Source organism: Nonomuraea gerenzanensis (genome assembly GCF_020215645.1).
GTDB lineage: Bacteria > Actinomycetota > Actinomycetes > Streptosporangiales > Streptosporangiaceae > Nonomuraea > Nonomuraea gerenzanensis.
On the sequence record NZ_CP084058.1, the window covers coordinates 2,077,575 to 2,135,245 of the forward strand.

Below are 57,671 nucleotides of genomic sequence, written 5' to 3' on the forward strand. Positions count from 1 at the left end.
AGCTGCGCCAGGCCATGCAGATCGAGCTCAAGCGCATCCAGCGCGAGGTCGGCATCACGTTCGTGTACGTCACGCACGACCAGAGCGAGGCGCTGACCATGAGCGACCGCATCGCCGTCATGAAGGACGGGGCGGTCGAGCAGCTCGCCGGGCCGCGCGAGATCTACGAGCGGCCCGCCACGGCCTTCGTGGCCGGCTTCATCGGCACGTCCAACCTGCTCGCCGGCGCCGCGACCGGCGGCGAGCTGAAGGTCGGCGGCGGCAAGGTGCTGGTGCCGGGCCACGACGGCGACGTGACGGTGACCGTCCGGCCCGAGAAGATCACCATCGGCACGGAGGAGCCCGAGCAGGGGCTGAGCGCCGTGCGGGGCACCGTGGCCGAAGTGGTGTATCTGGGCACGTATAACAGCTATGCGGTGAGTCTCGCTGACGGGGCCGAGGTCACCGTGTTCCAGCAGAACGCGCATGACGCGACGGCCACGGCGGAGCGGGGCGACTCCGTCTGGCTGTCGTGGCAGGCGCAGCACTCGTACGTGATTGGAAGTTGATAGCACCCCATGAACCCCTTCATGCGTGGAATGACGCAGCCCCGCACCCGTCGTGACGTCTTCCGCCTGGCCGGTTACTCCGCCGCCGGGCTAGCCCTGGCCGCCTGCGGCGTGCAGGGGCAGAAGGCGGCGCCGCCCAAGGCCGACGCCGTCGCCGACTACTGGGCCAAGCAGAAGAAGAACGGCAAGGTCGTCTTCGCCAACTGGCCCGAGTACATGCCCGAGGACAAGGGCCCGCTGGAGAAGTTCAAGCAGGACACCGGCATCGCGTACGAGTACAAGGAGGTCATCCAGGAGAACGCCGAGTTCTTCGGCAAGGCCGACCCCGTGCTGCGCGCCGGCCAGTCGCTGGGCTACGACATCGTCGTCATGACCAACGGCATCCAGCTCCAGCACATGATCGAGCTGGGTTACGTGGTGCCGCTCGACCACTCCAAGCTGCCCAACTTCCAGGCCAACGCCGGGCAGAAGTACAAGGAGCGCTCCTACGACCCCGGTAACAAGTACACGGTGCCCTACACCTCCGGGGTGACCGGCATCGCGTACAACACCGAGTTCGTCAAGGAGGAGATCACCAGCATCGAGTCGCTGTTCGACCCCAAGTACAAGGGGCGGGTCGGCATGATGGCCGACGCTCAGGAGATCGCCAACTTCGGCATGATCGCGCTGGGCATCGCGCCGGAGAAGTCGACGGAGGCGGACTGGCGCAAGGCCGGGGAGAAGCTCAAGGCCCAGAGCGACGCCGGAATTGTCCGGAAATATTATGATCAGTCGTACATCGATGCGGTGTCGAAGGGCGACGTCTGGCTGACCATGGCCTGGTCGGGCGACGTGTTCCAGCGGCAGCTCGCCGGCGAGCCGGTGAAGTTCGTGGTGCCCGCCGAGGGCGGCACGATCTGGACCGACAACATGCTCATCCCCAAGGGCGCGGCCAACCCGGTGGACGCCCTCATGCTGATGGACTACCTCTACCAGCCGGCCGTGGCCGCCGAGCTGGACGAGTACATCCAGTACGTCACGCCGGTCCCCGCCGTGCAGGACCTGCTGCGCGAGAAGGCCAGGACGGCCAAGGGCGAGGACAAGAAGGCGCTGGAGGACATGGTGGGCAGCCCGCTCATGTTCCCCTCCGAGTCCGACTACGCCAAGCTGCACAACTACACCCAGCTCACCACCCAGCAGGAGCAGGTGTTCAACCCGATCTTCCAGTCCATCACCCAGGCGTAACCGATGCGGCGGCTCACCCCCTACCTGCTCGCCCTGCCGAGCTGGATGTGGCTGGCGATCTTCCTGGTCGTGCCCATGGTCGCGATGGCGTCGGTGTCGCTGCAGACCGGCAACGCCATCGACGGCTTCGCCATGACGTTCAGCTTCTCCAACTACTCCGACGCGCTCGGCCGCTACAGCACCCAGCTCGTCCGGTCGCTGATCTACGGTGGGCTCGCCACCGTGGCCATGCTGGTGATCGGGTACCCGGTGGCGTACTTCATCGCCTTCAAGGGCGGGGCGCGCAAGTCGATGTACCTGTTCCTGCTCCTGCTGCCGTTCTTCGTCTCGTTCGTGCTGCGCACGATCTCGTGGAACTTCCTGCTGTCGGACAACGGCATCCTGTTCGGCACGCTGAAGGGCTGGGGGCTGCTGCCCGACGACTTCCACGTGCTGGCCACGCCGTTCGCGGTGATCGCGGGGCTGACGTACAACTTCCTGCCGTTCATGATCCTGCCGATCTACGTGGCGCTGGAGCGGGTGGACCCGCGGGTGGTGGAGGCGGCGCAGGACCTGTACGCGACGCGGGCGGCGGCCTTCCGCCGGGTGGTGCTGCCGCTGTCGCTGCCGGGGGTGTTCGCCGGGGTGCTGATGACGTTCGTGCCGGCCACGGCCGACCCGATCAACGCCGCCGTACTGGGCGGCAGGTCCACCACGATGATCGGCAACATCATCCAGACCGAGTACCTGACGAACCTCGACTACCCGACCGCCTCGGCGCTGTCCTTCACGCTGATGGCGGTGCTGCTGGTCGGGATCTTCATCTACGCCCGCGCCCTGGGGACGGAGAACGTGCTGGAGGCGGCGGCCCGATGAGAGGGATCCGAGCCGGCGACCGGCTGCTGCACATCTACACGTGGCTGATCATCGTCTGGCTGTCGTCGCCGATCGCCGTGATGATCCTGTTCGGGTTCAACGACAAGAAGAGCAAGTCGAACACCACCTGGCAGGGCTTCACCCTGCGCTGGTACAGCGAGCTGTTCGACATCTCCGACCTGACCACCGCGCTGTGGAACTCGCTGGTGATCGCCCTGCTCAGCACGATCATCACGGTCGTCATCGGCACCATGCTGGGGCTGGCGCTCGGCAGGCACCGCTTCCGCGGCCAGGGCGCGACGAACTTCCTGGTCTTCGCCGCCATCTCCACGCCCGAGCTCGTCATGGGGGCCTCGCTGCTGTCGCTGTTCGTCTCCGGCAACGTGCCGCGCGACGGCAACACGATCATCATCGCGCACGTGCTGTTCTCGCTGTCGTTCGTGGTGGTCACGGTGCGGGCGCGGGTCGTCACGCTGGACCCCTCCCTGGAGGAGGCCGCCAGGGACCTGGGCGCGACGGCGTGGGGCACGTTCCGGCAGGTGACGCTGCCGGCGATCATGCCGGGCGTGCTGGCGGGCGGGATGCTCGCCTTCGCGCTGTCCATCGACGACTACGTGGTGACCAGCTTCGTCAACGGCTCGACCGTGACCTTCCCGCTGTGGATCGTCGGCGCGGTCAAGACCGGCATCCCGCCGCAGGTCAACGTCATGGGTACGCTGATCTTCTGCATCGGGGTGCTGATCGCGATCGGCAACGCGGTCGCGGCCCGCCGCCGTAGCTGAGAGCATTCTTCCGGATTCCCCTCCGCAGGCCGCGGAGGGGTTTCGGCTTGGCCAAGAACAGGGAGGCGAGATCGGATTCCGGCGGGGGGAACCCGCGCGTGATCACCTATTTGGTCCCGCAATTTTCATAGAACTCAAGCTTTCGTAAGGGAAGTGGGATTTGTGGATCCGCTGAAGGCGCTGGCTGACGCGGAGCGCAAGCCGTACTGGCTGGACAGCCCGGCCAGACCCGAGCCGCGACCGCGGCTCTTCGGACACACCACCGCCGACCTGGTCGTCGTCGGCGGCGGCTTCTCGGGGCTGTGGACGGCCCTGATGGCCAAGGAACGTGACCCCTCGCTGGACGTCGTCCTGCTGGAGGGCCGCAGGATCGGCTGGGCGGCCACCGGCCGCAACGGCGGCTTCTGCATGGCGACCCTCACCCACGGCCTGGCCAACGGGCTGGAGCGGTGGCCGGAGGAGATCGACCGGCTCGAACGCATGGGGGTCGACAACCTCGACGAGATCGAGCGCACGCTGGAGCGCTACGGCGTCGACTGCTCCTTCGAGCGCACCGGCGAGCTGCACGTGGCCACCGAGGAGTGGCAGCTCGACGGGCTCAACGAGCACCTCGACCTGATCTCCGACCTCGGCCTCGACTACCTGCCGCTCGACAGGGAGCAGGTGCGGGCCGAGGTGAACTCGCCGACCTACCTGGGCGGGCTCTGGGAGCGCAGCGGCTGCGCCATGCTCGACCCGGCGCGGCTGGCGTGGGGGCTGCGGGCGGCCTGCCTGCGGCTCGGCGTACGCGTCCACGAGCGCAGTCCCGTTCGTTCGCTGAGCGACGACGGCACGACGATCACCCTGCGCACGCCGCACGGCTCGGTGGGCGCGCGCCACGTGGCGTTGGGCACCGGGGTGTTCCCGCCGCTGCTGCGGCGGCTCAGGCACCTCGTCGTCCCGGTGTACGACTACGTGCTGATGACCGAGCCCCTCACCGGGGCCCAGCTCGACGCGGTGGGCTGGCGCAACAGGCAGGGCGTCGGCGATTCGGGCAACCAGTTCCACTACTACCGGCTGACCGACGACAACCGGATCCTGTGGGGCGGCTACGACGCCGTCTACTACAACGGGGGCCTGGTCAAGCCGGAGTACGACCAGCGCGACGAGACGTTCGTCAAGCTCGCGCGGCACTTCTACGACACCTTCCCGCAGCTCGACGGGGTGCGCTTCACCCACAGGTGGGGCGGCGTGATCGACACGTGCAGCCGGTTCAGCGCGTTCTACGGGCAGGCGCACGGCGGGCGGCTGGTCTACGCCGCCGGCTACACCGGCATGGGCGTCGGCGCCACCCGGTTCGGCGCCAACGTCATGCTGGACCTGCTGTCGGGCAAGCCCACCGACCGCACCGAGCTGCGGATGGTGAAGGAGAAGCCGGTCCCGTTCCCGCCCGAGCCGGTGCGTTCGGGGGTGATCCAGTTCACCCGCTGGTCGATCGCGCAGGCCGACCAGCACCAGGGCAGGCGCAACCTGTGGCTGCGCGCGCTCGACCGGATGGGCCTCGGGTTCGACTCGTAGCGCACACTTGTGCGTATGAGAGTGGAATTCGTGGTTGACGGTCTCACGCTGGCCGGCGACCTGCGGGTGCCGGACGGCGTGGGGCCGTGGCCGGGGCTGGTGTTCACGGGGCCGTTCACCGGGGTGCGCGACCAGGTCACCGGCCTGTACGCGGCCCGGCTGGCCGAGCGCGGCTACGCCACGCTGGCCTTCGACCACCGCAACTGGGGCGAGTCCGAGGGCCTCCCGCGCCACCACGAGGACCCGCAGGGCAAGCTGCACGACCTGCGGGCGGCGGTGTCGTTCCTGCGGTCGCGGCCCGAGGTGGACCGGGAGCGGATCGGGGCGGTCGGCATCTGCCTCGGCGGCGGGTACGCGCTGAAGTTCGCCGCCTTCGACCCCCGGGTGAAGGCGTTCGCGGGGATCGCCGGGGCCTACAACAACCCGTACGCGATGCGCGGCGCGGACCTGGCGCCCTACCTGGACGTCCTGGAGCGGCAGGACCTCGGCGGGCCCGTCGAGTACCTGCCCGCGGTCGCCGGGCAGGGCGAGGCCGCGATGCCCGGCGACGAGCCGTACGCCTACTACGGCGGCGAGCGCGGCGCCTCACCGCACTGGTCGAACGAGGTGACCAGGGCGAGCGTGCTCGAACTGCTCACCCTGGACAACATGACGGGCAGCGACTTCCTGTCGCCGAAGCCGGGGCTGATCGTGCACGGGCTGGTGGACCGGTTCTGCGCGCCCGAGGGGGCGGAGGAGGTGTTCAAGCGGCTCGACCAGCCCAAGCGGATCGTCTGGGTGGACGCCAAGCAGCACATCGACCTGTACGACCGCGAGCCGTACGTCACCCAGGCCGTGGACGCGACCGCCGATTTCCTGACCGGGCACCTCTGAGCCCGGCAAGGTCGTGCTGAAGGTCTCGCCAGGAAACCGCCTGGCGTGCTGGGCAGGGTGATGGCGGGGCCGCAGGGCCGGGCATCATGCGTACGACCCCCGACGACTTCACGGGGGTTCGCGCGTGCGTGGGAAGTGGATGGCCTGGCCGGTGCTGGCGGTCGCGGCCGGTTGCGGGGCGGGCAGCGCGCCGGTCGTGCCCGCCGCCGTGGAGCCGCCGGTCAAGGTCGCGCGGTGCGTGCTGAAACTCCGTGACGACCGGGCGGCCGGGGCGGCCAGGGCCCGGCTCGAACGCGATCTCGCCGCGTACGTGCGCGGCCGGCCGGGCCGCGTCGTCTACGGCGCCCAGGACCTGGAGACCGGGATCCGGCTGGGCCTGGGGGAGCACCAGCACGACATGATCACCGCCAGCGGCGCCAAGGTGGACATCCTGGCCGCGCTGCTGGCCGGCCGCGACTCCCGCCTCGGCGAGGGTGAGCGCGACCTGGCCTCCCGCATGATCAGGGAGAGCGACAACAGCGCCGCCGACGCGCTGTGGTCGCGGGTCGGCGGCGGCGGGGCCATGAGCGACTTCTACGCCAGGATCGGGCTCAAGGAGACCACGCCGGGGCCCAGCAAGTTCTGGGGCGGCACCAACACCAGCCCCGCCGACCGGATCCGCCTGCTGAAGGTGCTGATCAAGGGCGGAAAGGGGCGGCTGACCGCCGCCGACAGGGGGATGGTGCTCGGGCTGATGGAGCGGGTGCAGCGGGACCAGGCGTGGGGCGTCAGCGCCGCCGCCAGGCCCGGTGACCGGGTGGCGCTCAAGAACGGATGGACCCCCCGGCCGTTCATCCACCACACCTGGGCCGTGACCAGCTACGGCCGCGTGGTGGGGCCGGGGCGCGACCTGCTGCTGTCGGTGCAGACGGACCGGCAGCCGGGCGAGGGCACGGGGATCCAGACCATCGAGGGCGTCGCCCGGATGATCGGACAGCGCCTGGACGGCCTGACCCCGACCACCACCCGCTCCTGCCCGCGCAACCCCTTCGCCTGAGCTAGCGTGCGCCGGCCAGGACGTCCTCCGGGATGACCTTCGGCACGCCGCGCAGCCCCACCAGCGCGAGCACCGCCACCGCGACCAGCAGGCCCGCCGTGACGAGCGAGGTCAGGTGCACGCCGTCGAGGAAGGCCGCCTGCGCCGCCCGCACGAGCGCGTCGGCCTGCCCGGCGGGCAGGGTGGCGGCCACGCCGAGCGCGCCGGCGAGCGACTCGCCGGCGGCCTCGCCCGGCACCCCCGCCGGAAGCTCCAGGTTGGCCCGGTAGGCGCTGGTCAGCACCGTGCCCAGGATCGCGATACCGAGCGCCGCCCCCAGCTCGAACGCGGTCTCCGACACCGCGGCGGCGGCCCCCGCACGCTGCCGTGGCGCCGTGGCGAGCACGTTGTCGTTGTTGACGGTGAACGCGAACCCGACGCCCATGCCGCCCACCACCATGACGGGCAGCAGCGCCAGGTAGTTCAGCTCGGTGCTGAGCGTGGCGTAGTAGAGGAACGAGCCCGCGTTCATGGCCAGGCCCAGCGCGACCACGCCGTTCCTGCCGAGGTAGGGGATGAGCTTGGCGGCCAGCACCCCGCCCACCGCGCCGCTCAGCCCGCCGGGGAGCTGGGCCAGGCCCGCCTGCAGCGGCGACCAGCCGAGCACGAGCTGCAGGTACCAGGCGAACATCAGCATCATGGCCGACATGGCGAAGATCGCCAGCAGGTTCGTCAGGATCGAGGCGCTGAACGCCCGGCGCGCGAACAGCCGCACGTCGATGAGCGGCTCGGGCAGCCTGGTCTGCCGCCAGCCGAACAGCGCCAGCAGCGCCACCCCTGCCAGGCCCGCCAGCAGCACGTCGGCGCGCCCGACACCCTGGTGCGCCGCCTCCTTGACCGCGTAGACGACGGCCACGATCCCGGCGAACGACAGCGCCACGCTGGCCAGGTCGAGCCGTCCCGCGTCCGGGTTGCGCGACTCCGGCAGCACCAGGAGGCCCGCGACCAGCACCAGCGCCATGATCGGCACGTTGATCAGGAAGACCGAGCCCCACCAGAAGTGGTCGAGCAGCAGCCCGCCGACCACGGGGCCGATGGCGAAGCCCGCCGCGCTCATCCCGCTCCAGACGCCGATGGCCGCGGTACGCTCGCCCGGGTCGGTGAACACGTTGCGGATGATCGACAGGGTCGAGGGCATGATCGTGGCGCCGGCCACGCCGAGCAGCGCCCTGGCCGCGATCAGCAGCTCCGGGGTGGGCGCGTACGCGGTGATCGCGGAGGCGGCGCCGAAGGCCACGGTCCCGATCAGGAGCAGGCGCTTGCGGCCGATGCGGTCGCCCACGTTGCCCATGGTGACGAGCAGGCCCGCCAGCGCGAAGCCGTACATGTCGCCGATCCACAGCAGTTGCGTGGAGCTCGCGCCGAGGTCGGCCACCAGCCGGGGCAGGGCCAGGTGCAGGACCGTGAGGTCGAGGGAGAGCAGCAGCGTGGCCAGGCAGGCGACGGCCAGGCAGGACCATTTGTTCTTCATGCCGCACACTGTGATCGGCGCGGCTGACGGCGGGCCTACCGTCCGCTGACCGGGCCGCTGATCTGCGCCAGCGCGGCGTCGATGCGGGCGCGGGTGTCCTCGGTGCTGTACCAGTCGTCCGGGCACACCTCGCGGGCCTGCACCAGCAGTGCGCGGGCGGGGCCGAAGGCGCCGCGCTCCAGCTCCACCAGGCCCTGCCCGAGCAACGCCCAGCCCAGGATCTCCATCGAGCCGTTGCGCCGCGACAGCTCGGTGGCCTGCGTGAAGTCGTCCAGGGCGCCCTCCAGGTCGCCGAGCCTGATCCGCGCGTCGCCGCGGCGGCACAGACCCTCGGCCGTCTCCGTGGCCGCGCCCAGCTCGCGCGCCAGCGCGAGCGCCTCGTCGGCCAGCGCGTGCGCGCTGCGGAAGTCGCCCTCCCGCTGCCGCAGGGAGCCGAGCCCGGACAGCACCAGCACCATGCCCCACCGCTCGCCGATGGCCCGGAACCCCGCCAGGCTGGCCTCGAAGTGCTCCAGCGCCTCGTCGATCCGGCCGAGCAGCTCCAGCACGAACGCGTGGCCGCAGCTCGCCAGGGCCCGCTTCCACGGCGTCAGGCCGCTGACCGCGTCCAGGTAGAACTGCTGCATCGAGCCGAAGTCCGCCGGGGGGCCGGTGAACATCGACAGCAGCATCATCATGAACTCCACCCGCACCGGCACGTAGTCGACGGGCAGCAACCGCCGCACCTCCTCCAGCCGCGCGCGCAGCAGGTCGTCCGTGCCGCCGGCCCAGGCCACGACGAGCACGCACATCGCGTACTCCTCCTCCAGGCCGGGCACCCGGGTCTCGCCCAGCGCGGCCAGCAGCTCGGCGGCCAGGTTCGCGCTGGCCGTGCGGTGCCCGCGCATCCACCAGTAGCAGGCGCTGTGCGCCAGCAGCCGCATGCCCAGCTCGAACTGCCCGGACGAGGTCGCCCACCGGATGGCCGCGTCGAGGTCGCCGCTCTCCTCGTCGAGCCTGGCCAGCCACTCCATCTGCGCGGCGGTGCGCAGCATCGGGTCGGCCGTCACGATCAGGTCGAGGTAGTAGCGGGCGTGCGCGTCGAGGATCCGGTCGCCCTCACCCGACTGCTCCAGCTGCTCCGCGCAGAACGCCCGGATCGTCTCCAGCATCCGGAAGCGCCCGTCGGCGAACTCCACCAGCGACTTCTCCGCCAGCGAGAACAGCACCTCCTCCGGCAGCCCGCACACCCGCTCGGCCGCCTCCGGGGTGGCTCCCGCCACGAACGTGCTCAGCCGCCTGGCCATCTCCCGCTCGCTCTCGTCCAGCAGCTCCCAGCTCCACGCCACGACCGCGCGCAGCGTCTGGTGGCGGGGCAGCGCCGTACGGCTGCCGCGCGTCAGCAGCCTGAACCGGTCGTCGAGCCGCGCCGCCACGTCGGCGATCGACAGCGTACGCAGCCGCGCCGCCGCCAGCTCGATGGCCAGCGGCAGCCCGTCGAGCGCCCGGCAGATGCGGATGACCTGGGCGGCGTTGCCCGGGTCCACCACGAAGCCCGGCCGCACGGCGGCGGCGCGGTCGGCGAACAGCCGCACCGCCGGGTAGCCGAGCGGATCGCCGGTCTCGGCGGGCGGCAGCGGCAGCGGCCCCACCGGCAGGATCGACTCGCCGGTGATGCCCAGCGCCTCGCGGCCCGTCACCAGCACGCGCAGGCCGGGGCAGGCGGCCAGCAGGTGGTCGGCCAGCTCGGCGGTGGCCGCCACGAGGTGCTCGCAGTTGTCCAGGACCAGCAGCAGCTCGCGGTCGCCCAGCGCGGCGGCGAGCCTGGCCGCGGGGTCCAGCATGGGCCGCTCGTGGATGTTCAGCAGGGCGTCGCGGACGCCGAGCGCGGCCAGCACGGCCTGCGGCACGCCGTCGGCGCCGGAGACGGGGGCCAGCGGCACGAAGCACACGTCGCCCGGCTGCTGCTCGGCCGCCTCGGTCGCCAGCCGCGTCTTGCCCGCGCCGCCCGGGCCGATCAGCGTGACCAGCCTGCTGTCGCGGAGCCTCGCGCCGACCTGCGCCAGCTCCTCGGCCCGGCCCACGAAGCTGGTGAGCTGGGCCCGCAACCCCTGCCTCACCGGCCGCCCGGCAACGCCCGCCGCCGCCTCGCCGCCGGGAGCCTGGGGGTGCGTGCCGCCAGGGGCCGCCGGGCCGAGGGCGGGGTCGGCCCTGAGCACGGCGAGGTGCGCGGCGGCCAGCTCGGCGCCCGGCTCGACGCCCAGCTCCTCGTCCAGCAGCTTCCTCGTCTCCTCGTAGACGGTCAGCGCCTCCGCCTGCCGGCCGCTGCCGTACAGGGCCCGCATGAGCTGGGCCCGCAGCCGCTCGCGCAGCGGGTGCGCGGCGGTGAGCTGGCTCAGCTCGGCCACCAGCTCGCGGTGCCTGCCGAGGTCGAGGTCCGCCTGCACCCGATCCTCCGTGGCGGCCAGCCGCAGCTCCTCCAGGGCGGCCGCGGCCGCGCCGGCGTGCGGCGCGTCGGCGAGCGGCGCGCCCCGCCACAGCTCCAGCGCCTGCCGCAGCAGCGCCGCCGCCCGCCGCGGGTCGCCGCCGGCCAGCGCCTGCCTGCCCTCGCCCGCCAGCAGCTCGAACGCGCGCGCGTCCACGTCACGCGGGTCGGCGACCAGCCGGTAGCCCGCCGGGTGGAACTCCACCAGCTCCCTGCCCAGCGCCCGGCGCAGCCGGGACACCTGCGACTGCAGCGCGTTGGCCACGCCCTCCGGGGGACGGGGGCCGTACATGCCGTCCACGAGCTGCTCCGCGCCGACGATGCGGCCGGCGTGCAGGGCGAGCAGGGTCAGCAGGGCACGCACCCGGGGGCCGCCGAGTGCGACCGGGTCGCCGTCCTCGCCCAGCACGTTGGTGGGCCCGAGGATCTGGAAGCGCATGCCCCGATTATCGCGGCAACCCGGCGACGATCTCGGCATAGGACGGGATCCCCGGGCCCTGCTCGCCGCGCGCCGCCAGCGCCGTGCCCAGCGCCGCGCCGAGCGCGGCCCGGTAGAGCAGCGAGCCGGTGCTGACCCTGGCCACCCCGGCCTCGCCCAGCCGGGCCAGGCTGGGGCCGCCCTGCTGGTAGAGCACGTTGAGCGGCAGCGGGGTGCACGCCGCCACCTTCTCGATCTCGCCCAGGTCGCTCAGCCCGGGGACGAAGACGCCGTCGGCGTGCCCGTAGGCCGCCACCCGCTCGTAGGTGCCCGTGCCGTCGCCCAGCCAGTACGTGTCCGTACGCGCGTTGACGAACACCCCGTGGCCCGTGGCCGCCTCGATGATCCGCTGGTGCAGCTCGACGGGGCGCAACGTGCCGTCAGGGCGGCCGTCCTCCAGGTTCACGCCCGCCACGCCGAGCGCGGCCAGGCTCGCCACCAGCTCGCCCACCTCGGCGGGATCGTCGCTGAACCCGCCCTCGATGTCCACCGTCACATGGACGCCCAGGCCGCTGATCGCCTCGGCCAGCTCGATGGTCTCCGCCCTGGTGGCGCCGGCGGCGTCCGGCTTGCCGTGCACGGCGGCCACGCCGAGGCTGGTCGTGCCGATCGCGGGGAAGCCGTGCGCGGCCAGGTACGCGGCCGAGCCGTAGTCCCAGGCGTTGGGCAGCAGGAGCGGGTCGCCGGGGCGGTGCAGGTCGTGGAAGTTCACGTGAGCAGTCCTTCCAGGACGCCCGCGGCCAGTGCGAGGGCGTGCTCGGGAGCGGGGCAGGGGCGCACGCCGTGGCCGAAGGTCAGGTGCGGGACGTGGCCGAGGGCGGGGTCGTGGGCGTCGGGGTCGCGGTTGACGGCCACCAGGTCGATCGTCACCTCGCCGCCGGTGCGGGTGTCCAGCCGGCGGGTCGCCTTGAGCGGCGGGTCCTGCCTGAGCGTCTCGCACAGCAGCGCGTCGATGTCGTGACCGGTGAAGGCGCGCGGGGGTGGGGTCTCGTCCTGACCGGTGAAGGCGTGCGGGGGCGCGATCTCGTCCTGACCGGTGGCGGCGCGCGGGGGCGCGGTCTCGTGCTGACGGGCGGTGGCGCGGGTGAAGGCGGTCTCGATGAGCCCCTCCGTGGCGGCGTGCGCCTGCAGCAGCAGCGTGATCACCGGGAGGCCGGCCAGCTTCAGCAGCTCGGCCGCGGCGGCGTCGGCCTGCGGGCTCTCCTCGCCCGACAGGTAGCCGGCCGCGGCGGCGGGCACCGCGGTGGTGTCCTCGACCCCGAGCGCGGCGCCGAGCACGGCCACCGGCACGCCGCGCCAGTCACCACCCCGTCGTCTGGTCAGCGCCTCGGCCGCCGTGCGCAGCCCGGCGGGGTCCAGCCCGCTCAGCAGGGCGACCAGCTCCCCCCGCCGCCGCGCGTGCGTCTCGCCGGTGCTGAACCGGGAGACGCGGGCACGCAGCCAGGCGAGCGTTCCCTCCGCGCCGTCCTGGCGTACGGGTGGCGGCACGTACCGGGTGTCGGACAGGACAGCCTCGGCTTCGGCATGGCGTGTGATGAGCATGAGGTCACGCTAGGGCGAGGTCCTTTCGGCGGCGGTCGAAGTATGGCCTGTCAGGCGGCCAGTCGTTCCTGGCCCTGGTGCTCGGGGGCGGCCTCCACGGGTGCGGGCTCGCTGCGCGCGACGCTCCGGCGGGGGACGGTGGCCAGCGCCATGGCGATGAGCAGCGCCATCTCGGCCAGCACGACCCCGCGCTCCAGCGTCCCGTAGTAGGCGCCGCCGTTGATCAGCGACGAGGTGAAGGAGGCGGGGTGGGCGGCCAGGTAGACGGCGAGCGTCGCCGCGGCGGCCACGCTGAGCGCGCGCACCGCGTTCCACCCGGGCGTGGCCCTGCGCCCCCTGGCCAGGATCCAGCCGGCGACCGGCAGCGAAGTGAACACGACCGCCGCCGACCACCGGTGGATCTCGCCGGACACCGTGCCGATCTGCGAGGTGCCGGGGTCGGTCGGGAAGATCGCGCTCATCATCAGCCCCGCCGCCCCGGCCACCAGCAGCACCCGGGTGGGCGCGGTGCGCGCCGGGTCGAGGGTGGCCAGCCCGTACGCCAGGCACAGGCAGGCCCCCGCCAGCGCCAGCATCCCGATCAGGACGGGCACCAGCCCGCCGGAGACCAGTGCGTAGTCACTGAGCAGCACCTGGGTGGGCAGCGCCACGTCCGCGTACGCGAGCGCACCGGCCGACACCAGCGTGCCGATCATGGTGCCCCAGACGCTCTGCCTGGGTGTCATCGCATCACCTCGTCATAGATCCGCTCGAACCGGGCGAGCGACGCCTGGTCGTCATGGGTGAGCGCCAGCTCCCTGCTGGCCTTGCCGAACCGGGCGCGCAGGCCGTCGTCGGCGAGAATCTCCGTCAGGTGCCGGGCCAGCGCGACCACCTCGCCCGGCTGATAGAGGTAGCCGTTGCCGTCCACCAGGTGCGGCAGCGCCATCGCGTCGGCGGCCACCACGGGCAGCCCCGAGGCCATGGCCTCCAGCGTGGCGATGCTCTGCAGCTCGGCGACGCCCGGCATGGCGAACACGTCGGCGGCGGCGAAGGCCTGCGGCATGTTCTCGTCGGCCACGAAGCCGAGGAAGAACACCCGCTCGCTCACGCCGATGCGCCGGGCCAGCCGGGTCAGCTCCTCCCGCTGGTTGCCCTTGCCGACGAAGGCGATCTGCGCGTCGGTCTCGTTGAGCACCAGCGGCAGCGCGCGGACCATCTCGTCGAGGCGCTTCTCCTCGTCCAGGCGGCCGACGAACAGGATCGTGGGCCGGTCGGGCAGGTCGAACATCTTGCGCGCCCACGCCTTGGGCTCGGCGTGCGGGTGGAACCTGGTCAGGTCGATGCCGCAGGAGACCGGCTCGACGCCGCGCCCGAAGCCCTGGTCGGCCAGCAGCTTGGCGGCCAGCGGGGTGGGCGTGGTGATGTGGTCGGCCCGGCTGAAGATCCGGCTGAAGTCACGCCAGGCCAGCTTGCCGGCCTTCGCCCGCAGCCCCGCGGGGATGTGCGCGAACTGGAAGAGGTTGTCGGGCATGAAGTGGTTGGTGGCCACGATCGGCACGCCGGCCCGGCGGGCGGCGGCCATGGCGGCCCGGCCGACCACGAAGTGGCCCTGGGTGTGCAGCACGTCGGGCTTGATGATGGACACCAGCCGGTCGAGCCGGGTCGGCACGGTGAACCGCATGGTCGGGTGGACCAGCAGCGGCGCCGAGCGCAGCCGGTGCACGATCACGCCGTCGCACACGTCGGCGCTGGCGGGGCCCTGGTCGGACTGGCAGACGACGTGCACCTCGTTGCCGCGCGCCGCCAGGCCGGTGGCCAGGCGATGGGTGAAGTACGCGGCGCCGTTCACGTCGGGTGGGTAGGTGTCGGAGGAGATCAGGATCCGGCGCGGACGCTCGGGGGCGGGGGACAGCGCGGTCAGGTCGGGGACGCTGTGCAGGGGCATGGCCATGTCGATGTACTCCGGTTTCAGAGGTGGCTTGGGGAGAGCCGTGAGGTGGGGGATCTCATGCGTGATCGGTGCGGGCCTCCAGCGGGCTGGTCCGTGCCAGGGCGACGGTGCCCGCGGCGGTCAGCAGGGCCGCCAGGACCGGCAGGATCCCGGTCGGCAGCGGCTCGCCCAGCAGCAGCGCGCCGAACGCCACCGCGGTCAGCGGGTCGGCGATCTGCAGCGAGGCGAAGGAGACGCCGAAGTGCCCGACGGCGTAGGCCCGCTGGAGCATCACCAGCGCCAGCAGCGCGGGGACCGGCAGCGCCAGCAGGTACCACCAGTTCCAGCCGCCGTCCACCAGCACCCGCATGAGGGTGGCGGTGGCGCCGTACAGCACGCCCGAGCTGGTCGCCAGCAGCGCCGCCCGGCCCGTGGGCGAGGCCGCCTTCGAGCCCGCCCACAGCAGCACGGCCGCCACCCCGGCCACGCCCAGCAGCGTCAGCACGCCGTTCGGGCCGAGCCGGGTGGGGCCGTCGGACTCGGGGACGAGCAGCACCAGGCCGATCAGCCCCGCCGCCACCACCCCCGCCGCCGCCAGCTCCTTGCGCGACGGCTTACGGCCGTGCAGCGTGGCGGCGATGGGCAGCGCGAACAGCAGGCTGGCCACCCCCATCGGCTGCACGATCGTGAGCGGTCCGAGCCCGAGTGCGACGATGTGCAGGCCACCACCCGCCAGGATGGACACGCCGCCGATCAGCCAGCGTGGCCTCCGGAGCAGGGCGAGCAGCCCCGGTTTGGCGGAGCCGACCGCCTCGAACTGCTGCAGTGCGGCCCCGAGCGCGAAGAACAGCGAACCGACCAGGGCGATCACCGCGGCCAGCACAGTCATGCGCACTCCTTTCACACGGATGGTTGCCAGGCAGGGTCAAACGGACGTGTCCGCCGGAAGACGTTCTGAGGAAGCCTGGATGGCGCGACGCTTCCGCACCCAGCGCACGATCTCCACCACGGCGGTGATGGACAGCGCGATCCCCAGGCCGAGCAGCAGGCCCTTGATCGGGTCGTTCTCGAACGCCATCCCGCCGAAGAAGCCGATCAGCCCGGAGTAGACCGCCCACGAGCTGGTCGCGATCGCGTCGAAGAAGGTGAACGAGCGCAGCGGGTGCCGCACCGCGCCCATCGTCAGCGTCGTCGCGGTGCGCCCGCCGGGGATGTACCTGGCCACGACCAGGACAAGCCCGCCCCGCTCCGCCAGCGCCCCGCGCGCCCAGACGAACGCCTTCTTGTCACGTAGCCTGCCGGCCGACTTGTGGCCGATCAGGTAGGAGATGTGGTCGCCGGCGAACGCGCCGAGCGCGGCCACCACGATGACCAGAGCCAGGTTCGGCTCGCCGGTGGCGGCGAACACCCCCGCCGTGATGACGGAGGTCTCGGCCGGCACGACGGGGAAGAAGCCGTCGAGCAGCGCCAGGGCGAACAGCGCGGCATACAGCCACGGCGACGACATCACCTGTTCGACGAGGTCGAGGACGGCGTGCGACATCAGTGTGAACTCCGATCATTAGGGCACCCCCACAGCCTGCTGGCGTGGGTCGTTCGGGAACATCGGGGATGCCCCCGGTCGAACGCGGCCCTTTCCCCTATACGGGTCAGGGCCGGTACCCCTTGAAGGTAGAAACCCCGCAGGTCACGGCACATCGGACGATCGGCACGCACTACCCCCTACTTTCGTCGGGGGGCCTGCGCGCGACCTCCGGATGACCACTACGATCCAATCGGTTTCCGCAGGTGAAATCAGGAGTGGAGATAGGCGCATTCGTGGTGGGGCTAGCCCTACCTCGAAGGTGGACGGCGCCCTACCCTTACTTTCGTCAGGGGTGCCACCCGACGTCGGACGGCACCGGCCCGGCCGCGCCGCCGATAACGTCGGTGCGGTGAAGCGTCTTCGCCGGGAGAGCCGCCGCCAGGTGGTCTATGACGTGCTGCTCTTCCTCGCACTCGGCATCTGCATCGCCGCCATGGGGCCCGACCCGTTCACGGATCCCGCCGGCTTCGGCGTGGTGACCGTGCCCCGCTGGGTGCTCGCCGCGGTGGCCGTGCTCGTCGGCCGGCCCTACCCGCTGGCGGCCCTGGTGCTGCTGCTGCCGCTGGGGCCGTGGCGGTTCAGCGAGGGGTTCGCGACGGTGGACCTGAGCTGGCTGCTGCCCCGGCGGAACGTGAAGATCCTGCCGCTGCTGCCGACGTCGCCGTTCATCGCCTGGTACGCGTACCTGACCGGGCGGCGGATGGCCAGGGGATGGCCCGCGCTGGTGGCGTTCTGCCTGATCGCGGTGGTGGGTGTGGTGGTGGTGCTGAGCAAGGGCGGCGATCTGGCCCTGTGGGTGTCCATGCTCACCGCGGTCGTCGGCACCTACGTCGTGCCGCACCTGTTCGGGGTGCTGCGGCGCAGGCTGCTGCAGCAGCGGAGGCAGGCCAGGACGTCGGCCGAGGCGCAGGCCAGGATGCGCGAGCGGGCCAGGATCGCCCGTGAGATGCACGACTCGCTCGGCCACGACCTGGCGCTCATCGCCGTCCGGGCGGGCGGGCTGGAGCTGTCTCCCGGGCTGGCCCCCGCCCAGGTCAAGGCGGCGGGGGAGCTGCGCCTGGCGGCGGCCGACGCGACCGAGCGGCTGCGCCAGATCATCGGGCTGCTGCGCGAGGACGCCGACGCGGCGCCGCTGTCCCCCGTGCAGGAGGAGGTGTCGGAGCTGGTGCGCCGGGCAGCCGACTCCGGCATGTCGATCTCCCTCGACCTGGCTCCCGGGCCGGTGCCGGGGCTGGCCCGCGCCGTGGTGCAGGAGGCGCTCACCAACGCCGCCAAGCACGCGCCGGGGGCCGCCGTGACGGTCGCGGTCGCGCCGCACGAGGTCCGCGTGCGCAACGGGCCGCCCCGTTCCCGGCCCACCGCCCGGACCGGCGGGCTGGGGCTGGCGGGCCTGCGCGAGCGCGTCCGGCTGGCCGGGGGCACGCTCACCGCCGGGCCCGCGGGCGACGGCTTCGAGCTGGTGGTGTCGCTTCCCGGCGACGGGCCGCTCCCCCGCGCGGGGGAGGAGGATCCCCGCTAGGCGGGAGGGCGCCGCCCGCCCCGGCACGCGACGCTCGGAGCATGACGCAACCCCCACCCCGCTCCAGCACCACTCCCGCACCCGCCACCCCGCACTCGCCACGCGAGGCGGCGAGCCTCCCGGACGCCGGCCGCTCGCCACGCGAGGGCGCCGGCCTGCGGGATGCCGGCTACTCGCCACGCGAGGGCGCCGGCCTGCGGGATGCCGATCTGCGGGATGCCGGTCTGCGGGATGCCGATCTGCGGGATGCCGGCGGCCGGCCGCGCGAGGTCACGGGTGGCGCGGTCGCCGGGCCGGGCATCGGACGCCGTACCGCCGCGATCGTGGCGGTGGCGGCGATGCTGCCCTACCTCACGCTCAAGATCCTCTGGCTGACCGGCAGCTCCCTGGGTGTCAGCGATCCAGGCCTGATGACCGACCCGGCGATGATCGGCCTGAACGCGATGACCTTCGGCATGGACGCCGTCGCCCTCCTCCTGGCCCTGGCCTTCACCGCCCGCTGGGGCATGCGCCTGCCCGCCCCGCTGGTGCTGCTCCCGTTGTGGGTCGGCACGGGCCTGCTGTCGGTGATCGTCGTAGCCGCCCCGCTCGTGGTCGCCTCGGCAGGCACGGCCGCCTTCAGCGTCGGCCCCATCGCGCCCTGGGTCTACATGACGGTCTACAGCGGCTTTCTGACGCAGGGCATCGGCCTCATGGCCGCCTTCGCCCTGTACGCCCGCGACCGCTGGCCCGCCCCCTTCACCACGGCCACGGACCTCGCCTTCCCCAGCCCCACCCGCCCCCTGCAGGCGATCCTGGCCTGGAGCGCGCTGCCGGTCGCCGTGGTGGTGGGCGGTGTACGGCTGGTGTGGGCCTTCCAGGGCCCGCCCACGGCGGCGGTGCAGAACGGGCTCAAGGGCCTGCTGGCCGTCGCCGGCGCCGCCGCGCTCGTGGCGCTCGTCCGGCGGCGGGGACACGGCCCGTTCCGGCGCCCGCTGGTGCTGGCCTGGCTGGGCTCGGGCTCTTTGTTCGGCTGGGGCCTCTACGCGATGCTCGTCCGGTCCGTGGGCGGGCCGCTCGCCGCGGGGACGGGCGGCGCGGGGGACCTGGTGGAGCTGTTCGGCCTGCTGACCGGCCTGGTCATGGGGATGTGCGGGGCGTTCCTGCTGATGGAGCGGTCAGGCGTGCGAGACGTGCAGCCGCTGCAGGAGCCGCTTGAAGGCGATGACGGAGAACGTGATCGCCGTCCCGCTGATCACGGCCACCGCTGACGTACGCATGATCATGAAAGCGCCCAGCGAGCCGCCGATCGACTCGTAGACCGCCAGGAAGATGCTCAGCGTGGAGTTCATCAGCAGCACGAACGCCCACAGCAGCGTGATCCTGGCGAAGAACCGGCGCACCCGCTCGTGCTTGAGCACCGACGACGGCAGATGGATGTAGTCGAGCGTGAGCTTCTGCACGAGCGGCTTGTTCAGCCGCACGGAGGCGAGGAAGGCCATGCTGATGCAGATCGTGCCCATCTCCGGCTGGATGAAGAACCACATCCAGGTGCCCGTCCAGAACGCCACGATGGCCCGGATGGTGATCGCGAACGCGGCCAGGTACATGGTGGCGGGCACCTTGACCCGCTTTACCAGCCGCCAGGCGACGCCGAGGTAGACCCAGGCGACGGTGAGGGCCAGCGCCCACTTGAAGCCGAGGACCACCATGGCGAGGTAGAAGACGGCGAGGGGGGCGACCACGCCTTCGAGCAGCCGGGGTGCCGCCTGTCGGGCGAGCGCGGTGAGGCGTGGAAGAGTTACCTGTGGATGGTTCAAGGCTGCTCCGCAGATAGGCCGACGATCAGCGTCTACCCGGGCTTCGGGGGACCAGGCATTCCGGATGGCTCGCTCGATGTCACCGATGCGTCCATCACCGCCGTCCCGGGAAGCACGCCGGTGGCTTACCGTACCCGAGGGCGGGGGATGGGACTGCCTCTTTTGACGCGTTCCATCTGTCTCCACGAAAACAGCGCAACCTTGAATACGGCTTTCATCCGAGTGACGCTGTGGCGAGCTTCGCGCCAAAGCCCAGGAAGACGGCGCCGACGCCGGAGGTGAGGCCCGCGCTGAGCCGGCGGTGGCGGCGGAACTGCGCGGCCAGGAAAGTGCCGCAGAAAATCAGGCCGGTCAGGTAGAGGAAGCTGAAGAGCTGGATCACCGCGCCCAGGATGACGAACGACAGCGCGGGGTGGGCGTAGGAGGGGTCCACGAACTGCACGAAGAACGAGACGAAGAACAGGATGGCCTTCGGGTTCATCAGGCTGATCACCAGGGCCTTGCGGAACGGGCGGGTGCGGACGTCCGTCGAGAGCGGCTCCGCCACCGGCGCGGCCGTCGCCGTCCGGGCCGCGCGCCAGGACCTCCAGGCTCCGCGGATCATCTGGAAGCCGATCCAGGCCAGGTAGGCCGCCCCGACGTACTTGACGACGGTGAACAGCAGCGGGTTGGCCCGCAGCAGCGAGGCGGCGCCGGCGGCGGTGAGCGCCATCAGCACCGTGTCGCCGAGGAAGACGCCCGCCGCGGCCCGGTATCCCTGCCGCACGCCGTGCTGGGCGGCGAAGGACAGGACGTACAGGGAGTTCGGGCCGGGCAGGAGGATGATCAGGAAGGCGCCGACGACGTAGGCCCAGAAATCCGTGATACCGAAGAACATGCCGCTTGCTCCTGGGGAAGAACTGGTGACATATCACGGTATCCGGTGGTCAGCGGTCCGGTGCGTACCAGCTGCCGCCGTAGACCTGCCGGTGGCCGAGCGCCCGGTAGGCCGCGTCCACCAGCGCCTGGCCCCGCGGGTTCACGCCGAGCCCGGCCCCCTGCTTGTTCATCGTGTAGCCGAACGCCAGCCGCGCCGCCGGGTCGCAGAACCCGATCGAGCCGCCCATCCCCACGTGCCCGAACGCGCTCTGCGACAGCAGCACCCCCTCGCTGTCGGGCTCGGGCAGGTGCCGGTTGTCCACCGTCTTGACGAAGCCCAGCGCGAAGTGGGTCGGCGCGAGCAGCACCGCGTCGGCGCCGGCCGAGGCGGTGAGCGACATGAGCGCCAGGTGCTCCCCGCTCACCAGGTCGCCGCCGCCGAGCGACAGCGGGCGGTACATGCCCGCCAGCCCCCGCGCGTTGGTGATCCCGCCGACGGCCCCGATCTCGGCGGCGTGCGCGGCCCTGCTGTCGGACTCCCCGGCGGCCATGTAGCCGCCCTCGTGGGCCAGCACCGCCGCCTGCGCCGAGCCGGGATCGCCGAACGCCTTGAGGTAGAACGAGGCGGGCGCCTGCGGCGGATCGGCGGGGACGGTCGGCGCCACCCGCCCCTCCTGCTCCTCGGGCAGCCCCAGCCAGAAGTCCAGCCCGAGCGGCTCCGCCACCTCCTCGCGGAAGAACGTGCCGAGCGAGCGCCCGCTCACCCGCCGCACCACCTCGCCCACGAGATAGCCGAACGTGAGCGCGTGGTAGCCGTGCCTGGTCCCCGGCTCCCAGTACGGCTCCTGCTCCGCCAGCCGCCCGGCCATCAGCTTCCCGTCGTAGAAGGCGCCGGGCGGCAGCGGCTCGCGCAGCGCGGGCAGCCCGGCCTGGTGGGAGAGCAGGTGCCGGACGAGGGTGCCGCCCTTGCCGCGCACGCCGTACTCGGGCCAGTAGCGGATCACCGGCGCGTCCAGGTCGAGCTCGCCGCGCGAGGCGAGCACGTGGGCGCACAGCGCCGTCGCGCCCTTCGTGCACGACCACACGTGCCCGATCGTGTCGCCCGCCCAGGGGCGGCCGGGCGCCGCCTGCCCGCCCCACAGGTCGACGGCCACCTCACCGTCGACGATCACGCACACCGAGGCGCCCAGCTCGCCGCGGTGCGCCAGGTTGACCTCGAACTCCTCGCGTACCTGGGAGAACATGGGATCACAACTGCCATGCACGGTCATTTCCCGAATGCATCACGAATGTCGGCGCGTGTAAACGATGACTTTCCGCTCTTGCCCTGGTCAGAAGTGCAGACAAGGAAGGAGTACGAGATGGATCTCGGAATCGGACTTCCCGTGACGGGCCCCCAGGCGAACCCGGAGGAGATCGTCCGCGTGGCCCAGGCCGCCGAGCGGGCGGGGCTCGGCGCGGTGTGGGCCTACGAGCGGCTGCTGCGGCCCGCCGAGCCGTGGATGCTCGGCCTGGAGCAGGTCATCCCGCTGCCCGAGGAGAGCGCCTCGGTGTACGACCCGCTGGAGACGCTCGCCTACGTCGCGGCCGCCACCAGCACGATCAAGCTCGGCATCGACGTCATCGACGCGCTGTTCCACCCGCCCGTCGTGCTCGCCAGGCGGCTGGCGACGCTGGACCGGCTCAGCGGCGGGCGCCTGTGGGCCGGGCTCGGCCAGGGCTGGATGAAGCAGGAGTTCGAGGCGGTGGGCGTGCCCGTCAAGCGGCGCGGGGCGGGCTTCGCTGAGCACCTGGAGGCCATGCGCGCGTGCTGGGGCCCCGACCCGGTGAGCTTCTCCGGCCGCTTCTACTCGATCCCCGAGTCGGGCATCGGGCCCAAGCCGGCCGGGCTGACCCTGATCGGCGGCGCGGCGGCGCCCGCGGCGGTCGAGCGGGTGGCCGCCCTCGGCATGGGGCTGATCACGGTGGTGTTCGACTGGGACCAGCTCGGGCAGGGCGTCGAGGCCTACCGCAAGGCCGGTGGCCAGGGCCCGCTGGTGATCCAGGTGAACGGCACGGTCAGCGAGCGGCCGCTGGACGAGCGCGCGCCGCTCACCGGCTCGCCCGAGCAGGTGGCCGGGGACCTGGCGCGGGCCAGGGCGCTGGGCGCCGACCACGTGTTGTGGCAGCCGATCGGCTACGACACGGACGGACTGGTGGAGCGCATCGCGGAGATCATTACCTATTGACCGGGTAGGGAATCGGTCTATATCTGGAGAGATGACTCTCTGGACTCCGGATCCCACGTTCTACCCGTCCCCCAGAGACGCCGCCGGCGCCCCCGCCGAGAAGCTGGCGTACGTCGCCGCGTTCGACCGGAGCTGTGCCCGGCCGGACGCTCTGGCCGTCATCGACACCGACCCGTCCTCCTCCGCCTACGGCACCGTCGTGGGCTGGACCGACCTGCCCGGCACGGGCGACGAGCTGCACCACTTCGGCTGGAACGCGTGCAGCAGCGCCCTGTGCCCGAACGCGCCGCACCCGCACGTCGAACGGCGCTACCTGGTCGTGCCGGGCCTGCGCTCCTCACGCATCCACATCTTCGACACCAAGGACCGGATCAGCCCCGAGCTGGTCAAGGTGATCGAAGCGGAGACGCTGGCCCGCCGCGCCGGCTACTCGCGCCCGCACACCGTGCACTGCGGCCCCGAGGGGCTGTACGTGTCCGCGCTCGGCGGCGCCGACGGCAGGGACGGGCCCGGCGGCATCGCGGTGCTCGACCACACCTCCTTCGAGGTGCTCGGGCAGTGGGAGCTGGACCGGGGGCCGCAGTACCTGGCCTACGACTTCTGGTGGCACATCAACCAGGACGTGCTGATCTCCTCCGAGTGGGGCACGCCGTCCATGATCGAGGACGGGCTGGTCGGCGAGCTGCTGCTCGGCCGCAAGTACGGCCACAAGCTGCACTTCTGGGACCTGCGCAAGCGCAGCCACGTGCAGGAGGTGGACCTGGGTGACGAGCACCAGATGCCGCTGGAGCTGCGCCCCGCCCACGACCCCACCCGCATGTACGGCTTCGCCGGCGTGGTCGTCAGCGTCGAGGACCTGTCGGCGTCCGTCTGGACCTGGTTCCACCAGGACGGCCGCTGGCAGGCCCGCAAGGTCATCTCCATCCCCGCGGAGCCGGCCGACCCCGACCGCCTGCCGCCGGTCCTGCAGCCGTTCGGCGCGGTGCCGCCGCTGGTCAGCGACATCGACCTGTCGGTGGACGACCAGCGCCTGTACGTCTCGTGCTGGGGGACGGGCGAGATCAAGCAGTACGACGTCTCCGACCCGTTCAAGCCGGTCGAGCTGGCCTCGCTGCGGGTGGGCGGCATCGCCCACCGGAACCCGCACCCCGCCGACCCCGCGCTCCCGCTGCGCGGCGGGCCGCAGATGGTCGAGGTCAGCCGCGACGGCCGCCGCGTCTACCTGACCAACTCCCTGTACGGCGCCTGGGACGACCAGTTCTACCCCGATGGGGTGGGCGCCTGGATGGCCAAGATCGACACGGACTCGTTCACCTTCGACACCCGCTTCTTCCCCCACGGCGACGACTTCCGCGGCCTGCGCCCCCACCAGGTGCGCCTGCAGGGCGGCGACGCCTCCTCCGACTCCTACTGCTACCCGTGACGCTCACCGCCGTGCTCCTGCTGGGCGCCTTCCACGGCCTCAACCCCGCGATGGGCTGGCTCTTCGCCGTGGCCCGCGGCCTGCAGGAGCGCAGCCTGGACCGGCTGCTCCAGTCGATCCCGGTGATCGCCCTGGGCCACCTCGCCTCGGTGGCCCTGGTGGCGCTCGTCGTCGCCGCCACCGGCTCCCTGGTCACCGGCAGCGTGCTGGCGATCGGGGGCGGGGTGGTGCTGGTGGGCTTCGGCCTGTGGCGGCTGCTGTCGCGCAGGCACTTCCGGTGGGTGGGGATGCGGCTGTCGTTGTGGCAGCTGACCTGCTGGTCGTTCCTGATGTCGTCCGCCCACGGGGCCGGGCTGATGCTGCTGCCGGTCTTCACCGGCCTGCAGGCGCAGGGCCACGCGGGCCACGCCGCCTCCGGCGGGCTGGGGGTGGCGGCCCTGCACACGCTGGCCATGTTCGGGGTGGCCGGGACGATCGCCGTGGTCGTCTACCAGGTGGCCGGGCTGACCGTGCTGCGGCGGGCCTGGTTCAACGTGGACCGGATGTGGGCGCTGGCCCTGGTGGTGGCCGGGGTCATCACGTTGGCCCAGGTCTGACCGGGCAAGATGTGACATGTGCGGATATCCATCCTGGGGCCGATGGAGGTCGAAGGGGACGCGGGGCCGATCGAGGTCGGCGGGCTCCGGCTGCGCGCGCTGCTGGCGTTGCTGGCCCTCGAAGCGGGCCGCACCGTCACGGCCGAGCGGCTGATCGACGCGCTCTGGCCGGAGGAGCCCCCCGCCAACGGGCCCAACGCCCTGCAGACGCTGGTCCGGCGGCTGCGGGTGGCGCTGCGGCCGTACGAGGTGGTCGAGAGCCGGCCGGGCGGGTACGCGCTGGCGGTGGCAGGCGACGACGTGGACGCGTTGCGGTTCAGGCGCCTGGCGGCCACGGGGGAGGGGCTGGAGCTGTGGCGCGGGGCCGCGCTGGCCGGTCTCACCGCCGTCCCCCGGCTGGCGAACGTGGCGGCCACGCTGGAGCAGGAGCGGCTGGCCGCCGTCGAGACGCGGGCCCGGGCGCGGCTGGCGGCGGGGCTGCCGGTCGAGCTGGGGGTGGAGGTGGCGGCGCATCCGCTGCGGGAGAGCCTGTGCGCGCTGGCCATGCGGGCGCTGGCCGCCGCCGGGCGGCAGGCGGAGGCGCTGGAGCTGTTCGAGCGGACCCGCCGCACGCTCGCCGACGAGCTGGGTGTCGACCCGGGTGCCGAGCTGCGAGAGGCGCATCTCGCCGTGGTGTCGGGGGAAGGTGCTCCGGTACACAGGACCGCTCGCCACAAGGGCGACGTACGGCCGCCGCGGACCAGCTTCATCGGCAGGGAGGCCGAGCTGGCACAGCTTCTCGACCTGCTGGGCCGGGCGGAGCTGGTGACGCTCGTCGGCCCCGGCGGCGCGGGGAAGACGCGGCTGGCCACCGAGGCCGCGCTCCGGCTGCGCGACGGGCTCGACGGCGTGTGGCTGGTGGAGCTGGCCCCGGTGAGCGAGCCGGGAGACGTGGCAGGAGCCCTGCTGGACGCCCTCGGCCTGCGCGAGGACCGCCTGCGCTACGGGGACGGAGACCGGCTGCGCTACGGGGACGGGGATCGGCTGCGCTACGGGGACGGGGATCGGCCGCGCCACGGGGACGGGGACCGGCCCACCCGCCAGGCGGCCGAGGACCGGGTCGTCGAGGCGCTGGCGGGCAGGCGGGCGCTGCTCGTGCTGGACAACTGCGAGCACCTCGTCGAGGCCGCCGCCGAGCTGGTGGAGCGCCTGCTGACCGGCTGCCCCGGGCTGCGCGTGCTGGCCACCAGCCGGGAGCCGCTGAGCGTGCCGGGCGAGCGGCTGGCGCCCGTCCCGCCCCTCGACCCGCCGCCGCCCGGCGCCGATCCCGCGCGGGCGGCCGGCTACCCGTCCGTCAGGCTGCTGCTCGACCGCGCCACCGCCGTCAGGCCCGGCTTCGCCCTCGACGAGGGCAACGTGGCCGCCGTCGTGGCGCTGTGCCGCAGGCTGGACGGCCTGCCGCTGGCGATCGAGCTGGCGGCGGCACGCCTGCGCACGATGACCCCCGGGCAGCTGGCCGATCGGCTCGACGACCGGTTCAGGCTGCTGACCGGCGGCAGCAGGACCGCGCTGCCGCGCCAGCAGACGCTCAGGGCGGTGGTCGGGTGGAGCTGGGACCTGCTCGACGACGAGGAGCGGGTGCTGGCCAGGAGGCTGGGCGTGTTCGCGGGCGGGGCGACGCTGGAGGCCGTGGAGGAGGTGTGCGGCGGCACGGCCGACGTGCTGGGCGCGCTGGCCGACAAGTCGCTGGTCCAGGTCTCGCGCGAGGGCCGCTACTCGATGCTGGAGACCATCCGCGCCTACGCCGCCGAGCGGCTGGAGGAGGCCGGCGAGGCCGGCCTCTACCGGCGTCGGCACGCCGCGTACCTGCGCGACCTGGTCGAGCGGGCGGTACCCGGGCTGCGGACGGCCGCCCAGCTCGGGTGGGTCGAGCGGCTGGCCGCCGAGCGCGACGACTGCGCGGCGGCGCTGCGCTGGGCGATCGACGCGCGGGACGTCCGGACGGCGCTGCGGCTGTGCGCGGGGCTGAACTGGTTCTGGTGGATGCGCGGCCACCGGCGGGAGAGCGCCGCCTGGGCCACGCAGGTGCTCGACCTGGCGGGGGAGACCCCGCCGCCGGGCCTGGCGGAGGCGTACGCGGCCTGCGTGTTCGCCTGCGCCATCGACGCGTTCGGCTCGATCGTCGAGGACCGGCCCGCCATGCGCGTGTTGTGGCGGCGGATCGAGGACCTGGTCGGCCTGGCGGAGCGGGAGGGGCCGGTGCACCCGATGCTCCGGCTGAGCAGGGTCGTCATGGCCTACGGCGCCGGGCTCGACGAGCACGCGGCCGGGCTGCTCGGCCGCTACGAGGCCGGCGACGACCTCTGGCTGGCCAGCTCAGCCCTCATGATCGGCGGCAGGGACCGCAGCGAGGAGCGGCTGGAGCGGGCCGTCGCCGGGTTCAGGAAGCTGGGCGACCGCTGGGGCCTGACCGAGTCGCTGCTCGGGCTGGCCGAGCTGCGGGCCGCGCGGGGCGCCCCGACCGGGGATCTGCTCGCCGAGATCTGGTCGCTGGCCAACCCGTGGGTGAGCGCCGACGAGGCCGTCTCCACGCTGGTCAGGCTGGCGGACCTGCGGACCAGGGCCGGTGACCTGGACGGCGCGGGCGAGGACCTGTCCAGGGCGCGGGCCGCCGTGGACGAGGAGACCCATGCGTTCACCCGGATGCAGCTCGGCCAGGCCGAGGCCGCGCACGCCGCCAGGACCGGCGACCTGGAGCGCGCGCTGGCGCTCTACCGGGACCTGTTCGGCCTGCTGCCGGAGGTCGTGCCGATCGCGCAGTTCGCGGTCTCGCTCAGGACCGGGTACGGCCGCGCGCTGCTGTGGAGCGGCGACAGGGAGGCGGCGCTGGCCCAGCACCGCCTGGCCATGGAGACGCTCGCCGAGGTGGCACCCGAGCGGCCGGCGCAGTCGGTGGTGCTGGCCGGGTTCGGGCTGATCGCACAGGCGGGGGGCGACCAGGAGGGGGCGGCCGTGCTGTTCGGGGCCGCCTCGGCGAGCCGGCCGGACGACACCTCGCCCGAGACCGAGCGGGGCGTGCTGGCGGCCAGGGCCGCGCTGGGCGAGGAGCGCTTCGACGCCTGCTTCGCCGAGGGGGCCGCCCTGCCGATGGCCGAGGTCCGTCACCGGACCCTCCTGTTGTAGGCCCGCAGGGCGAGCGGGAAGAACAGGGCGAGCAACCCGGCGGTCCAGCCGAGCGTGATCCAGACATCGTGCGTCGCCAGGCCGCCGCCCAGGAGCCCGCGCAGGGCGCCGGCCAGGTGGGAGACCGGGTTGACCCCCATCCACCAGGTGAGCCAGCCCGGCAGGTCGGTGGCGGGCACGAAGGCGCTGCTGCCGAACGTAAGCGGCAGCAGCACGGCCGTGCCCACGCCCTGCATCGAGGTGACGGACTTGGCCACCAGCCCGATCCAGGCCGAGCCCCAGCTCAGCGCCATGGTCATGAGCAGCACCAGCCCGATCCCGGCCAGCGCGGCGAACGGGCTCGTCGTGACGCGGAAGCCGACGGCGTACCCGACGGCCAGCGACATGGCGATCGTGATCAGCATCGTCAGCAGGTCGGCCAGGATGCGCCCCAGGAGCGGCGCGGACCTGGCGATCGGCATGGTCCTGAACCGGTCGAAGACACCGTTGCCGAGGTCGGTGGCCAGGTTCATGCCGGTGGTGATCGTGGCCATCAGCGCGACCTGGACGAGCACGCCGGGCAGCATGTACGCCACCGCGCCCGCCCGGTCACCACCGGCCGCCCCGCCGAACAGGTACACGAAGATGACGATCATGAATACGGGCTGGAACAGCAGCCCGAAGAGCTGCCCGGGGTTGTTCCGCAGCGGGACGAGGCTGCGCCAGGCCAGCGTCAGCCCCTGGGAGAGCGCGGTGGTCATCGGGATCCTCCGGTGAGGGTGTGGAAGACGTCGTCGAGGGAGGGCAGGCGCAGGGCGTGCTCGGCGAGCACGATGCCCGCGTCGTCGAGCCGCCGCAGCAGGGCGGGCGGCTCCGCCAGGTCGTGGACCGGCAGGGTGAGCAGCCCGTCGGCGGCCCGCACGCCGAGGACGGCCTCGGCCTTGTCCAGGTCGCCGGCGTGCAGCGGCCTGACGTCGAGCCGGTGGCCGCCCGCCAGCGACTTGAGCTGCGCGGGCGTGCCCGAGGCCGCCACCCGGCCCCGGTCGATGACGAGCAGGTCGTCGGCGAGCTGGTCGGCCTCCTCCAGGTACTGGGTGGTCAGCAGCACGGTCACGCCGTCGGCGGTCAGCTCCCTGACCACCTCCCACAGCTCGCCGCGCGCGTTCGGGTCCAGGCCGGTGGTGGGCTCGTCGAGGAACAGGATCCGCGGCCTGGAGACCAGGCTCACGGCCAGGTCCAGGCGGCGGCGCATGCCGCCCGAGTAGCCGCCCGCCCGCCGCCCCGCGGCCTCCTCCAGGCCGAACCTGGCCAGCAGCTCCTTGGCCCTGGCCGTGGCCGCCGCCCTGGACAGGCCCAGCAGGCGGCCGATCAGCATGAGGTTCTGGGTGCCGGTGAGCTGCTCGTCCACGGAGGCGTACTGGCCGGTCAGGCCGATCAGCTCCCGGACCTCGGCGGGGTGGCGGGTCACGTCGTGCCCGCCGACCACGGCCCGCCCGGCGTCGGGGGCGGTCAGGGTGGCGAGGATGCGGACGGCGGTGGTCTTGCCGGCGCCGTTGGGGCCCAGGACGCCGAGCACGGTGCCGGCCCCGGCTCTCAGGTCGATGCCGTCGAGGGCGGCCTTGTCGCCGTACCTCTTGGCGAGCCCTTCTGCTTCGATCGCGTAGGTCATGCCAGGAACGGTGCCGGGCCGCCCTGGCATCGGCCTGTCAGAGAGCTGTCAGCGGCATCACGCGGTGCGGCACCACCGTGGACAGCGTGATGACGGTGGTGCTGCGCCGCACCCCGGGGATGGCCAGCATCCGGTCGATGACCTGCTGGAGGTGCTCGTGGTCGCGGCCCGCCAGCCGGCACAGCACGTCGCCGGGACCGGTCACGATGTAGGCCTCCAGCAGCTCGGGGATGGCCTCCAGGGTCGCCGAGATGTGCTCGCGGGCCGCCTGCTCGACCTCCAGCGTGGTGAACGCCTGCACCGGGTGGCCGAGCGCGGCGGGGGAGAGCTCGGGGCCGAAACCGGTGATCACGCCGTCGGCGACCATGCGGTCCAGCCGGGCCTGTACGGTCCCGCGCGCCACCCCGAGCAGCCGGGCGATCTCCAGCAGGCCGCTGCGCGGGCGCTCGGCGACCAGGCGGAGCAGGGCGCGGTCGAGATCGTCGAGACCGTGGCGGCGTGCTGGCATATTCGCCTCCCAAAGAGGTGTTCGGCTGTCAGATCGGCAGTACGTAAGGGGCACTGTTGTCAGATCCGGCACCCGGGTCGAGACTTGCGATCTTATGGAGCACCGGCACCCGTTCGTTCCCTACAAGCCCGAGCGTCACGAGCCCGAGGAGATGGTCAGGCGCGGCGAGGAGTTCCACCGGCTGGTGGACCGGCGGCGCAGCGTGCGGCAGTTCAGCCCGGAGCCGGTGCCGTACCGGTGTGTCGAGCTGGCCGTGCGGGCGGCCAACACCGCGCCGTCGGGGGCGCACCAGCAGCCGTGGAAGTTCGTGGTCATCGGCGACGCGGAGACCAGGCGGCGCGTGCGCGAGGCGGCCGAGATCGAGGAGCGGCAGAACTACGAGGGCGGCCGGCTGCCCGAGGAGTGGCGGGCGGCGCTGGAGCCGCTCGAGACCGGCTCGGACAAGGGCTACCTGGAGGTGGCGCCCTGGCTGGTGGTCTGCTTCGCCGAGAAGTACGGCCTGACCCCCGAGGGTGAGAAGGTCCGGCACTACTACGTCAACGAGAGCGTCGGCATCGCCTGCGGCCTGTTCATCACGGCGCTGCATGTCATGGGCCTGTCCACGCTCACCCACACGCCGAAGCCGATGGCCTTCCTCACCGAGATCTGCCGCCGCCCGCCCAACGAGCGGCCCTACATCCTCTTCCCCGTCGGGTACGCGGCCGAGGGGACCGAAGTGCCGGATCTGGTCAGGAAACCCCTAGAAGAAGCCCTCATCCCCATGTCCGTAAATTTGGGCCTTTCCTAGGCCATCCAACCTCATCACTCTCAGTTCAGGCGCGAGTCAGCTACCCCATCCCGAGCGCCTGAGGAGGACGAGGTGAAACGCCGATTTGTCATCCTGCTGGCAGCCCTCAGCCTGATCAGCCTGACCGGCATGACCGGCGCGGGTGCCACCGCAGAGCCGCCGCCCAACAAGCAGTACCGCGTGTCGGGCCCGGCGAACGCCCAGCAGCGCAGTGCCGTCGCGGCCACCGGGGCCGCGATCGAGGAGGTGGCCACGGAGTCAGTCCTGGTCACGGCCACGGAGGCCGAGGTCGCCGCCATCAGGCGGCTCGGCTACCGGGTCGCGGAGGTGCCGCGCCCGACACCCCCGTCCGCCGACGCCTTTGACTTCCCGCCGGCGGACTCGCAGTACCACAACTACGCGGAGATGAACGCGGAGATCAACGCCCTGGTCGCGGCCCATCCGGGCATCATCAGCCAGTCGAACTACGGCACCTCGTACGAGGGCAGGAACCTGCGCCTCATCAAGATCAGCGACAACGTGGGCACGGACGAGAACGAGACCGAGGTCCTGTTCACCGCCCACCAGCACGCCCGCGAGCACCTCACGGTCGAGATGGCGCTGTACATCATGCACCTGCTCACCGACAACTACGGCAGCGACGCGAGGATCACCAACCTGGTGAACACCAGGGAGATCTGGATCATGCCGGACATGAACCCGGACGGCGGCGAGTACGACATCGCCACCGGCACCTACCGCTCCTGGCGCAAGAACCGCCAGCCCAACTCGGGCTCGTCGGCCGTCGGCACCGACATGAACCGCAACTGGGCCTACAACTGGGGCTGCTGCGGCGGCTCCTCCGGCACGACGTCGAGCGAGACGTACCGGGGCGCCAGCGCGGAGTCGGCGCCCGAGGTCAGGGCGGCGGCCAACTGGGTGCGCAGCCGCGTGGTCGGCGGCGTGCAGCAGATCAAGTCGCACATCGACTGGCACACCTACAGTGAGCTGATCCTGTGGCCCTACGGCTACACCTTCAACGACACCGCCCCCGGCCTGACCCAGGACGACCGGGACGCGCACGCCACCCTCGGCCAGAACATGGCCGCCACCAACGGGTACACGCCCGAGCAGGCCAGCGACCTCTACATCACCGACGGCACCATCGACGACTGGATGTGGGGCGTCTACAAGATCTTCAGCTTCACCTTCGAGATGTACCCGACCGGCTCCAACCCGGGCTTCTACCCGCCGGACGAGCAGATCGTGCCGCAGACGACCCGCAACAGGGAGGCGGTGCTGCGCTTCCTGGAGTACTCCGACTGCGTCTACCGCATCATCGGCAAGGAGGCCCAATACTGCGGCACCGGCAACCCGCCGGTCACCGTCTGGCAGGACACGTTCGAGACGGCCACGGGCTGGACGGTGAACCCGTCCGCCACCGACACCGCCACCCTCGGGCAGTGGGAGCGCGGTGACCCCGAGGCCACCACCTCCAGCGGCGCCAAGCAGCTCGGCACCACGGTCAGCGGCACCAACGACCTGGTCACCGGCCGCCTGGCGGGCTCCTCGGCGGGCGCCAACGACATCGACGGCGGCACCACCTCGATCCAGTCGCCGCCGATCACGCTGCCCGCGACGGGCGCGCTGAACCTGTCGTTCTCGTGGTACCTGGCGCACGGCTCCAACGCCTCCAGCGCCGACTACCTGCGGGTGCGCGTGGTCGGCAGCACCACCGCGACGGTCTTCAACCAGGCGGGCGCGGCCACCAACCGCAACGGCGCCTGGGCCACCGCCACGGCCAGCCTGAACGCCTTCGCGGGCCAGACCGTCCGCATCCTCGTGGACGCCGCCGACGCCTCAGGGGCCTCCCTGGTCGAGGCCGGCGTGGACGACGTCAGGATCACCCAGCAACCGTAACCCCGCCCTCACCACTCCGCCGCACGGGATCCCGATCCCGTGCGGCGGAGTCATGTTTGGGTCTTGTAAGGACCCGATGTCAAAGCTACGATCGCGACAACTCTTAGGAAACTTTCCTAAAAGTAATCTTCAATCGGACAAAACCTAACAACCGCTGCAAGGTTACTCGCGCCGACACCCCCCAGGCCCGTGTCTTCACCTCCGCGGGCCGTGCCGTACGGCTTGCGCTCTCACCCCCCGGCGCAAGCCGTACGGCACGCACACCCCCAAAGGAACGAACCGTGAGACTACGCGCGATCCTCTTAGCGCTGGCCACCCTCGCACTCGGACTCCCCGCCCTGCCCGCCCACGCAGCCTCCGCCACCGCCACCTTCGTCAAGGTGTCCGACTGGGGCTCCGGCTTCGAGGGCAAGGTCACCGTCACCAACGGCACCACCACCGCCCTGCCGAGCTGGAACGTGCAGTTCGACGTACCCTCCGGCTTCACCATCCCCTCCGCCTGGGACGCGGTGCTGACCAGGAGCGGCCAGCACTACACCTTCACCAACCCGAGCTGGGCCTCCCCGCTCGCCCCCGGAGCCAGCGTGAGCTTCGGCTTCAACGGCAACCCCGGCAACTTCCCCGGCATCACCGGCTGCACACTGAACGGCGCCTCCTGCGGCGGCGGCTCCAACCCCGGGGTCCCCGGCACACCCGGAGCCGTCAGCACCACCACCACCGGCAACGCGATCACCCTGAGCTGGGGCGCCGCCACCGGCACGGTGACCGGTTACCGCGTCTACGAGGGCACCACCGTCAAGGCCACCACCACCGCCACCACGGCCACGATCAGCGGGCTCGCCGCCTGCGAGACCCACACCTACACGGTCAAGGCGTACAACGCCCAGGGCGAGTCACCCGGCCGGGACGCCACCGCCACCACCACCGGCTGCACGGGCGGCGGCGGCACGCTGCCCAGGCACTTCCTCACCGGCTACTGGCACAACTTCGTCAACCCCGCCGCCGAGCTCAAGCTCTCGGCCGTCCCGAACGAGTACGACCTCATCGCGATCGCGTTCGGCGAGGCCACCGCCAACGCCGGCGAGGTCGTCTTCACCGTCGACCCCGGCCTGGCCACCGCCGTCGGCGGCTACACCGACGCCCAGTTCAAGGCCGACGTCGCCGCCCTGCACCAGCGCGGCAAGAAGGTGATCCTCTCGGTCGGCGGTGAGGCCGGCCGCGTCCAGGTCGCCAGCGCCGCCGCGGCCACGCGCTTCGCCGACTCGGTGTACGCGCTCATGCAGAGCTACGGCTTCGACGGCGTGGACATCGACCTGGAGAACGGCCTGAACGCCACCTACATGGCCCAGGCACTCCGGTCACTGCGCGCCAAGGCCGGCGCCGACCTCATCATCACGATGGCCCCGCAGACCATCGACATGCAGTCGACCGGGATGGAGTACTTCAAGCTCGCCCTGTCCATCAAGGACATCCTCACGGTCGTCCACACGCAGTTCTACAACTCCGGCTCCATGCTCGGCTGCGACCAGGCCCAGGCGTACGCGCAGGGGTCGGTCAACTTCATGACCGCCCTGGCCTGCATCCAGCTCGAGAACGGCCTGCGCCCCGACCAGGTGGCGCTCGGGCTGCCGGCAGGGCCGGGCGCCGCGGGCGGCGGCGTCGTCGCGCCCTCCCTCGTCAACCAGGCACTCGACTGCCTGGCCAAGCGCACCAGCTGCGGGACCTTCGTGCCACCGCGCGCCTACCCCGACATCAGGGGCGCGATGACCTGGTCCATCAACTGGGACGCGAGCAACAACTGGTCGTTCTCCAAGACCGTCAAGCCCCACCTCCAGGGAATGCCATGAAATTTCGTAGCAAACTCACCGCACTGGTGGCCGGCGTCGTCCTCGCGCTGACCGGCGCCGGGCTGACCTCCGCCGCGCCTGCGGCGTACGGGGCGGTGCAGCAGCTGGCTGCCGCCTGGGCGCCGTGGACCTCCTACGCCACCGGCGCGGTCGTCACCTACAACGGCGTGGACTACGTGTGCCTGCAGGCCCACACCTCCCAGCCCGGCTGGGAGCCGCCGAACGTGCCCGCGCTGTGGAAGCAGGGCTCGGGCGGCGGTGGCGGCAACGACACCACGGCTCCGTCCGTGCCGGGCAACCTCCGCTCGACCGGCGTCACCTCCAGCAGCGTCTCCCTGGCCTGGAACGCCTCCACCGACAACGTGGGCGTCACCGGCTACAACGTCTACCGCGGCGGCACCCTCGTCACGACGGTGACCGGCACGTCCTACACCGACACCGGCCGCGCCGCGAGCACCGCCTACACCTACACCGTCCGCGCCCGGGACGCGGCGGGCAACCTGTCCGGCACCAGCAACTCGGTCACCGCGACGACCTCCACCGGCGGCGGTGGCGGGGAGAACCCGACGAAGATGGCCGGAGCGCCGTACCTCTACATGGGCTGGGGCAACCCGCCCAACCCCGGCACGGTCATGGACGCGACGGGCGTGAAGTCGTTCACGATGGCGTTCATCCTGTCCAGCGGCGGCTGCACCCCGGCCTGGGACGGCAACCGGCCGCTGACCGGCGGCGCCGACCAGCAGGCGATCAACACGATCAAGTCGAAGGGCGGCAGCGTCCAGATCTCCTTCGGCGGCTGGCAGGGCAACAAGCTCGGCCCCAACTGCTCCACTCCGCAGGCGTTCGCGAACGCGGTGCAGCAGGTGATCAACGCCGTCGGCCCGGCCGTGGTGGACTTCGACATCGAGAACACCGACGAGTTCGAGAACTACACCGTCCAGGACCGCATCCTGAACGCGCTCAAGATCGTCAAGGCGAACAACCCGAACGTCAAGGTCGTCGTCACCTTCGGCACCACCAGGACCGGCCCCAACAGCCACGGCATCCGCCTGATCAACCAGGCCAGGGCGCTCGGCGTGCCGATCGACAACTACACGATCATGCCGTTCGACTTCGGCAGCGCCGACATCTACCAGGACACCGTCAACGCCTCCGAGGGCCTGAAGAACGCGCTCAAGAGCGCCTTCGGCTGGACCGACGCCCAGGCGTACGCGCACATGGGCATCTCCGGCATGAACGGCCTGTCCGACCAGCAGGAGCTGACCTCGGTCGCCACCTGGACCCAGATCCGCGACTGGGCCAGGTCCAAGGGCCTGACCAGGCTCGCGTACTGGGCCGTCAACCGCGACCGCCCCTGTCCCGGTGGCGGCGTGACCTCGAACTGCAGCGGCATCGCGCAGTCCGACTGGGAGTTCACCCGCATCACCGCGGGTTTCTAGCCCGCTGAGCGGCCCGCCCCCGCGAACCCCGGGGGCGGGCCGCAGTGAGGAAACCCATGAGACTCCGAGCACCGGCGGTCCTGCTCGCCGCCGCCCTCCTCGCCCTCCACGCCACCCCCGCTTCAGCCGCCAATATCGCGATAAATCCGGGTTTTGAGGACGGCCTGACGGGCTGGACCTGCTCCGGAGCCCAGGCCGTGTCGTCCCCGGTGCACGGAGGCACCCGTGCGCTCCAGGCGACCCCGCAGGGCAACGACCTGGCCCGCTGCCAGCAGGCGGTGACCGTCCGTCCGAACACCACCTACCAGCTCTCGGCCTGGGTCCAGGGCGCCTACGTGTTCCTGGGCGCCACGGGCACAGGCGTCAGCACCAGCACGTGGGGCGCCCCCGGCAGTCAGTGGAGCCAGCTCAGAACGTCCTTCACCACGGGCGCCTCCACCACGTCGGTGTCGATCCACGTCAACGGCTGGTACGGCCAGGGCGCCTACCACGCCGACGACGTGGTGCTCGACGGCCCCGGCGGCACCCCGGACACGCAGGCCCCGACCGTGCCCGGCAACGTGGCCGTCGGCGGTGCGACGGCGTCCAGCCTGACCGTGAGCTGGTCGGCCTCCACCGACAACGTCGGAGTGACCCGCTACGAGGTGTCCAGGGACAACGGCACGCCGACGGCGGTCTCCGGAACCAGCCACACAGCGACCGGCCTGTCCCCGCAGACGTCCTACGCCTTCCGCGTCAGGGCCTGCGACGCCGCGGGCAACTGCTCCGCCTACTCGACCCCCGTCACCGGCCGCACCACCGACGACACCACCCCGCCCACCGGCGACATCGGGTACGCCCCGTACATCGACATCACGATGCCCACCCCGTCCCTGGTCAGCGCGGCCAACGCCACCGGCGTCAAGCACTACACGCTGGCCTTCGCGCTCGGCGACAGCTCCGGCTGCAACCCGTCCTGGGGCGGCACGATCCCGATCGGCGACGCGCGCGTCATCAACGACGTCAAGGCGCTGCAGGCGCAGGGCGGCCAGGTGGTCGTGGCCAGCGGCGGGGCGCTGGGGCCGTACCTGGAGCACGTGTGCGGCAGCGTCGCCGCGCTCGTCGGCGCGTACAAGAAGGTGCTGGACACGGTGGGCACCAACCACCTGGACGTGGACGTCGAGGCCAGCATCGACGTCAACAAGGTCAACACCGCGCTCAAGCAGCTCCAGAGCGAGCGCGGCACCGTCGTCAGCTACACGCTGCGGGTGCAGGGCCAGGACTACGGCGTGGACCCGTTCTCGCTGCAGATCCTCCAGGACGCGGCGGCCAAGGGGCTGGAGGTGGTCGTCAACCCGATGCTGATGAACTTCGGCTACACCGGCAACTGGGGCGACGCGATGATCGCCGCCGCGCAGGCCACGCTGGGCCAGATGAAGGGCGTCTGGCCGGGCAGGACCGACGCGCAGCTCAGGCGCATGCTCGGTGTCACCCCCATGATCGGCAAGAACGACACCGGCATGACCACCACGCAGGCCGACGCGCGCAAGCTGCTGGCCTGGGCCAACGCCAACCACATCGGGTTCGTCGGCTTCTGGTCCGCGGCCCGCGACAACGGCGGCTGCCCCGACGGCAGGGTGTCGCCGACGTGCAGCGGGATCGCGCAGTCGAGCTACGAGTTCACGAACATCTTCAAGGGGTTCACCGGATGAGGAGCCTGATCGGCGTCGTGTCGGGGGTGGTGCTGGCCCTCGGGCTGACCGCCGCCCCCGCCCACGCCGCCAATATCGCGATAAATCCGGGTTTCGAGGACGGCCTGACCGGCTGGACGTGCTCAGCGTCCGCCGCCGCGCAGACCGTCTCGGCACCCGTCCACGGCGGCACCAAGGCCCTGCGGGCCACCCCGGCCGGCAGCGACACCGCCAGGTGCCAGCAGACCGTGACCGTCCAGCCGAACACCGCCTACCAGCTCTCCGCCTGGGTCCAGGGCGGCTACGTCTTCCTCGGCGCGACCGGCACCGGCGTGAACGCGAGCACCTGGGCCTCGCCTGGCGCGGCCTGGGCCCAGCTCAGGACGTCCTTCACCACGGGCGCCTCCACCACGTCGGTGTCGATCCACGTCAACGGCTGGTACGGCCAGGGCGCCTACCACGCCGACGACGTGGTGCTCGACGGCCCCGGCGGCACCCCGGACACGCAGGCCCCGACCGTGCCCGGCAACGTGGCCGTCGGCGGCGCGACGGCGTCCAGCCTGACCGTGAGCTGGTCGGCCTCCACCGACAACGTCGGAGTGACCCGCTACGAAGTGTCCAGGGACAACGGCACGCCGACGGCGGTCTCCGGAACCAGCCACACAGCCGGCGGCCTCACCGCCCAGACGTCCTACGCCTTCCGGGTCAGGGCCTGTGACGCGGCCGGCAACTGCTCCGCCTACTCCAACCCCGTCACCGGCACCACGGCCAGCGGCGGTGGCGGCCCCGGCGGCGAGTTGCCGAAGCGGGTCCTGGTCGGTTACCTGCACGCCTCGTTCGCCAACGGGTCCGGATACATCAGGATGAGCGACGTACCGAATGAATGGGACGTCATCAACCTCGCCTTCGGCGAGCCCACCACCGTCACCTCGGGCGACATCAGGTTCCGCCAGTGCCCGGCCGCCGAGTGCCCGAACGTCGAGCCCGAGGCCGACTTCCTCGCCGCCATCAAGGCCAAGCAGGCCGCCGGCAAGAAGGTGCTGATCTCGATCGGCGGCCAGAACGGCCAGGTCCAGCTCACCACGACGGCGGCCCGCGACAAGTTCGTCGAGTCGGTCTCCGCGATCATCGACAGGTACGGCCTCGACGGCCTCGACATCGACTTCGAGGGCCACTCCCTCTACCTCAACCCCGGCGACACGAACCTCGCCGCCCCCACCACCCCGGTCATCGTCAACCTCATCTCCGCGCTGAGGACGCTCAAGAGCCGCTACGGCGCGAAGTTCGTGCTGACCATGGCCCCGGAGACGTTCTTCGTCCAGCTCGGCTACCAGTTCTACGGCCCCGGCCCGAACGGCGCGGCCGACAGCAGAAGCGCCTCCTACCTGCCCGTCATCCACGCCATGCGCGACGCCCTGACCCTGCTGCACGTGCAGGACTACAACTCGGGCCCGATCAGGGGCCTGGACGACCAGTACCACACGATGGGCGGGCACGACTTCCACGTGGCCATGACCGACATGCTGCTGGCCGGCTTCCCGATCATGGGCAACCCGGCCAACGTGTTCCCGCCGCTGCGCCAGGACCAGGTGGCCATCGGGCTGCCCGCCTCGGTCAACGCGGGCAACGGCTTCACCGGCGTCGCGGAGGTGCAGAAGGCGTTCGACTGCCTGGCCAAGGGCAGCAACTGCGGGCCGTACCGGCCGCGCGGGGTCTACCCGGGCCTGCGCGGGCTGATGACCTGGTCGATCAACTGGGACCGGTACAACGGGCACGAGTTCTCCCGCAGCCATCGGGCGTACCTGGACGGGCTCACCTGACCAGCTGCGTCGGCTTGACCGGCAGACCGAGGCCGGGCGGGCGGTAGGTGGGCAGCGCCTCGCCGTACTCGTGCATCCAGGCGTGATCCACCAGCATCCGCATCCGCCCGGCCTCGGCCGGGCCGCCCGGCTCGGTCAGCGGCATGCCGCCGGCCAGCTTGGTCAGGGCCTCGGCCACCAGGTCCGCGTCGGGCGGCGACAGGTCGCAGTGCTCGTCCGGCCCGATCAGCAGGTCCACGGCAGGCGGCAGCGGGTAGATCGGCCGCGGCAGCGCCAGCACCCGGGGCGGCGGCGCCATCGGCCAGCCGTCGGCCACCGCCTCCAGCAGCACCGACCGCGCCGACCTGCGCGCGAACAGGCCCTCCGCCAGCGCCCAGCTCAGCGCGCCCACGTCGGAGCGGTCCTCGCCGCACGCGTGCAGGCACAGGTACGGCACCAGCGGGATCCCCTCCTGCCCCGCCTGCGCCCACCCGCCGCCGCACCCGGTCAGCACCAGCAGCGCGAGCATCGCCCGGTAGGCGGTGTCGGCGTGCGGCGTCTCCAGCCGGCCCGGCACGATCACGCACCGGCCGCCGGTCTTCTCCGCCGTCACCCCCAGCTCGCGCGCCGTCTTCAGCGCCCGCGACGCGGCCACCCCCGTGTACGCCTCCTGCCAGGCGGGCGTGTACGGCTGCGCCCGGTCGTCGTACCCGCCCGGCCAGACGCCCGGCAGCCCGGGCCGCGCCACCCCGTAGCAGGCCAGGACCAGATCGAACACCGTCGTCACCAGCTCGCCGCCGTCGCGCAGCACCGGCACGCCGCGCCGCAGCACCCCCGGCCCGTCGTCGAAGCGCGGCAGCAGCACCTCCACGCTCTCCTCGCCGTACAGGCTGAGCCGCCCGTACGCCCCGCCCGTCAGCCCGCCCGGCACGTACCCCGACTCCCGCTCCCGCAGCCGCACCAGGAACGGCAGGTCCGTGCGCGCCATGGCGTGCTCGGCGAACGGCGTGCGGTCCAGGAAGAACTCCTTGAGCAGCACGTGCCCCATCGCCATGGCCAGCGCCCCGTCCGTGCCCGGCCGCACCACGAGCGTCTCGTCGGACAGCCGCGTCGGGTGCGTGCCGATCGCCACCACCTTCTGCCCCTTGTACCGCCCGGCGATCACCCACGGCGTGTCCGCCGACCGCACCAGCCGGTTGTTCTCCCCCCACAGCAGCACATGCGCCGCCCGCGCCCAGTCGTCGGCCCCCGGACCGGCGAAGCGCGGCCCCAGCACCTGCTCGGGCGCGCACGGCTGCTCGGTCAGCACCGCGCCGCCGAGCCCGCCGACCACCCGCGCCAGCGGCGAGGTGGCCAGCGCCGCCACCTGCTCGGCCCCGTGGCAGGCCGCCGTGTACGCCATCGCCGCCGCCGTCAGCTCCGCGGCCGTCGCCTCGTCCAGCGGTACCCGCCGTTCACCACGGGCTCGCTGGTAGAGCTGTGAGTTCCCTGTGAGTTTCGCCCAGGCCGCGACCGGGTCGCGCAACCCATCTCTCACCTCGAAGTAGAGCCTGACCAGTGCCTGGTTGACCTGCGATCCCCCCATGGAAAAAGTTCAACACAGACGGTGATGTCGTATCGGGATACGTGTCGGCATGTCGGGGATAAGAATTGGAAGCCCTGGTGGCAGTAGTCCTCTGGTTACGGCAGGCTAGAGGCCGCCATGGATTACGCAGTTCTCACGGGGATCGTCCTCGTCGCCGGTGTCGTGCTCGCCCTTGTCGCTCAATGGCGTGATTGGCGTCCGCCTCTCGCCGTCGCCATCCTCGTGGGCGTCGCCGTCCGCGTGCTCATCATGTACACCTCCGCCATCGACAGCTGGCAGCCCGTCGACTTCGTCGAGAGCTTCAAGCCGGCGGGCGAGGCCGTGCTGCGGGGCGAGGACCCGGTGCTGGCCAGCGAGGGCGGCTGGCACTTCCTGCCGACCATCCCGTACGTGTACGGCATCCTGCTGTGGCTGGGCATCCCGTGGGAGTACGCCGGGCGCCTGGTCACCGTGGTCGCCGACATCGTGCTGATCCCGCTGGTCGCCAAGCTGGCCGGTGGCCCCAAGGCGTCGCTGTGCGCGCTGCAGTACGCGCTCAACCCGCTCGCCGTGCTCATCGCCTCCGTCCATGGCCAGGTGGAGCCCGTCGCGCTGGTGTTCGGCGTGGCCGCGTTCGTGGTCGCCAGGGGTCCCGGTGACCCCGACAGGCCGGGCCTGGTCACCGACGTGGTGGGCAGGGTCCGCGCGGGGGTGGCCGCGTACGGCGTGCGGGCCTCCGTCCCGCGCGTGATCGGCCGGGGCGGCATGCTGCACCGGGCCCTGCTGCCCGGCCCCGACGACCGCGCCGACCTCAAGCGCGGCCTGCTGGCCGGCGTGCTGATGGGCCTGGCGCTGTGCGCGAAGAGCTGGCCGATCTGGCTGATCCCCGGCTTCCTGCTGCTCCTGCCGAACCTGCGCGCGCGCATCGCCGCCCTGTTCACCACCGGCGCGGTGCCGATCTTCTTCTTCGTGACGCTGCCGATCTTCGCGGGCACGTCGATCAACCAGCTCCCGGCGGTCATCGACACCATCCGCGACATCCGGCCCATCGTGGGCGAGTGGGGCTGGACCCCGTGGTTCACCGGGGGCAGCTGGGATCTGCGGCCCGAGCTGGCCTCGTTCGGCACCAACCTCATCTACGTCTGCGTCGTCCTGGTCGTCCTGTGGTGGCGCCGGGCCGACCCGATCGACATGACGACGGCCATCCTGCTCGTCTTCATGGTCGTCACGCCCCGGCTCGGCGCCCAGTACCTCCTGTGGTTCATGCCGTTCCTGGTGGCCAGGCCCACCCGGTTCGCCTGGCCGGCCATCATCGGCGTCTCGCTGTGGTCCGGCTACGGCTACCTCGTCATGACGCAGTTCGACGTCAACGGCTGGTGGCTGCAGCACTCCTACTGGTCGCGGGCCTCGATCGTGCTGCTGCCGATCCTCGCGCTGGCCATGCCGTGGGGCCGCCGCGTCGCGGCGGTCCCGGCACTGCAGACGTCGCTCTCCCCTCAGGTCACCGGCATAGGCGCCCCCACAAGGTGACCCACTGGTCGGGGTGGACGTGGCCCACGACGGCGTCGCGCGCCACCCCGGCAGCCGCCAGCGCGGCGTCCACGCCGTCGTAGCGGGCCTTCAGCGAGGCGCGCACCGAGCCGCCCACGCCGCCGAAGCCCAGCTCCACCAGCTCCTGGTAGGAGCGGCGGCCGAACACCAGCGGCTCGGGCCTGCGCTCCAGGCGCACGATCGCCGAGTCGACGGACGGCACGGGACGGAAGCTCTCCCTGCCGATCGGGTCGCCCAGCCGCCAGTCGAACCACGGCCACGACTCCACCGTGACCAGGCTCCACCGGCCGTAGTCGCCGGTGCGCTTGCGGGCGTACTCCCGCTGCGTGAGCAGCGTCGCCGAGGTCAGGGCCGGCGCCCGCAGGCACCAGTCCACGATCTTCGACGTGACGGAGTAGGGGATGTTCCCCACGACCGCGAACGGCTCGCGCGGTGCCCGCGCCGCCGTGAAGTCGCCCCTGACCACGTCGATGCGGGAGTCGCCGCGCGTACGGGAGGCCAGCCGCCCGGCCAGCCGGGGATCGAGCTCGTAGCCGATCACCCGCGCGCCCGCCTCGGCCAGCGCCAGGGTGAGCGCCCCCTCGCCGGGCCCGGGCTCCAGCACGAGCCCCTCGGGCGCGGCCGCCTTGATCATCAGCTCGACGGCATGCCTGTCGACCAGGAAGTTCTGCGACAGCTCACGCCGCGCCCGATCCACGGGCGTGCGACCGCCACCGCCGCCTTTCCTGGCCTTCTTCTGGGTGTGTGAATAGTTTCCGTGCGCGAAATTCTGCGCCACAGCACTGCCCTTCCGGGTCCTCGAGATGAAACGGGTCTCGAAGGGCCCTGGGCGCGCCTGCGGACGCTCGGCTCAGGTCTGTGCAGTCACCGCGTCCGCTAGCGGGCCAGAGCCCGGCCGCGGCGGATGCGAATGAAAACCTGGCAGGTGAACATGCATGACATGCCCGCCACGGTAGGCGGCCGGTTCGCGGCCGGGCAACCGAATAAACGCTTTGAGCCCGCTTTGAAGTGGCTCGGGTAAACCTTGGAGCATGGACCGACCGGCCAGGGTGCTCGTCGTGGACGACGAGCCGAACATCCGCGCCCTGCTCTCCCAGACGTTGCGCCTGGTCTCGTTCGAGGTCAGGACGGCGGAGACGGGTGCGGAGGCGGTGACGGCCGCCAGGGAGTTCCGGCCCGACCTCGTGGTGCTCGACGTGATGCTGGAGGACTTCGACGGGTTCGAGGTTGCCAGACGGCTCGGCGAGAGCGTCCCCGTGCTGTTCCTGACCGCCCGCGACGGCGTCGAGGACCGCGTGCAGGGGCTCACGCTGGGCGCCGACGACTACGTGGCCAAGCCGTTCAGCCTGGAGGAGGTCGTGCTGCGCATCCGCGCCATCCTGCGCCGCAGCCGCGCCGCCCCCGAGCCGGACGTGCTGCGCTACGCCGACCTGGAGCTGGACCCGCAGGCCCACGAGGTACGCAGGGCAGGCGTGCCGGTCGACCTGTCGCCCACCGAGTTCAACCTGCTCGAATACCTGCTCACCAACGCCGGCCGGGTGGTCAGCAAGGCGCAGATCCTCGACAACGTCTGGCGCTACGACTTCGACGGCGACTCCAGCATCGTCGAGTCCTACGTCTACTACCTGCGCAAGAAGATCGACACGTTCGAGCCGCAGCTCATCCACACCGTGCGCGGTGTCGGCTACACCCTGAGGACCCCCCGATGAGAGCCTGGAGCCTGCGCGCCCGCCTCGTGATGGCCGTGCTCGGGCTCGCCGCGCTCGGCCTCGTGCTGTCCAACGTCATCGGCATCGCCCTGCTGCGCGACCATCTGATGGACCGCGTGGACGGCCAGCTCCAGCAGCTCACCCGCGTCTCCAGCGTCAAGGCCATCCAGTCGCTCACCCAGCTGCCGACCGGGTGGAACGAGGTGCTGCGCAAGCGCCTGGCCGCCCTCCCCGCGGTCATGATCTTCGGCCCCGACGGCACCCTCCGCTCCTCCGGCAGCGCCGACTCCGGCCCCCGCCCCGTCGTCGGCGACATCGAGGTCGACGTCAACCGCACCGTCCCCGGCACCACCGGCCCGTCGTGGCGGGTCCGCGCCGTGCGGATGCCCGACGGCGGCACCATGGTCTTCGCCCAGTCGCTGGCCGAGCTGGAGCAGACGCAGACCGCGGCCGCCGCCATCGCCGTCGCCGTCAGCCTCTCCGTGCTGCTCCTGCTCGGGCTGGCCGCCAGCACCGTGGTACGCCTCGGCCTGCGCCCGCTGACCCGGATGGAGTCCACGGCCGGGCACATCGCCAGAGGTGACTTCGCCCGCCGGGTCCACGCCGAGGACCCCCACACCGAGCCGGGCCGCCTGGCCATCGCCATGAACGTGATGCTCGACCGGCTGCAATCCGAGATCGCCGCCAGGACCGACTCCGAGGCCCGTATGCGCCGCTTCCTCGCCGACGCCTCCCACGAGCTGCGCACCCCGCTCACCTCCGTGCGCGGCTTCGCCGAGCTGCACCGCAGGGGCGGCGGCGACGCCGACGAGGCCATGCGCCGGATCGAGGACGAGGCCGCCAGGATGGGCGTGCTGGTCAACGACCTGCTCACGCTCGCCCAGCTCGACGAGGAACGCCCGCTCGACCGCCGCCCCGTGGACCTGCTCGAAGTGGCCGCCGACACCATCCGCGACGCCCGCGTACGCGTGCCGGACCGGCAGGTCAGGCTGGCCGGGCTGGACGGCAGGCTCACCCCCGTCTCCGTCGTGGGCGACGAGGCCCGCCTGCGCCAGGTCGCCGCCAACCTCGTCGGCAACGCGCTCTGCCACACCCCGCCCGAGGCGTCCATCACGGTCAAGGTCGGCAGCGCGGGGCGGCAGGGCGTGCTGGAGATCTCCGACACCGGGCCGGGCATCCCGGCCGAGCACGTGCCGCACCTGTTCGACCGCCTCTACCGGGTCGGCCCCGGCCGCTCCAGGGCCGACGGCGGCGCCGGGCTCGGCCTGGCCATCGTCGCCGCCATCGTGCGCGCCCACGGCGGTCGCGTCGAGCTGGACACCGCGCCCGGCGAGGGCACCACGTTCCGCGTACTCCTACCTGGCTCCGAGGTGACTCCGAGCCCGCTCTGAACGGCGCTCGGCACATTCGGAGTCATGACAAGGACACTCCTGGCCGCAGCCGTCCTCGCCGTCCTGGCGGCGGGCTGCGGCACCCAGCAGAGCGGCACCGGCGTCGCCTCGGTGACCGCCGCCACCTCTGGCGCCACCTCTGGCGCCACCTCTGGCGCCACCTCCGCCCCCAGCCCCAGTGCCTCCATCGATCCCCAGGAGCAGGGCAGGAAGTTCGCCCAGTGCATGCGCGAGCACGGCGTGCCCATGGAGGACCCGGCGCCCGACGGCAGCGGCGGGCTCTCCCTGATCACCGGCAAGGCCGACGGCAAGACCAAGCAGGCCATCCAGGCGTGCCGTCACCTCGCCCCGTTCAAGGACCGCAAGGCGGCCTCGCCGCAGGACGTCGAGCAGCTCCGCGAGTTCGCCCGGTGCATGCGTGAGAACGGCGTGGACATGCCCGACCCCAGCCCCGACGGCACCTTCGGGGGCGGCGCGGGCGCCATCAAGCGCGACGACCCGGCGTTCCAGAAGGCGTTCGAGGCCTGCCGCGGCAGCTTCCCCGCGATGGGAGCGACCAAGTGACCGACGTCGGGCAGGCCCCCTCGCCGGCCCCTTCGCCGGCCCCTTCGCCGGCCTCCGCGCAAGCCTCCGGGCAGACCCCCGCGCCGGCCTCTGAGACGGCCCTGCGTGCCCTGCCGCCGCGCCGGCGCGGCCCTCTGCGGGCCCTGGCCTGGACCGGCGGCGCCGCGTTGCTCGCCGCCGCCGTCGGGGCCGCCGCCGTGGGCTTCGGCGGCGGCAGCGCCGGTACGGCCGTGACGGGCCGCACCCCGCCCGCCACCGCCCAGGTGACCCGCACGACGCTCACCGCGACCAAGACCGTGGACGGCACCCTCGGCTACGGCGACACCGTCACGGTCAGCGCCAAGTCGCAGGGCACGATCACCTGGCTGCCCGCGGAGGGTTCCACCATCACCCGCGGCCACGCCGTCTACAGCGTGGACGCCGACCGCCGCCCCCTGCTGTACGGCACCATGCCCCTGTACCGCGAGCTGCGCGACGGTGTCGAGGGCAAGGACGTCGAACTGCTCGAACGCAACCTCGACGAACTCGGCTACGACGGCTTCGACGTGGACGGCACCTTCACCTGGGCCACCAGGGAGGCGGTCGAGGACTGGCAGGACGACCTCGGCCTCGACGTCACCGGCACCGTACAGCCGGGCGACGTCGTCGTGGCCGACGGCCGCATCCGTGTCGCCGAGCTGCGCAAGGCACTCGGCGACACCGCGAGCGGCCCCGTCCTCGACGCCACCGGCACCACCCGCGAGGTGCGCGTCGCCCTCGACGTCGCCGACGAGCACCTCGTCGAGCGCGGCATGCGGGCCACCGTCGAGCTGCCCGACGGCGCCACCGTCAACGGCGAGGTCACCGGCGTGGGCAAGGTCGCCACCGAGACCACCAGCGGCAACGACACCGCCACCACCGTCGAGGTGAAGGTGTCGGTGAGCGGGCTCAAGCAGCCGTACGACGCCGCCCCCGTGGACGTCACCATCGTCTCCGAGCGGCGCGAGAACGTGCTGGCCGTTCCCGTCGGCGCGCTGCTCGCCCTGGCCGAGGGCGGTTACGGCGTGCAGGTCGTGCAGGGCACGGCCACCCGCTACGCCGCGGTCGAGGTGGGCCTGTTCGCCGACGGCAAGGTCGAGGTCGAAGGCCTGCCCGAGGGCGCCACCGTGGCGGTGCCCCGGTGATCGCCGAGCTGCGCGACGTCAGCAAGCACTACGGCGACGTCGCCGCGCTGCGCGGGGTCCGGCTGGGCATCGGTCACGGCGAGCTCGTCGGCATCGTCGGCCCGTCCGGCTCGGGCAAGTCCACGATGCTCAACATGCTCGGCACCCTCGACCGCCCGTCCGCCGGGATCGTCCGCATCGCCGGGCACGACGTGCTCGCGCTCACCGACAGGCAGCTGTCCGCGCTGCGCGCGACCGTCATCGGCTTCGTCTTCCAGCAGTTCCACCTGGCCGCCGGCGTGCCCGCGCTGGACAACGTGGCCGACGGCCTGCTGTACGCGGGCCCGCCGCTGCGTGAGCGGCGGCTGCGGGCGTACGAGGCGCTCGAACGCGTCGGCCTCGGGCACCGGGCCGGCCACCGCCCGCACGAGCTGTCCGGCGGCGAGCGGCAGCGCGTCGCCATCGCCCGCGCCGTGGTCGGCGGCCCGCGCCTGCTGCTGGCCGACGAGCCCACCGGCAACCTCGACTCCCGCTCGGGAGCCGGCGTGATGGCGCTGCTGCGCGAGCTGAACGCGGCCGGCACCACCGTGGTCGTCATCACCCATGACCGCGACATCGCCGCGTCGCTGCCCCGCCAGGTGGAGATGCTCGACGGGATGGTGCGATGACCGCCCTCGTCCCCGCCCGCCTGCGCCCCCGCGACGTCGTCAGGGTCGGCGGGGCCGGCCTGCGCGCCAGGCCGCTGCGCGTGTTCCTGTCGGCGCTGGGCATCGCCATCGGCATCGCCGCCATGCTCGGCGTCGTCGGCATCTCCGCCTCCAGCCAGGAGGACCTCAACCGGCAGCTCGCCGCGCTCGGCACGAACCTGCTCACCGTCTCGCCCGGCAAGACCCTGTTCGGCGAGTCCTCCCACCTGCCCGCCGAGGCCGAGGGCATGATCGGCCAGATCGCCCCCGTCACCGCCGTCACCGCGACCGGCACCACGCAGGCCAGGGTCTACCGCAACGACCACGTCCCCGAGGGGGAGAGCGGCAGCATCTCCGTCACCGCCGCCCGCCTCGACCTGATCGAGGACGCCGGCGCCGCCGTCGCCACCGGCACCTGGCTGAACGCGGCCACCCACCGCTACCCGGCCACCGTGCTCGGCGCCAAGGCCGCCGACCGGCTCGGCGTCGTCCACGCGGGCCCCGACCAGCGGGTCTGGCTCGGCGGGCAGTGGTTCACCGTCGTCGGCGTGCTCGCCCCCGCCCCCCTGGCGCCCGAGCTCGACACGGCCGCCCTGGTCGGCTGGCCGGTCGCGGAGGAGCGGCTCGGCTTCGACGGCTACGCCACCACCATCTACGCCAGAGCCCAGGAGGCGTACGTCGTCGAGGTGCGCGGCGTGCTCGGCGCCACCGCCAACCCCGAGCAGCCCAACGAGGTCGAGGTCTCCCGCCCCTCCGACGCGCTGGCCGCCAAGCAGGCCACCGACGCCACCCTGAACGCGCTGCTGCTGGGTCTCGGCGGTGTCGCGCTGCTCGTCGGCGGCGTGGGCGTGGCCAACACGATGGTGATCTCGGTCCTGGAGCGTCGCGCGGAGATCGGCCTGCGCCGCTCCCTGGGGGCCACCCGCGGGCAGATCCGCGTCCAGTTCCTCGCCGAGTCGCTGCTGCTGTCGGCCATCGGCGGCGTCGGCGGGGTGCTGCTCGGCATCGGCGTCACGGCCGCGTACGCGGGCCTGCAGGGGTGGCCGGCGATCGTGCCGGTCTGGGCGATGGCCGGCGGGGTGCTGGCCACGCTCGCCATCGGCGGCGTCGCCGGCTTCTACCCGGCGGTGCGGGCGGCCCGGATGTCCCCCACGGAGGCCCTGGCCACGCAGTGACCGGTGACGGGATGCCCGTGCGACCTGAACCTGCCGGGAGGGTCGCCGGGCATCAGGGGAGCCACACGTCCGATAGTTACAAGAGAGCGGCCTCGGCAAGGGGATACCTTCGCGGTCATGGCCGGCTTGACCCCCAACGGAAGGACCGCCGTCATGGACATCGTCGACCGGGCGGAGCTGTACCTGCACCACCACGCCAGGCTCATCGACAGGCTGCGCTTCGAGGCCCTGTTCAGGGGCGGCTCCCGCGCTCGCGTGCTGGACGTGCTGAGCTGCTACCAGAACGAGGACGGCGGCTTCGGCAACGCCCTCGAACCGGACCTGCGCGGCCCGGGGAGCCAGCCGGAGCCGGTGGAGGTGGCGTTCTGGATCCTGGACGAGCTCGACGCGTTCGACTCGCCCATGGTGCCCGCCGCCTGCAAGTACCTCTCCTCCATCACCACCGGCGACGGAGGCGTGCCGTTCGTGCTGCCCTCGGTGCGGGACACCGTGCGCGCGCCCTGGTGGCAGAGCGACGACAACCCGCCGGGCGACCTCATCCCCACCGCCTCCATCGTCGCGCTGCTGCACAAGCACGCCGTCACCCACCCGTGGCTCGACGCCGCCACCGACTTCTGCTGGTCCAAGCTGTACGCGCAGGGGGAGTTCGAGCCGTACGCGGCCCGCGCGGCGGTGACGTTCCTGAACTGGGTGCCCGACAGGAGGCGCGCGGAGTCGGAGTTCGCCCGGCTGCGCGACGCCATCCTCGCCACCGTCACCTTCGACCTGAACGCCGCCGGCCACGTGCACCACCCGCTGGACTTCGCGCCGCGACCGCTGCGGCTGCCGCTGTTCGGCCAGGACGTCCTGGACGCCGGGCTCGACGCCCTGCTGGCCACCCAGTCGGCCGACGGCGGCTGGAGCGGGAACTGGCCGATGTGGACGCCGGTGGTGGAGCACGAGTGGGGCGGCTACCTCACCCTGGCCCGCCTCAACACCCTGCGCGCCTACGGGCGGCTGCCCGGCTGAGGCACTTCTGTCGGGGGCCTGGCGTACGTTGGGGGCATGTACGTCGAACGGCCCCCGAGCGCCGGCCTGGCCGGTCGCCTCGCCTGCGGGTGGCATCGCGTCAGCGAGGCCGCCTTCACGCAGCTCGTGGTGCCCGACGCGTGCGTCGACCTGATCTGGGGGCCCGAGGGCCTCTACGTCGCGGGCCCCGACACCGGGCCCATGCCTGCCGCCATCGGTGCGGGGGAGACGCTGGCCGGGGTGCGGTTCCGGCCCGGCGCGGTGGGCGACTTCTTCGGCGTGCCGCTCCACGAGCTGCGCGACAGCCGCGTACGGCTGAGCGACCTGCCCGTGGGGCCCGGCCTGCTGGCCGACCTCGCGGAGGCGGCGGAGACCTGTCCGGCCGGGCCGGCGCGGACCACGGTCGGCGCCCGGCCCGCGGGGCCGGTTGCGCCTGCGGAGCGGCTCACGGCGAGCGTGCCGCCTGGCGAGCGGGTCACGGCCGACGCCCTGCCCGGCGACCGGCTCCTGCCCGACATCCCGTCCGCCGCGCAGCCCACGGCGAGCGCTCGGCCGGAGGCGGCGTCACCCGACCTGAGGGCTCGGCCGCACTTGCAGGCGCTGGTGGAAGCCCGCGTCCAGCTCCTCCAGACGACGGTGGGCCGACGCCTGACGACCACCGGCAGCCCGACATCCGCCGACCCCGCCGCCCGAGCCCTCGCCACCGCCCTGGCCAAGGGCGAGTCGGTGGCTGAGGTGGCCAGGCATCTCGGCTACAGCGACCGCCAGCTCCAGCGCCGCAGCCTGCTCGCCTTCGGTTACGCCCCCAAGACCCTCCAACGCATCGTCCGCTTCCAGCGAGCCCTGCGCCTGGCCCGCTCCGGCCTCCCCCTGGCGGAGGTGGCGGCCACGGCCGGCTACACCGACCAGGCGCACCTGGCCAACGACGTCAAGCGCCTGAGCGGCGTACAAATGAGCCGTCTGCTCTGACCGCGCGGCATTTCACTCGCGCGGAATCCGTCCGGAAACCAAGGCCTGCACCCATTTGGCGCTCGGATCGCTGTCGATCAGCAGCGCCCGCGTCAGCAGACTCAGCGGAATGGCCAGAATCGCACCGAGCGGCCCCAGCACAAAAGTCCAGACGATCAGCGAGATGAACGTCATGGTCGTCGACAACCCCACCGCGTCACCCAGGAACTTCGGCAGGATGAACGACTGCGTCACGACATTGATGACGATGTAGGCCGCGATCACCAGCGACATCGTCTGCACGCCGCCGTCCAGCAGGGCGAGCATGGCGGGCGGGATCAGCCCGATGACGAAACCGATGTTCGGGATGTAGTTGGCGATGAGCGCGAGCACACCCCACAACAGCGGCAGCGGAACATCGAGCAACGACAGGGCGATCATGTCGAGGATCGCGTTGATGAGCCCGAAGACGGTCGAGACAATCAAATAACGCCGCGTTTTGTGGCCGAACGTGGCAAGTGCTGTCACCAGTTGGGGCCGGCTGCCTTCCCCGGCGGTGAGAATGCGCGCGGTCGTGGGCGCGTCCAGAGACATCGCCAGCAACAACACCACGATGAGAAAGAGCGCGGACAGAATTCCGATCAGACTGCCCAGCAGACTCTGCGCCAGCCCCAGCACCCGCCCGGGGTCGAACGCCTGCAGCCCCTTGTTGAGCACGTCGTTGCTGATGCCGTGCGCGGCGGCCCACCGCTCGGAGTCGGCCAGGAGCCGCTCGAACTGGTCGGTGTACGTGGGCAGCAAGGAGACGAGCTGGGTGACCGAGATGGTGAGGATGCCGACCATGCCGACCAGGACGAGCACGACGATGAGGAACGGCACGGCGACCTGGAGCCAGATCGGGGCGCTCCTGGTGCGGAGCCATCCGCGTACCGGGGAGACGGCGATGACGAGCACCAGCGCGAGCACGACCGGCCCGGCGATGGAGGCGACCTCGCGGATGCCGAAGAGCACGACCACCGCGGCGGCGATGCCCACCAGGATGACGAGCGCCCGGGGCACGGATTGATCTCGCACGCACCCGTACCTACCCCTGTGCGCAGGGCGAACCATCGATTTGACGGTTCCCGTAGGCGTACATAGAGTTCAGCAGTCCCACGGGGACGGCGTGATCGCCGGCCCCACTCGGGGGCCACCTCCAGACTCCACCACCGCGGTGAGGCGTGCGCGTCCACTCGGATCGGCTGGTAAGTTAGAGGGGTTGTCTCCGAAAGGGGGCAGGGATTAATTCCCGCAGGTCGAGCAAGTCCGGTCAATTTGACAGGAACTTGAACGGCTGAAAGAATTAAGACCACAACGACGAAATGAACGCCTCCGAGCGGGGGCCGCGAGAGCGGGCCCGGTGAGGAAGTACGCGTCCGTTTCTTGAGAACTCAACAGTGTGTTAAAAGCCAGTGCATGATTTTCATGCAACACCTCGTCAAGACATGATTCTTGATGGATTTTGCTCGGATGAATAATCCAGACATTGTTTGGAGAGTTTGATCCTGGCTCAGGACGAACGCTGGCGGCGTGCTTAACACATGCAAGTCGAGCGGAAAGGCCCTTCGGGGTACTCGAGCGGCGAACGGGTGAGTAACACGTGAGCAACCTGCCCCTGACTCTGGGATAAGCCCGGGAAACTGGGTCTAATACCGGATACGACCGCCTCCGGCATCGGGTGGTGGTGGAAAGTTTTTCGGTCGGGGATGGGCTCGCGGCCTATCAGCTTGTTGGTGGGGTAGTGGCCTACCAAGGCGACGACGGGTAGCCGGCCTGAGAGGGCGACCGGCCACACTGGGACTGAGACACGGCCCAGACTCCTACGGGAGGCAGCAGTGGGGAATATTGCGCAATGGGCGGAAGCCTGACGCAGCGACGCCGCGTGGGGGATGACGGCCTTCGGGTTGTAAACCTCTTTCAGCAGGGACGAAGTTGACGTGTACCTGCAGAAGAAGCGCCGGCTAACTACGTGCCAGCAGCCGCGGTAATACGTAGGGCGCAAGCGTTGTCCGGAATTATTGGGCGTAAAGAGCTCGTAGGTGGCTGGTCGCGTCTGCCGTGAAAGCCCGCAGCTTAACTGCGGGTCTGCGGTGGATACGGGCCGGCTAGAGGTAGGTAGGGGCAAGTGGAATTCCTGGTGTAGCGGTGAAATGCGCAGATATCAGGAGGAACACCGGTGGCGAAGGCGGCTTGCTGGGCCTTACCTGACGCTGAGGAGCGAAAGCGTGGGGAGCGAACAGGATTAGATACCCTGGTAGTCCACGCTGTAAACGTTGGGCGCTAGGTGTGGGGATCTTCCACGATCTCCGTGCCGGAGCTAACGCATTAAGCGCCCCGCCTGGGGAGTACGGCCGCAAGGCTAAAACTCAAAGGAATTGACGGGGGCCCGCACAAGCGGCGGAGCATGTTGCTTAATTCGACGCAACGCGAAGAACCTTACCAAGGTTTGACATCACCCGGAAAGCTCTGGAGACAGAGCCCTCTTCGGACTGGGTGACAGGTGGTGCATGGCTGTCGTCAGCTCGTGTCGTGAGATGTTGGGTTAAGTCCCGCAACGAGCGCAACCCTTGCTCCATGTTGCCAGCAGGCGCTTCGGCGTGCTGGGGACTCATGGGGGACTGCCGGGGTCAACTCGGAGGAAGGTGGGGATGACGTCAAGTCATCATGCCCCTTATGTCTTGGGCTGCAAACATGCTACAATGGCCGGTACAGAGGGTTGCGATACCGTGAGGTGGAGCGAATCCCTAAAAGCCGGTCTCAGTTCGGATTGGGGTCTGCAACTCGACCCCATGAAGTCGGAGTCGCTAGTAATCGCAGATCAGCAATGCTGCGGTGAATACGTTCCCGGGCCTTGTACACACCGCCCGTCACGTCACGAAAGTCGGCAACACCCGAAGCCCGTGGCCCAACCCGTAAGGGGGGGAGCGGTCGAAGGTGGGGCTGGCGATTGGGACGAAGTCGTAACAAGGTAGCCGTACCGGAAGGTGCGGCTGGATCACCTCCTTTCTAAGGAGCACTCTCACCTATCACCGCCGAATGTGTGGTGGGGTGACAGCTCACTAGTGGAGCACTGGCTACTCAGCGCAGCGTGATCGCTGGCCGGCAAGTACCGCCTCGTAAGGGGAGTGGGAACGACGGTGCAGGGGTGATGCGGTGTCTGGACACACTGTTGGGTCCTGAGGAAACGGGCGACCGGTTCTTCTGGGACAGGACCACTCAAGCAGGCATGCATATGTCTGTGGCGGTGGTTTGCTGTTTGTTGTTTGAGATTTGCATAGTGGACGCGAGCATCTTTGTGGCCAAGTTTTTTAGGGCACACGGTGGATGCCTTGGCATCAGGAGCCGATGAAGGACGTGGGAGGCTGCGTTAAGCCTCGGGGAGTCGCCAACCAGACGTTGATCCGGGGATGTCCGAATGGGGAAACCTAGCACCAGTCATGTGGTGTTGCCTCCGCCTGAATGTATAGGGCGGTTGGTGGTAACGCGGGGAAGTGAAACATCTCAGTACCCGTAGGAAGAGAAAACAACAGTGATTCCGTGAGTAGTGGTGAGCGAAAGCGGATGAGGCTAAACCGGGCGTGTGTGATAGCCGGCAGGCGTTGCATGTCCGGGGTCGTGGGACCTTCTTGAAGTGGCTGCCGCTGCTTCGAGCAGTGATAAATCCTTCCGATAGTTGAAGCCTCTGGGAAGGGGCGCCGTAGACCGTGAGAGCCGGGTAGGCGAAATCGGATGGACTGCTGGAGGGGATCCCAAGTAGCACGGGGCTCGAGGAATCCTGTGTGAATCTGCCAGGACCACCTGGTAAGCCTAAATACTCCCTGATGACCGATAGTGCACGAGTACCGTGAGGGAAAGGTGAAAAGTGCCCCGGTGAGGGGTCGTGAAATAGTACCTGAAACCGTGTGCCTACAAGCCGTAGGAGCGTACAGGAGCTTGCTTCTGTGTGATGTGACTGCGTGCCTTTTGAAGAATGAGCCTGCGAGTTATGGTGTGTGGCGAGGTTAACCCGTGTGGGGGAGCCGTAGCGAAAGCGAGTCTGAAGAGGGCGTTTGAGTCGCATGCTGTAGACCCGAAGCGGAGTGATCTACGCATGGGCAGGTTGAAGCTCAGGTAAGACTGGGTGGAGGACCGAACCCACCAGGGTTGAAAACCTGGGGGATGATCTGTGTGTAGGGGTGAAAGGCCAATCAAACTCCGTGATAGCTGGTTCTCCCCGAAATGCATTTAGGTGCAGCGTCGCGTGTTTCTTGCCGGAGGTAGAGCACTGGATGGCCGATGGGCCCGACAAGGTTACTGACGTCAGCCAAACTCCGAATGCCGGTAAGTGAGAGCGTGGCAGTGAGACTGCGGGCGATAAGGTTCGTAGTCGAGAGGGAAACAGCCCAGATCACCGACTAAGGCCCCTAAGCGTGTGCTAAGTGGGAAAGGATGTGGAGTCGCAGAGACAACCAGGAGGTTGGCTTAGAAGCAGCCACCCTTGAAAGAGTGCGTAATAGCTCACTGGTCAAGTGATTCTGCGCCGACAATGTAGCGGGGCTCAAGTACACCGCCGAAGTCGTGGCACTGACAGCTATGCGCTGTTGGTGGGTAGGGGAGCGTCGTGCAGCCGGTGAAGCAGCAGAGTGATCTAGTTGTGGAGGCTGTGCGAGTGAGAATGCAGGCATGAGTAGCGAATCGAGGGTGAGAAACCCTCGCGCCGGATGACCAAGGGTTCCTGGGCCAGGCTAATCCGCCCAGGGTAAGTCGGGACCTAAGGCGAGGCCGACAGGCGTAGTCGATGGACAACGGGTTGATATTCCCGTACCCGCTTCAATGCGCCCATACTGAACCCCTTGATACTAAGAGTCCTTAACTCGCCTAAAGCCTTCGGGCTTGGGGTCAGAGTGAACGCTCGGCCTGATTGGGTAGTAGGTAAGCGATGGGGTGACGCAGGAAGGTAGTCCAGCCCAGGCGATGGTTGTCCTGGGGTAAGCATGTAGGGAGTGCGGTAGGCAAATCCGCCGCGCGATATCCTGAGATGTGATGCCGAGCCGATTGTGGTGAAGTGGATGATCCTATGCTGCCGAGAAAAGCCTCTAGTGAGTGTTGTGGCGGCCCGTACCCTAAACCGACTCAGGTGGTCAGGTAGAGAATACTAAGGCGATCGGGTGAACTGTGGTTAAGGAACTCGGCAAATTGCCCCCGTAACTTCGGGAGAAGGGGGACCTCTGCTGGTGATGAGTCTTGCACTCGGAGCTGGTGGGGGTCGCAGTGGCCAGGGGGAAGCGACTGTTTACTAAAAACACAGGTCCGTGCGAAGTCGTAAGACGATGTATACGGACTGACGCCTGCCCGGTGCCGGAACGTTAAGGGGACCGCTTAGCTCAGCTTGCTGGGCGAAGGTGAGAACTTAAGCGCCGGTAAACGGCGGTGGTAACTATAACCATCCTAAGGTAGCGAAATTCCTTGTCGGGTAAGTTCCGACCTGCACGAATGGCGTAACGACTTCCCCGCTGTCTCAACCGCAGACCCGGCGAAATTGCACTACGAGTAAAGATGCTCGTTACGCGCAGCAGGACGGAAAGACCCCGGGACCTTCACTACAGCTTGACATTGGCGTTTGGAGCGTCTTGTGTAGGATAGGTGGGAGACTGGGAAGCTCGGACGCTAGTTCGGGTGGAGTCATTGGTGAAATACCACTCTGGTCGTTTTGAACGTCTAACTCTGGTCCGTGATCCGGATCGGGGACAGTGTCTGGTGGGTAGTTTAACTGGGGCGGTTGCCTCCTAAAGGGTAACGGAGGCGCCCAAAGGTTCCCTCAGCCTGGTTGGCAATCAGGTGTCGAGTGTAAGTGCACAAGGGAGCTTGACTGTGAGACTGACGGGTCGAGCAGGAGCGAAAGCTGGGACTAGTGATCCGGCATCGGCGTGTGGAAGCGGTGTCGCTCAACGGCTAAAAGGTACCCCGGGGATAACAGGCTGATCTTCCCCAAGAGTCCATATCGACGGGATGGTTTGGCACCTCGATGTCGGCTCGTCGCATCCTGGGGCTGGAGTAGGTCCCAAGGGTTGGGCTGTTCGCCCATTAAAGCGGTACGCGAGCTGGGTTTAGAACGTCGCGAGACAGTTCGGTCCCTATCCGCTGCGCGCGCAGGAGACTTGAAAGGGGCTGTCCCTAGTACGAGAGGACCGGGACGGACGAACCTCTGGTGTGCCAGTTGTACCGCCAGGTGCACGGCTGGTTGGCTACGTTCGGAAGGGATAACCGCTGAAAGCATCTAAGCGGGAAGCTCGCCTTGAGATGAGGTCTCCCACCACGAGAGTGGGTAAGGCTCCCGGTAGACGACCGGGTTGATAGGCCGGAGGTG

The 57,671-nt window shown here is 70.9% G+C and carries 45 protein-coding genes and 2 rRNA genes (2 of these 47 cut by a window edge); 30 read left to right on the top strand and 17 right to left on the bottom strand.

Annotation, left to right across the window (positions count from 1 at the left end; all coding sequences use genetic code 11):
• From LCN96_RS10130 to LCN96_RS10160, 7 genes are all read left to right on the top strand, one after another.
• A protein-coding gene (locus tag LCN96_RS10130; RefSeq protein ID WP_225272333.1) for an ABC transporter ATP-binding protein crosses the window boundary here: on the top strand, window positions 1–548 show its 3' portion. Its footprint begins 520 nt before the window's first position; 548 of the gene's 1,068 nt are visible here — the last part of the coding sequence; its start codon lies off the left edge, out of view; its stop codon occupies window positions 546–548.
• A gap of 30 nt (window positions 549–578) precedes the next feature.
• A complete protein-coding gene (locus tag LCN96_RS10135; protein ID WP_225272334.1) occupies window positions 579–1,772 on the top strand; it encodes a polyamine ABC transporter substrate-binding protein in 1,194 nt (397 codons plus the stop codon).
• A gap of 3 nt (window positions 1,773–1,775) precedes the next feature.
• The gene (locus LCN96_RS10140) at window positions 1,776–2,627 is read left to right on the top strand and encodes an ABC transporter permease (protein ID WP_225272335.1); all 852 of its coding nucleotides are present in this window, start codon (window positions 1,776–1,778) and stop codon (window positions 2,625–2,627) included.
• On the top strand, window positions 2,624–3,409 hold the full coding sequence (locus LCN96_RS10145) for an ABC transporter permease (protein WP_225272336.1): 786 nt from the start codon (window positions 2,624–2,626) through the stop codon (window positions 3,407–3,409). Before LCN96_RS10140 ends, LCN96_RS10145 begins: the two co-directional genes overlap by 4 nt.
• Before the next feature lie 162 nt (window positions 3,410–3,571).
• Window positions 3,572–4,966: an NAD(P)/FAD-dependent oxidoreductase gene (locus tag LCN96_RS10150; RefSeq protein ID WP_225275950.1), complete on the top strand. Its 1,395-nt coding sequence runs from the start codon at window positions 3,572–3,574 to the stop codon at window positions 4,964–4,966.
• 30 nt (window positions 4,967–4,996) lie between these two features.
• Window positions 4,997–5,839: an alpha/beta hydrolase gene (locus tag LCN96_RS10155; protein ID WP_263657463.1), complete on the top strand. Its 843-nt coding sequence runs from the start codon at window positions 4,997–4,999 to the stop codon at window positions 5,837–5,839.
• A 124-nt stretch (window positions 5,840–5,963) separates the two neighbouring features.
• Window positions 5,964–6,875 carry a serine hydrolase gene (locus LCN96_RS10160; RefSeq protein ID WP_225272338.1) on the top strand — a complete coding sequence of 304 codons (912 nt, stop codon included), beginning with the start codon at window positions 5,964–5,966 and terminating at the stop codon, window positions 6,873–6,875.
• Between the two features lies 1 nt (window position 6,876).
• Here the strand turns inward: LCN96_RS10160 and LCN96_RS10165 are convergent, their stop codons facing one another.
• From LCN96_RS10165 to LCN96_RS10200, 8 genes are read right to left on the bottom strand one after another with little or no spacing between them, the layout of a single operon-like run.
• Window positions 6,877–8,385 (bottom strand): MFS transporter, encoded by a 1,509-nt coding sequence (locus LCN96_RS10165; RefSeq protein WP_225272339.1) that lies wholly within the window; start codon window positions 8,383–8,385, stop codon window positions 6,877–6,879.
• Between the two features lie 35 nt (window positions 8,386–8,420).
• The gene (locus LCN96_RS10170) at window positions 8,421–11,288 is read right to left on the bottom strand and encodes a BTAD domain-containing putative transcriptional regulator (RefSeq protein ID WP_225272340.1); all 2,868 of its coding nucleotides are present in this window, start codon (window positions 11,286–11,288) and stop codon (window positions 8,421–8,423) included.
• 7 nt (window positions 11,289–11,295) lie between these two features.
• Complete coding sequence (locus LCN96_RS10175; RefSeq protein WP_225272341.1) at window positions 11,296–12,039, bottom strand: isocitrate lyase/PEP mutase family protein; 744 nt, start codon at window positions 12,037–12,039, stop codon at window positions 11,296–11,298.
• On the bottom strand, window positions 12,036–12,869 hold the full coding sequence (locus LCN96_RS10180; RefSeq protein ID WP_225272342.1) for a cytochrome P450 family protein: 834 nt from the start codon (window positions 12,867–12,869) through the stop codon (window positions 12,036–12,038). Before LCN96_RS10180 ends, LCN96_RS10175 begins: the two co-directional genes overlap by 4 nt.
• A gap of 50 nt (window positions 12,870–12,919) precedes the next feature.
• Window positions 12,920–13,594: a DUF998 domain-containing protein gene (locus LCN96_RS10185; RefSeq protein ID WP_225272343.1), complete on the bottom strand. Its 675-nt coding sequence runs from the start codon at window positions 13,592–13,594 to the stop codon at window positions 12,920–12,922.
• Entirely contained in the window at window positions 13,591–14,802 is a 1,212-nt protein-coding gene (locus LCN96_RS10190; protein WP_397351867.1) for a glycosyltransferase, read from the bottom strand. The genes LCN96_RS10185 and LCN96_RS10190 overlap by 4 nt, the downstream gene beginning before the upstream one ends.
• Before the next feature lie 55 nt (window positions 14,803–14,857).
• Complete coding sequence (locus LCN96_RS10195) at window positions 14,858–15,670, bottom strand: DMT family transporter (RefSeq protein WP_225272345.1); 813 nt, start codon at window positions 15,668–15,670, stop codon at window positions 14,858–14,860.
• Between the two features lie 36 nt (window positions 15,671–15,706).
• Complete coding sequence (locus tag LCN96_RS10200) at window positions 15,707–16,324, bottom strand: DedA family protein (protein ID WP_225272346.1); 618 nt, start codon at window positions 16,322–16,324, stop codon at window positions 15,707–15,709.
• 391 nt (window positions 16,325–16,715) lie between these two features.
• Here LCN96_RS10200 and LCN96_RS10205 point away from each other — a divergent pair, with 391 nt between their 5' ends.
• Complete coding sequence (locus tag LCN96_RS10205; RefSeq protein ID WP_225272347.1) at window positions 16,716–17,885, top strand: sensor histidine kinase; 1,170 nt, start codon at window positions 16,716–16,718, stop codon at window positions 17,883–17,885.
• Window positions 17,886–17,926: 41 nt separating this feature from the next.
• The gene (locus LCN96_RS10210; protein WP_225272348.1) at window positions 17,927–19,135 is read left to right on the top strand and encodes a hypothetical protein; all 1,209 of its coding nucleotides are present in this window, start codon (window positions 17,927–17,929) and stop codon (window positions 19,133–19,135) included.
• Here the strand turns inward: LCN96_RS10210 and LCN96_RS10215 are convergent.
• The 3 genes from LCN96_RS10215 to LCN96_RS10225 all read right to left on the bottom strand — a co-directional run bounded on the left by LCN96_RS10215 (window position 19,043) and on the right by LCN96_RS10225 (window position 21,786).
• Window positions 19,043–19,684, bottom strand: coding sequence for a VC0807 family protein (locus tag LCN96_RS10215; RefSeq protein WP_225272349.1), 642 nt, complete (start codon window positions 19,682–19,684; stop codon window positions 19,043–19,045). The genes LCN96_RS10210 and LCN96_RS10215 overlap by 93 nt on opposite strands.
• A gap of 214 nt (window positions 19,685–19,898) precedes the next feature.
• Complete coding sequence (leuE, locus tag LCN96_RS10220; protein WP_225272350.1) at window positions 19,899–20,561, bottom strand: leucine efflux protein LeuE; 663 nt, start codon at window positions 20,559–20,561, stop codon at window positions 19,899–19,901.
• A gap of 49 nt (window positions 20,562–20,610) precedes the next feature.
• Window positions 20,611–21,786 (bottom strand): serine hydrolase domain-containing protein, encoded by a 1,176-nt coding sequence (locus LCN96_RS10225; protein WP_225272351.1) that lies wholly within the window; start codon window positions 21,784–21,786, stop codon window positions 20,611–20,613.
• A 117-nt stretch (window positions 21,787–21,903) separates the two neighbouring features.
• Here LCN96_RS10225 and LCN96_RS10230 point away from each other — a divergent pair, with 117 nt between their 5' ends.
• Genes LCN96_RS10230 through LCN96_RS10245 form a run of 4 tightly spaced genes read left to right on the top strand, consistent with a single transcriptional unit; the run spans window position 21,904 to window position 27,951 of the window.
• Window positions 21,904–22,770, top strand: a complete 867-nt coding sequence (locus LCN96_RS10230) for a TIGR03619 family F420-dependent LLM class oxidoreductase (protein ID WP_225272352.1) — start codon at window positions 21,904–21,906, stop codon at window positions 22,768–22,770.
• A 31-nt stretch (window positions 22,771–22,801) separates the two neighbouring features.
• Window positions 22,802–24,193 carry a selenium-binding family protein gene (locus LCN96_RS10235; RefSeq protein ID WP_225272353.1) on the top strand — a complete coding sequence of 464 codons (1,392 nt, stop codon included), beginning with the start codon at window positions 22,802–22,804 and terminating at the stop codon, window positions 24,191–24,193.
• Window positions 24,190–24,789, top strand: coding sequence for a hypothetical protein (locus LCN96_RS10240; protein WP_404823967.1), 600 nt, complete (start codon window positions 24,190–24,192; stop codon window positions 24,787–24,789). Before LCN96_RS10235 ends, LCN96_RS10240 begins: the two co-directional genes overlap by 4 nt.
• A gap of 42 nt (window positions 24,790–24,831) precedes the next feature.
• On the top strand, window positions 24,832–27,951 hold the full coding sequence (locus LCN96_RS10245) for an ATP-binding protein (RefSeq protein WP_225272354.1): 3,120 nt from the start codon (window positions 24,832–24,834) through the stop codon (window positions 27,949–27,951).
• Here the strand turns inward: LCN96_RS10245 and LCN96_RS10250 are convergent.
• Genes LCN96_RS10250 through LCN96_RS10260 form a run of 3 tightly spaced genes read right to left on the bottom strand, consistent with a single transcriptional unit; the run spans window position 27,930 to window position 30,107 of the window.
• Complete coding sequence (locus LCN96_RS10250; RefSeq protein WP_225272355.1) at window positions 27,930–28,691, bottom strand: ABC transporter permease; 762 nt, start codon at window positions 28,689–28,691, stop codon at window positions 27,930–27,932. The two genes, LCN96_RS10245 and LCN96_RS10250, sit on opposite strands and share 22 nt — an antisense overlap.
• Entirely contained in the window at window positions 28,688–29,599 is a 912-nt protein-coding gene (locus tag LCN96_RS10255; protein WP_225272356.1) for an ATP-binding cassette domain-containing protein, read from the bottom strand. Before LCN96_RS10255 ends, LCN96_RS10250 begins: the two co-directional genes overlap by 4 nt.
• Window positions 29,600–29,636: 37 nt before the next feature.
• The gene (locus tag LCN96_RS10260; protein ID WP_225272357.1) at window positions 29,637–30,107 is read right to left on the bottom strand and encodes an Lrp/AsnC family transcriptional regulator; all 471 of its coding nucleotides are present in this window, start codon (window positions 30,105–30,107) and stop codon (window positions 29,637–29,639) included.
• A gap of 94 nt (window positions 30,108–30,201) precedes the next feature.
• Between LCN96_RS10260 and LCN96_RS10265 the strand changes: the two genes are divergently transcribed.
• The 6 genes from LCN96_RS10265 (at window position 30,202) to LCN96_RS10290 (ending at window position 39,569) form a co-directional block, all read left to right on the top strand.
• A complete protein-coding gene (locus tag LCN96_RS10265; RefSeq protein WP_225272358.1) occupies window positions 30,202–30,894 on the top strand; it encodes a nitroreductase family protein in 693 nt (230 codons plus the stop codon).
• 72 nt (window positions 30,895–30,966) lie between these two features.
• Complete coding sequence (locus LCN96_RS10270) at window positions 30,967–32,793, top strand: M14 family zinc carboxypeptidase (RefSeq protein ID WP_225272359.1); 1,827 nt, start codon at window positions 30,967–30,969, stop codon at window positions 32,791–32,793.
• A gap of 281 nt (window positions 32,794–33,074) precedes the next feature.
• Window positions 33,075–34,640 carry a chitinase gene (locus tag LCN96_RS10275; RefSeq protein WP_225272360.1) on the top strand — a complete coding sequence of 522 codons (1,566 nt, stop codon included), beginning with the start codon at window positions 33,075–33,077 and terminating at the stop codon, window positions 34,638–34,640.
• On the top strand, window positions 34,637–36,079 hold the full coding sequence (locus LCN96_RS56490; RefSeq protein ID WP_263657464.1) for a carbohydrate-binding protein: 1,443 nt from the start codon (window positions 34,637–34,639) through the stop codon (window positions 36,077–36,079). Before LCN96_RS10275 ends, LCN96_RS56490 begins: the two co-directional genes overlap by 4 nt.
• A 56-nt stretch (window positions 36,080–36,135) precedes the next feature.
• Window positions 36,136–37,770, top strand: coding sequence for a carbohydrate binding domain-containing protein (locus LCN96_RS10285; protein ID WP_225272361.1), 1,635 nt, complete (start codon window positions 36,136–36,138; stop codon window positions 37,768–37,770).
• Window positions 37,767–39,569 carry a chitinase gene (locus LCN96_RS10290; protein ID WP_225272362.1) on the top strand — a complete coding sequence of 601 codons (1,803 nt, stop codon included), beginning with the start codon at window positions 37,767–37,769 and terminating at the stop codon, window positions 39,567–39,569. The genes LCN96_RS10285 and LCN96_RS10290 overlap by 4 nt, the downstream gene beginning before the upstream one ends.
• On the opposite strand, the gene LCN96_RS10295 is transcribed toward LCN96_RS10290, so the two are convergent.
• Window positions 39,562–41,133: a molybdopterin-dependent oxidoreductase gene (locus LCN96_RS10295; RefSeq protein ID WP_225272363.1), complete on the bottom strand. Its 1,572-nt coding sequence runs from the start codon at window positions 41,131–41,133 to the stop codon at window positions 39,562–39,564. The genes LCN96_RS10290 and LCN96_RS10295 overlap by 8 nt on opposite strands.
• A gap of 117 nt (window positions 41,134–41,250) precedes the next feature.
• Between LCN96_RS10295 and LCN96_RS10300 the strand changes: the two genes are divergently transcribed.
• Window positions 41,251–42,642 carry a hypothetical protein gene (locus LCN96_RS10300; protein WP_225272364.1) on the top strand — a complete coding sequence of 464 codons (1,392 nt, stop codon included), beginning with the start codon at window positions 41,251–41,253 and terminating at the stop codon, window positions 42,640–42,642.
• On the opposite strand, the gene erm is transcribed toward LCN96_RS10300, so the two are convergent.
• A complete protein-coding gene (gene erm, locus LCN96_RS10305) occupies window positions 42,614–43,360 on the bottom strand; it encodes an ErmE/ErmH/ErmO/ErmR family 23S rRNA (adenine(2058)-N(6))-methyltransferase (protein WP_225272365.1) in 747 nt (248 codons plus the stop codon). The genes LCN96_RS10300 and erm overlap by 29 nt on opposite strands.
• Window positions 43,361–43,694: 334 nt before the next feature.
• Between erm and LCN96_RS10310 the strand changes: the two genes are divergently transcribed.
• From LCN96_RS10310 to LCN96_RS10345, 8 genes are all read left to right on the top strand, one after another.
• On the top strand, window positions 43,695–44,372 hold the full coding sequence (locus LCN96_RS10310; RefSeq protein ID WP_225272366.1) for a response regulator transcription factor: 678 nt from the start codon (window positions 43,695–43,697) through the stop codon (window positions 44,370–44,372).
• Window positions 44,369–45,763 carry a sensor histidine kinase gene (locus tag LCN96_RS10315; RefSeq protein WP_225272367.1) on the top strand — a complete coding sequence of 465 codons (1,395 nt, stop codon included), beginning with the start codon at window positions 44,369–44,371 and terminating at the stop codon, window positions 45,761–45,763. Before LCN96_RS10310 ends, LCN96_RS10315 begins: the two co-directional genes overlap by 4 nt.
• 24 nt (window positions 45,764–45,787) lie before the next feature.
• A complete protein-coding gene (locus LCN96_RS10320) occupies window positions 45,788–46,327 on the top strand; it encodes a hypothetical protein (RefSeq protein ID WP_225272368.1) in 540 nt (179 codons plus the stop codon).
• Entirely contained in the window at window positions 46,324–47,490 is a 1,167-nt protein-coding gene (locus LCN96_RS10325) for a peptidoglycan-binding domain-containing protein (RefSeq protein WP_225272369.1), read from the top strand. Before LCN96_RS10320 ends, LCN96_RS10325 begins: the two co-directional genes overlap by 4 nt.
• Window positions 47,490–48,137, top strand: coding sequence for an ABC transporter ATP-binding protein (locus LCN96_RS10330; protein WP_225275952.1), 648 nt, complete (start codon window positions 47,490–47,492; stop codon window positions 48,135–48,137). The genes LCN96_RS10325 and LCN96_RS10330 overlap by 1 nt, the downstream gene beginning before the upstream one ends.
• Entirely contained in the window at window positions 48,134–49,330 is a 1,197-nt protein-coding gene (locus tag LCN96_RS10335; protein WP_225272370.1) for an ABC transporter permease, read from the top strand. The genes LCN96_RS10330 and LCN96_RS10335 overlap by 4 nt, the downstream gene beginning before the upstream one ends.
• Window positions 49,331–49,447: 117 nt before the next feature.
• Window positions 49,448–50,338, top strand: coding sequence for a prenyltransferase/squalene oxidase repeat-containing protein (locus LCN96_RS10340; RefSeq protein WP_225272371.1), 891 nt, complete (start codon window positions 49,448–49,450; stop codon window positions 50,336–50,338).
• 36 nt (window positions 50,339–50,374) lie between these two features.
• The gene (locus LCN96_RS10345; protein WP_225272372.1) at window positions 50,375–51,307 is read left to right on the top strand and encodes a DUF6597 domain-containing transcriptional factor; all 933 of its coding nucleotides are present in this window, start codon (window positions 50,375–50,377) and stop codon (window positions 51,305–51,307) included.
• A 12-nt stretch (window positions 51,308–51,319) separates the two neighbouring features.
• On the opposite strand, the gene LCN96_RS10350 is transcribed toward LCN96_RS10345, so the two are convergent.
• A complete protein-coding gene (locus LCN96_RS10350) occupies window positions 51,320–52,345 on the bottom strand; it encodes an AI-2E family transporter (protein WP_225272373.1) in 1,026 nt (341 codons plus the stop codon).
• Window positions 52,346–52,812: 467 nt separating this feature from the next.
• Here LCN96_RS10350 and LCN96_RS10355 point away from each other — a divergent pair.
• Window positions 52,813–54,331 (top strand): 16S ribosomal RNA (locus LCN96_RS10355).
• A gap of 291 nt (window positions 54,332–54,622) precedes the next feature.
• A 23S ribosomal RNA gene (locus LCN96_RS10360) occupies window positions 54,623–57,671 on the top strand (it continues 55 nt past the right edge of the window).
• Together the 16S and 23S rRNA genes form the textbook arrangement of a ribosomal RNA operon.

Coding starts and splice junctions, on each gene's coding strand:
- LCN96_RS10135 (WP_225272334.1), top strand. CDS start 579: ATGACGCAGCCCCGCACCCGTCGTGACGTCTTCCGCCTGGCCGGTTAC.
- LCN96_RS10140 (WP_225272335.1), top strand. CDS start 1,776: ATGCGGCGGCTCACCCCCTACCTGCTCGCCCTGCCGAGCTGGATGTGG.
- LCN96_RS10145 (WP_225272336.1), top strand. CDS start 2,624: ATGAGAGGGATCCGAGCCGGCGACCGGCTGCTGCACATCTACACGTGG.
- LCN96_RS10165 (WP_225272339.1), bottom strand. CDS start 8,385: ATGAAGAACAAATGGTCCTGCCTGGCCGTCGCCTGCCTGGCCACGCTG.
- LCN96_RS10170 (WP_225272340.1), bottom strand. CDS start 11,288: ATGCGCTTCCAGATCCTCGGGCCCACCAACGTGCTGGGCGAGGACGGC.
- LCN96_RS10180 (WP_225272342.1), bottom strand. CDS start 12,869: ATGCTCATCACACGCCATGCCGAAGCCGAGGCTGTCCTGTCCGACACC.
- LCN96_RS10185 (WP_225272343.1), bottom strand. CDS start 13,594: ATGACACCCAGGCAGAGCGTCTGGGGCACCATGATCGGCACGCTGGTG.
- LCN96_RS10190 (WP_397351867.1), bottom strand. CDS start 14,802: ATGGCCATGCCCCTGCACAGCGTCCCCGACCTGACCGCGCTGTCCCCC.
- LCN96_RS10195 (WP_225272345.1), bottom strand. CDS start 15,670: ATGACTGTGCTGGCCGCGGTGATCGCCCTGGTCGGTTCGCTGTTCTTC.
- LCN96_RS10200 (WP_225272346.1), bottom strand. CDS start 16,324: ATGTCGCACGCCGTCCTCGACCTCGTCGAACAGGTGATGTCGTCGCCG.
- LCN96_RS10210 (WP_225272348.1), top strand. CDS start 17,927: ATGACGCAACCCCCACCCCGCTCCAGCACCACTCCCGCACCCGCCACC.
- leuE (WP_225272350.1), bottom strand. CDS start 20,561: ATGTTCTTCGGTATCACGGATTTCTGGGCCTACGTCGTCGGCGCCTTC.
- LCN96_RS10225 (WP_225272351.1), bottom strand. CDS start 21,786: ATGTTCTCCCAGGTACGCGAGGAGTTCGAGGTCAACCTGGCGCACCGC.
- LCN96_RS10230 (WP_225272352.1), top strand. CDS start 21,904: ATGGATCTCGGAATCGGACTTCCCGTGACGGGCCCCCAGGCGAACCCG.
- LCN96_RS10235 (WP_225272353.1), top strand. CDS start 22,802: ATGACTCTCTGGACTCCGGATCCCACGTTCTACCCGTCCCCCAGAGAC.
- LCN96_RS10245 (WP_225272354.1), top strand. CDS start 24,832: ATGGAGGTCGAAGGGGACGCGGGGCCGATCGAGGTCGGCGGGCTCCGG.
- LCN96_RS10250 (WP_225272355.1), bottom strand. CDS start 28,691: ATGACCACCGCGCTCTCCCAGGGGCTGACGCTGGCCTGGCGCAGCCTC.
- LCN96_RS10255 (WP_225272356.1), bottom strand. CDS start 29,599: ATGACCTACGCGATCGAAGCAGAAGGGCTCGCCAAGAGGTACGGCGAC.
- LCN96_RS10260 (WP_225272357.1), bottom strand. CDS start 30,107: ATGCCAGCACGCCGCCACGGTCTCGACGATCTCGACCGCGCCCTGCTC.
- LCN96_RS10265 (WP_225272358.1), top strand. CDS start 30,202: ATGGAGCACCGGCACCCGTTCGTTCCCTACAAGCCCGAGCGTCACGAG.
- LCN96_RS56490 (WP_263657464.1), top strand. CDS start 34,637: ATGAAATTTCGTAGCAAACTCACCGCACTGGTGGCCGGCGTCGTCCTC.
- LCN96_RS10285 (WP_225272361.1), top strand. CDS start 36,136: ATGAGACTCCGAGCACCGGCGGTCCTGCTCGCCGCCGCCCTCCTCGCC.
- LCN96_RS10290 (WP_225272362.1), top strand. CDS start 37,767: ATGAGGAGCCTGATCGGCGTCGTGTCGGGGGTGGTGCTGGCCCTCGGG.
- LCN96_RS10295 (WP_225272363.1), bottom strand. CDS start 41,133: ATGGGGGGATCGCAGGTCAACCAGGCACTGGTCAGGCTCTACTTCGAG.
- LCN96_RS10300 (WP_225272364.1), top strand. CDS start 41,251: ATGGATTACGCAGTTCTCACGGGGATCGTCCTCGTCGCCGGTGTCGTG.
- LCN96_RS10310 (WP_225272366.1), top strand. CDS start 43,695: ATGGACCGACCGGCCAGGGTGCTCGTCGTGGACGACGAGCCGAACATC.
- LCN96_RS10315 (WP_225272367.1), top strand. CDS start 44,369: ATGAGAGCCTGGAGCCTGCGCGCCCGCCTCGTGATGGCCGTGCTCGGG.
- LCN96_RS10320 (WP_225272368.1), top strand. CDS start 45,788: ATGACAAGGACACTCCTGGCCGCAGCCGTCCTCGCCGTCCTGGCGGCG.
- LCN96_RS10335 (WP_225272370.1), top strand. CDS start 48,134: ATGACCGCCCTCGTCCCCGCCCGCCTGCGCCCCCGCGACGTCGTCAGG.
- LCN96_RS10340 (WP_225272371.1), top strand. CDS start 49,448: ATGGCCGGCTTGACCCCCAACGGAAGGACCGCCGTCATGGACATCGTC.
- LCN96_RS10345 (WP_225272372.1), top strand. CDS start 50,375: ATGTACGTCGAACGGCCCCCGAGCGCCGGCCTGGCCGGTCGCCTCGCC.